We start from the raw sequence: 44,970 nt of genomic DNA on the forward strand, positions 1-44,970 counted from the left end.
AGCTGGGCCGCTCGCCACCACGGCCCCAGTTCAGCGGGGATGCTCCGCCATTTCGCGCCATTCTCATGGCGCCAGAAAATTGCTGCTATCGTACGCTGCAGATCATGGGGCGGCGTCTTGCCCCTTGGGCGAACCGCCTCAATCAGAGGTTCCCAGATCGCCCATGTCTCGTCCGTAAAGGTGCCTGTTCTGTCTCCTTCTTCCATCCCTACAATATGGGAAGAAATTCAAGATCTAACAGGCCCTAGTTTTAGAGTGGCGCCATCACTGAGATTAACAGCACCAAAATTGTTGGTACTACTTGCACCTCCATCGAACGTAACTGTTCCAGAGCCGATAATATTTAGAGTGCCGCTTTGCACCCACCCATTGTTACCGGCCGAAAGAGTAATAACAGGGTTATTATCGGAATTTATTTCAACTGTATCTCCGGAAGAAGGAGGATAAGAAGTTGAGATACCATCTTTCAGCCAGTTTGTACCATCACCCCAATTTGTAGATGTACCGCCCATCCAAGTATAGGACATTATCTTAAATCCTGATTTATGAGAATTTCCGATAATTAACATTCTTAAATGGAGTTTATGTTTTCTATTGATTTAATAATGCTTAACGAGTTAATAATTAATTGGTCTTTAACGATGCGGACGTGCGGAGTCGCGTTCGCATAAATCAGGATTTAAAAAAATAATAATCTCTTTTATGTGACGATATAAGCTCATGAAGGAACGTGATATTCGTAGAAAAATTGGTTACGCACGAGTTAGTACGATTGGACAAACCCTTGATACACAATTAGAAACCTTGAAAAATTATGGATGCGAAAAGATTTTCTGTGAAAAAGTCAGTGGTGCGAATGCGCAACGTGATCAGCTTCGCAAAATGGTCAGAAGTCTCAAAAAAGAGGATACGGTGATAGTTACGAGAATTGACCGACTTGCAAGAAGTACCTTTGACCTTTTCGCAATTGTTCATGAAATTACTAAAAAGGGTTCCCATTTTTATTCTCTGGCAGAGCCGTGGGCCGATACGAATACCAGCACGGGGCGACTTATGCTGGCCGTTTTAGCTGGTCTTGCAGATGTTGAGCGCGACCTGATCCGAACGCGGACGGCGGAAGGTCGGGCCAGAGCCATTGAGCAAGGCAAGCGTATGGGGCGGCCTCCCAAAATAACCACGCAGGAAAAGCAAGACGTGATCAGGCGTCGATTAAGGGGAGAACCTTTGAAATCTGTGGCAAAAGATTTTGGAATTAGTGTAGCTACGGTTTCGCGGCTTACAATCGCAGCCGCCTGTGTGCAGGCAGAAAAAAAGGAAAAGGCACTTTCCAGCTATTGAAAGCGACGTTTCCGCCAGGGGCGATCGGAGCTTTTCGCTGAAAGCATTGACACCTAAAAACTATTTTTATGAAAATATAAAAAAGTACAAAAAATGAAATTTTTCAGACAAAATTTTTAAAAAAATCCATGATCAAAAAAGATTAATTCCAAACTTTTTAAGGATCATCTTATTTATGAGAGGTTTTCTTCAGAAATATCTTTTTTGAAAGATCATTATAGAAACTTTCTAAACGAAACCGGCGCCTTTGCAGATAACTGAAAAAACGCCGGAGCTGTTATTTAGTCGTTTTTACCAAACGCCGGACGGGTGGCTTCAAACAGGAACCACGTGCGGCGTTCCGTCTCATCAATCCAGTTTTCCAGCAGGCTGGCAGTCGCCACATCGTTGGCGTCATCACACACGGCATGCACTTTGCGCATCCGGGTCGTCAGCGCCAGATTGTCGTCGCGCAGTTCGGCCAGCATATCTTCCGGCGTCACATACAGCGCATCGTTGTCCAGCACCTGCGTGCGGCGGGAAATCTCACCAATGGAATGCAGCGTCGTGCCACCAATCTTGCGGGCACGTTCGGCCATCGGGTCTGTCATGGCAAAAATCTGCGCGCTCTGTTCGTCCAGCAGCAGATGGTAGTCGCGGAAGTGGCGACCGCTCATATGCCAGTGGAAATTCTTCGTCTTGACGTACAGCGCAAACACATCGGCCAGCGTATCGGCCAGACCTGCCGCAACTTCCTTCACAGCATCGGCCTTCAGGTCGGTCGGTGTGCCAAGATATTCGCGGATATGAGCTTCTTTCGCAGTCGGAGCTGTTTTCGGCATGAATCTCGTCCTTGTTTGCTCAGGCGCTACAGATGCAGCGTTCTGTTGTTACAAATGACGTGGGAAGGCAAAAGTTCCGTTACAAGCCACATGGAGCCAGCCATGCTCTTTACGCAGACGGCCCTAACATCCTTGCGCCACAGCCCACAGCCCACAGCCCACAGCCTGAGGCCATGCATGTGATTTGGTAGGGAGAAGGGAAGGGGGGCGACGAATGCCCAGCACAACGGAGCGGCCAAAGCACCCGTTCACGCTGTCAGGCAGTTATCAGAGTGTTTTTGAGCGCGGCGATGTCATGCCGCCGCAACGTGCCTGCAAGGCGAAAAGCCAAAGCTGACAGGCACGATAAGCCCGAAGTAATCCGATCAGGCGCTCAGCGCTTCGGACTGGACTGCAACCGGCAGGCAGGCTGCATGGGCAACAGTTTCGGCAGCCTGACGCTGACGCATCCGCACTTCCTTCAACATGCACACCACACCGGGCACGCAGTTCCCGCACTGCGCCTTGCAGCGCTTGGAGGCGTAAATTTCACTGGGGCGGGTAGCGCCATGCGCCACGGCTGATTCGACGTCTTTGTGAGTCAGGCTGTTGCAAGAGCAGATGACCATTCAGAAAGCCCCTATCTCTGATGAGAGATACCCTAAAAAGCACGAATGAGAACCATTCGCAATACCTTTTCGCAAAAACAGTATCCACAAATGTGCAACGCCCAGCTGCGGCCAGCGCGGGAAGCGGACACCAAGAAGAGAACAGCGCAGAAGGGCGCAGGCGACCGCAGTCTCTTCACTACCAGAGCCGGCCCAAAACAGCCTGTCAGATGCACAAAAACCTCATCTTAACTCATTGTTTTAATTGGTAATTTTAAGGAATTGGCGGGACCGAAAGGAATGACATTATTTGCTTTTCCTCAATGGGTTACACTGTCTAGCATTATTGTATTAGATTCCATCAAGTCAGCCTTTTGAGGGAGAGCTGTCTAGCAAATTTCTTGATCTATCTTTTTATTGAGGAGGGAAATATGCGAGCTATGAATATTTTGCATATCTCGCGAAGCTCTAAATATTTTCTATATAAATATCAGTACGTTAGAAGCGATTGACCAACAAGCATTAAAAAATTATCATTCTAAAAATAAACTATATAAAGGCGTTAGCCTGCATGCTAACATTGGAGCAACTTAAGGCTGCAAAGATTCTAAGGGATCTGAAAAGCATGCCATTGTCAGATGAAGAGGGGTGTGTTGCGCAAACCAGCCTTTTGAGGTGTTTCTATTATACTAAGGAATGGGCGGAATGCGTAGAACGCCTCCCTTGGGGACGTCGACGTGGTACCATTGGGCGTAATTTATCAGAGCGCGGTCGGATAATGGGAGCTGTTTATGATTTTGCAGAAGGAGTGCCTCTGAGTCAGTTCCCTCGTGCAGTGGGAACGACAATGGACCCCCCTTTTAAAAGAATGCAGCCTCGTCCCCCATATACAGATGGATTAGAAAATATTGGACGTGTCGCATATTTACGAACAGATAAAACTAGAACCTTTGGTTTTTTTGGAGGGGTTAACGTTTTTGTCGCAGTTTGTATGCGTTCAACTGCCGTTTTGAAAACTACCCCTAGAGAAAAGGGTTTGCAAGAGTATGCAGTCTGCGGGAAGAGGGTAATAGCCCTAATTAGGAGGTTAAAGAGTGACCAAGTTGATGCAGTCTCTGATTTCGACAGACTCGTCTCTGGCTGATGCTCTGAGTTCAAAACCTGAAACAGAGGTATCTGTTGTTGAAGGTGTACCTAACCATGAAACACTGAATGCTGCTCTTTTGGCCTGTATAGCGGAATTTGGATACTCAGATGAAGACATTGAGGTTGATACCGAAGCGTTAGCTATCTCGCGTCTTGCAAACCAATTTCGAGGACAAATACTGGAACTGATAGCTCATCGACAAATCGGTGTCAGAGAATTAGCGCGCAAATTAGACGTCAAACCTCCTACGGTGTCGAAATTTTTGAATTCAAATAAGGATACTAAATTGTCATCTTGGGCTGTTGTAGCTCATGCTCTTAATGCTGAATTTAAAGTATCATTACAGGACCATTTTTCTTGTTCATTTTTTGCATGGCCAGAAATGCAACAATCGTCAGAAACAAAAAATGAGTGTAATGGTATTGCTAATGAAAAAAATGATCCTGTTGTCTGGAGTTCTACGGAGATGATAGATCAAAACCATTATCTGAACGCGAATAAATAACATGCCAAGAATTATATATGCAGAAGCAATTTTTGCTGAGGATGTAAGGCAAGAAGTAGGGAGATATTCCCTCATGGGTATTGTGGAGGGAGGAATTAAGATTGATCCAAACCTCCCTCTATTCTTAGAAAAACTTGTCATTCAAATTGGGTTGTTGGTTTCATTCGATATAGATTCTGGTGAAGATTATTCCCCAATTATAGAGATAATATCATCTAATGGAGCGATAAGCTCTCATCCAATACCATGGCCGCCTCCGGTTAAGGAAAATATTAAAATGAGTCATTATCCCAAGCGTGTTGGATTAAATGTAAGGTTTAAAGATTTTTCAGTTGGAAAATCCGGAACTATTATTGTTAAATTATCCGTTGGTACTGATAGTGTTTGTATAGGATCGTTGGAATGCTGGCCCATTTCAGATAATTCCTGAATAATAAAATTTCCTTTTTCTTCCAGCCTCTTTCCTGCGATGCTGTCTAGCAATCGGCCCACTAAAATTGCAGGCCGATTGCCGCAGGATTAGCCTGCCTGCACCTGGAGGGATCGAAGAACCGTTGGTTGATGCGGCTTTGTCCTGATTTTTGAGTTTTGGTGTGCTGATTGATGGTTGCCATGATGGTTTCTGACCTGCGTTTTGAGCAGATCTGGGAAGATCACCCGCTGGATTGCTATGCTGCTGCGCTGATCCGCTCCAGGAAGAGGAAGCGGCGCATATTATAGACGATATTGGCCAGCCCGATCCTCATTGTGGCCCCGGTGATACCCACTATTCGGATAAACAGCCCGGTCTGTGACTTCTGTTCAGCAAAGACATGCTCGACACGCGATCGGATGACCGATTTTCCAGCATTTGATTTCCGGATATGTCGGGGCATCGGTTTGAGATGCGGCTTTTTCCTGTGGACCTTCGAGACGAACCCCTGCTTGTCCATGAAATCTTCATTGGCCTTTGAGCGATAGGCCGTGTCTGCCCAGACCGTTGAAGCCGTATTGGTTTTATCCAACACGCCTTCGCGCAGCTTGGCACCATCGGTTGTTTTCCATTTGCGGATCAACCGAAACTTCCGGTCGATGGAGACGTGGGATTTGTAGCCAAAGAACGGGATGGCGAGATCCGTTGCGGGGATCGTCCCGTCATCCTGCCGTTTTGCTTTCGTGAATTTCAACGTCCAGCGCGCAAGACGGTCCTTGTGGGATAGTTTGGACGGCTTGTCCTGCCAGTCTTGTGGGAGCCACCACCAGTGTTGCGTCCAGGATCTGGCCTGACATCGGCAGATAGCCTGCGTTGCACAGGGTTGTATCAAAGCGATTGAATAGCCCATCGATCGCACCTGCCTGGGTCAGACGCTCGCGAAATAGCCAGATGGTTTTGGCATCAGGCACGCGGTCCGACAGGTCCAGACCAAGGAAGCGCATGAAGGAGAGACGGTCGTTGATCAGGTATTCTGTCCGCTTATCAGACAAATTGTTCAACGTCTGGATCATGAGGATCTTGAACATTAGCACCGGGTCTAATGGTGGTCGCCCGCCTTTGCTCCCGTCTGAATAGGCCAGTGCCTTGTCCAGTTCCGGGCGGAACACCTCAAACTCTACAGTTCGGGAAAACGCTTCGAGTTGGTCACCCAGACCGCTCAATCGCGCAAGCCGCTCCTCAACATCAAAGAAACACGACTGCTTCATCCCCCCAATCAAGGCGAAAGATATCGAATCACAGAGAGAGGCCCAAAACCAGAGGGTTTTTCGAACCTTCCAACTCTGGCATGGCAAAGGCCAGATGTATCTGAGGCGCACCTGCCGATGCGCTGCTCACCCCACGGCTTGCGCAAAGCGGCCGGACGCCGGCTGGCTGAGGCAGGATGCACACCGCATCAGATTGCTTCCATTCTCGGCCACAAAACCTTGTCGGAAACCATGCGCTACACCCAGTCAGCCAGGCAGAAAACCTTGGCTCAGCAGGCCATCGGAAAATACAACAAATTGTCTAGCAGAAAATGAGAAGTGTCTAGCATCGCCAATTTGCGGCGGAAAACTGCGATTTTCTGGGAGATTGGTGGACCCGAGAGGATTCGAACCTCCGGCCTTCAGATTCGGAATCTGACGATCTATCCAACTGATCTACGGGTCCTTGGGCTCCTCCCTAGCGCAAAGGCAGGGGGGTTGCCAAGCCTGTATTGCGGGGGAGGGGTAAATTCCCTGCCTAACCGCCACAAACAGGCCCGAACGTGCCCTGCAAAGCCTCGGCAGATAACCTCGAATCAGCGAGCTCTTTCGCCCTTCTGCTCTTAGTCCCGGTAAAATAAATCAAACCGGTCCCCTTTGGAGACCAACGCACATCCGTCACACGCCCCCGCGTCTTTATCGCGGATAACCAGCGTATGCGGTTTGCTCTCATCTGGGCCAATATGGATGGCGGTTGGCGGGACAGGCAGGTAGGTGAGCAGCGCAGCATAGTCGTCCTGCTCAATCACGCCCTCCTTTTGCACATTGGTCATCGGCATCCAGGCCGCGGCTTGAAGCTGATAATAGAAAGCCGGAAGTTCAAGAGCCTTCGTCCGCTGCCAGGATGTGGAAAAGGACATCACAAAAAACACCGCCGCCAGGCCACCAGCCACTGTTTTCAACGCAGGCCGCAGTTGCGCAAAGGCGTAGGTCATCAGCACGCAGAGTATCGGGTAAGCTGGAAATGTGTACCAGAACAGGCGCGTCTTTGCGGCGGTAAACATCCCAAAAACAGAGAGTACCGCCACGCCCAGAATCAGCATTTCGGCTTTGAGCGCGCTCGGTATGCCAAAGCGAAACCGGGCCGCTCGCAACTGCGGCCACCAGCAAGCCGCTCCAAAGGCCAGCGTCAGAAATCCAAGCTGCCAGAGCAGATCAGGATAATCGTGCACAAAGCTCGTTATATAAAAAGAAGGAGGGTTATGGTGCCCTTCAATCTGTATGCCTGTTCGTTTGAGCAGGTCGTATGTCACCATACGTTGCGGAAATTTTGGACCATCCTCATAGATCCGCACCCCAACCCACAGCAGGATGGGGGCCAGACCACACAGCATGCCCTTAAATGGCAGGCGAATGGACCGCTCCGTCAGCACACACGTCAGCGCCAGCGGCGGAAGCAGTGTCAGGGCATGCCAGCTTTTGCTCAGAAAACACAAGGCGGCCATTATGCACGCAAGACAGAAGGACAGGCTGGTGCGCTTCAGGCACAGCAGGATGCAGAACAGGTAAAACGTGCAGTAAAGCGCATCCGCATCCACCACACGAAAACTGTGGGCGGTAAGAGCCTGTGACCAGATGGAAAAAAGCGTGATGGCGTAAAGCCCTTCCACGCGTGAGAATTTGCGTGCCGCAAACTGGTAAAGCCCCAGAACAATCGCCACAAATCCCAGCAGGGAGGGGAGGCGTGCCGCCATCAGTCCCTTACCAAATAGCTTGACGGACAGAATAATCGGCAAAAAACTCAAAACCGGCTTCAGGTTCCAGTAATCTTTCTTGCCCTGCCAGTAATTGACCACATAGTCATGCCGGAAAAGCATCTCATAAGCCGAGCCAATATGCCGGGCTTCATCCCACGCTTCTATGCGCTGAGAGCTGATATGGTAAAACTCGGGGATGAGAATCAGGCCAAACAAAACAATGGCGAAGGAACGATACAGAAAAGAGCCAAGACGTCCCCTGTTCTGTGCCAGTAAAGGCGGCTCATAAGACATGGAAAAAGACGACCTGCTCAAAAGAAAAGGGGGTAACCAAAAGAACTGCACCCTGTCTTAAGTCTTTCAAGCCCCTTCAGGCAACAAGCAACACCATCTCAGCCGCCTGGTAATGCACCTCCCCGCAGTCAGCCTCCTGGCATCCCCTCACCCAACGCAGAGCAGCCCGCCCTTGCCGCGTGCTGATGTCTGTCCTTATTCTGTCTCCCTCACTGCCGTTTGGCAGATACCAAGAGGACCAAGCCTATGCTGAAACTTCGCCCTGTCTTTCTGGCCCTGACCGGCTGTCTCGCTCTGTCCGCGGCTCTGCCGCAGGCGCACGCGGCGCAGGCTCCCACGTCCGGCGTGCTGACGGTGCCAGCCGGTCCTGCCCCGATGACAGCAGCCACCGCAGCGCCCGGCGTGCTGGATTATGATGGCATTCCCACGGTGGAACATGCGTCGGCGGAAAACGTTGGCGGTCTGATGTATTATTGTGACGCCCATAAACTGGTGACGGACACCACCGTTCGCACCCTCGGTCGCCAGCTTGCTAGCCGCGAGGGCATTCGCACCAACCCGGCTTACGCATGGGGCGGGCAGGGGCGTCTGATGCTCAGCCCGACCGTGATGTTTGACATCACAACCCTCAACCGGGACCAGCAGGAAGCTGTTTGCAGCCGCTCCGCTCTGCGCGGCCCGGCGCTGCTGGCTCAGTAAGCGCACACCATGAGCGCCCCGGCCCATCGCCTCACCCCGGAAGATCTGCTTTCCGCCGCCACCGGTCTGCTGGCGGCGGAGCAGGACCCTCTGGCCAATATGGCTAATCTGGCCGCCCTTATTTTTGAGGCGCTGCCAGATCTCAACTGGGCCGGGTTCTACCTCTACCGTCCGCACGCAACAGCACAGGCCACGCTGTTCACGCTGGCCTCCGCTGTACCGTCCGGACAGACAGAGGCGTCCGCGTCACCGGGCGAGCTGGTCCTCGGCCCTTTTCAGGGCCGCGTGGCCTGCACGCGCATTGCGATGGGGAAGGGGGTTTGTGGCACCGCCGCCCAGACCCGCACCACCCAGCGCGTGGCGGATGTGCATGCGTTCCCTGGCCATATTGCGTGTGATGCCGCTTCGGCGTCTGAAATCGTCATTCCGCTGGTCGCACAGGGCCACCTGCTCGGCGTGCTGGATCTCGACAGCCCGCGCAAAAATCGGTTTTCTCCCGCAGATCAAACTCTTCTGGAAACGCTGGTCACAACGTTCCTCGCAACACTGCCCGCCGCCTGACGTCGGCTTTCAGGCAAAGCATTGGTCGGTGGTTTCATCCGGGTTTTTCTCGGTTTTGTCAGAGGATGCGCCGTCCGGTTCATGCGTGTCTGTGTGAGCCGTCCCGGCGTTCCCTGAGGCCGTGGTGCCTGACGTCTGTGCAGCAGCCTCAGTCTCCGGGCGCTCAGCCCGTTTGGAGCGGGGGTTCAAAATACCCCGGGAAAAGCGAGACCCATGCAGGAAACCAGAGCCTGCGCGACTGGTGTCAAAGGGGCGTCTCATAACGGCCTCCTTATTTTTTTCATTTTGTTGTCTTTTAAATATGGGGTGCCGCACCGCTGAATAAAAGGGCACCGTCAAAGAAAGACCTGTTCTTCTGCGCAAAGGGGACGCAAGCGGGCGCACATTGTCTCCGCAGCACTCTTTCGATACATTTACAGGGAAATCTGCCTCATTATCTGGCAGAAGAAAGGAAATAGAGATGCGTCGATTGATCACTCTGAGCGTTCTTGCCGCTCTGGCTGGCACAACAGTTACCGCCGCACAGGCGGAACCGGGCGGCTGCCTGAAATACGGGGCTGTGGGCGCTGTGGGCGGCCATGTCGCCAATCATGGCGTTCTGGGTGCCGTGGGTGGCTGCGTCACCGGCATGTATCGCCGCCACGTCTATCGTAAGGAAGCCAAGCAGAAGGCTGCTCTGTATGATCAGGAGCATCCCGGCGCAAAAGGCACCTACGCCCAGAAGGCCACAGCGTATGATGTGGAACATTCTACCCAGCCCGGCAAACTGACGTCCGAAGGCGCCCCGCAGAACGGCGCACAGCCCGGCCAGATGCCGCCGCAGGGGCAAGCTGCTCAGCCCCGGCAGGGCGACACCCACCTCTAAAATCTGCCAGCCCCTCCGTCAGCTTTTCAGCAGGCGGAGGGGTTCTGCACCGGAAAGAATGATGTTTTTCTGGCTCAAGGCCCTTCTCTCCGGGCTGACCATTGCTCTGGTCTCCACGCTCGCCCGCCGCTACCCCGGCCTTGGCGCGCTGGTGGCCTCTCTCCCCCTTATTTCCGTCTTTGGGATGATCTGGCTCTGGCTGGAAACCAAAGACCCCGCCCGCATGGAAGCCCATGTGGGGGCCACGTTCTGGTACGTGCTGCCATCCCTGCCCATGTTCCTGCTCATCCCGTGGATCATGCGGCATGGCGTGCCCTTCTGGCTGGCATTAGGCGCCGGCTGCGGCGTCACCATCCTGCTCTATCTGGGCATGGTCTGGCTCGCCCCCAAAATCGGTATTCAGATGTAGGGGCGTTAGCATGGAGGGTGCCGGCCTCTTTTTTTGATTTTGGTAATATCTGGCTGATAACACCCCTGAGCGCGCGCAATACGAGAGACGGTGCTGTTATCAATTCCAAAGCTTTCAGCAATGGATTGCAGGGACTCCCCTATTTGTCGCCGGTGGATAATGCTTTGCCGCTGATCCTCCGTAATCCGGCGCGGTCGCCCCATCCGCTTCCCTTGCTCTATAGCTCTTGCGCGGCCTTCTGCCGTGCGGGTGCGGATTAAATCCCGTTCTACATCCGCCAATCCCCCCAGAACAGCGAGCATAAGCCGCCCTGTGCTAGTATTGGTATTAGTCCAGGGTTCGCCCAGAGAGTAAAACGTGGCCTTTTGGTCTGTAATCGTCTTCACAATAGAAAAAAGGTCAAAGGTGCTGCGGGCCAGTCTGTCCAGACGTGTGACCACAACCATCTGCCCTTCTTTCAGGTTGTCCAGCAATCTCCTTAACTCTTTTCGCTCCGTATCGGCCCCGCTCGCTTTTTCACAATAAATGCGACGGCATCCGTATTCTTTGAGCTTTTTTATCTGAATATCCAAAGTCTGGTCTACCGTGCTTACACGCGCATAACCGACTTTATAACCTGATTTTTGAGAACTCATCACGCATTAGTCACGCAAAAAAGTGCGGGGATTTTTTGTGAAACTCCTGATTTAAACAAAGGCAAACAGATGGACTTGTTTCAACTGACTGTAGAGCTGATTACTATAACGCTCAAGATATCAGTGCAACAAAAATGTAAAAAATGTACATTTTTAATTCCACGAGCTCCTTTGCTTAAATCAGGAGTTAGGAAATGGCGCATTACAACCAATCAGCGGGTAATGTAAATTACGATATCACCACAAACTACGGATTTTTGGGTTCCCGAGCGGAGGTTACTATAACATACAAAGATCCTAACTCTGACGAGAAGACCACTCTTTTTGACGAAGATATCCCGAATGGAAACGCCATTGTTGAAGATAAAACAGTTTTTTCCATTCTGGGTGGGGGAACTTATGTCACACTTCCGGGAACAACGAGCGAGCTAGATTTTGGTGCAACATTTTTAAGTAAGCTGGCATTTTATATAGGCGGCACTACCGCCATCAACGTGGGTGGCAGTGCGTTTTCAGGCTCAACGCTCAATGTCTTTGGTGGGGATGCGACTTTAACGGGTGGTGCGGTAGGGAGCGGCTTTAGCAGCAACACCGTTAACATCGGCTATGGCGGAAAATTCAATACCGGCAACACGTTTCTGAGCTTCCTGTCAGGAACAACGATCAATTTTACGGATGGTGGCGGCACTCTGGTTGTTAACGGCGGTTCCAGCTTTATCGACCTTAGCGGCAAAACCTCTATCAATAATTATAATCCCGCTGATGATACGATCGAGCTCCAGAACCAGACTGCGATTATAGATCGGTATTCAATTTCTTATAATTCGAATGGTTCAGTGACCGTCAAACTTTATTCAGGCAATGAAGCAGTTGGTTCCTATACGGCCAACTTGGCAGATGGTGTCACTCTTCCAGTCGGTGATTTTTACGTTGACGAAGGTGAAAACCCGCTTAAAATTACCTATGATGGGCAGAATACCTATATTGGCGTCTGCTTTCTGGCAGGCTCAATGATTCGTACTCCAGATGGAGACTGCGCTGTAGAAAATATCCAGATTGGTGACGAGGTTGTCACATTTGACTGGAAAAGCAATACGGATCGCGTCAGTCCCGTCGTCTGGGTAGGGAAGGCGCATGTGTCTGTCCGGCCTGATCTGCCAGACGATGAAGCCGGTTATCCCGTACGCGTTCTTAAAAATGCCGTTGCGGAGGGTGTGCCTTATAAAGATATGCTGATTACAGCAGAGCATTGCCTGTTTTTTGAAAACAGGTTCGTCCCGGTGCGCATGCTGGTAAATGGTGTCTCCATTTTCTATGATAAATCAATCATGTCTTATGACTACTATCATGTGGAAACAGAGCGTCATTCTGTAATTACAGCCGATGGTATGCTGACAGAAAGCTATCTGGATACAGGGAACCGCCGTTCGTTCCGACAGGATGGAAAAGTCGTCGGTCTGCGTGGTGCAATCAGAAATTGGGTAGAGGATGCTGCTGCTCCGTTGGGTGTCGATCGCTCTTTTGCAGAGCCTGTGTTCCGTGCTCTGGATGAGCGGAAACATAAGGTTGAAACCATTCAGAAAGAAACAAAAATCCGGGATATGACCAATGATCCTGACCTGCATCTTATTACAGAAACAGGCGCGATTATTCGCCCTATTCGTCGCATGGGCGGCCAATACAGTTTTATGGTGCCGTCTCATACAAAGTCGGTGCGCATCATGTCTCGTGTTAGCAGACCCTCTGACGTAATCGGTCCCTTTGTGGATGATCGCCGTTATCTGGGCGTTGCCGTGACGGATATCTGTCTGTTGTCTGCCAGAAGCCAGTACGCCCTCATCTCCCATGTGCAGGTAGAAAAGCCAGAAGGCTGGTATTTAACCGACGGGAGTGGGTCTATCTGGACAAATGGGGCTGCATTACTGCCTGTGGGTGATCATCTGGAGTCTGATAAAGTCAGCCTCTTATCCATAACGATTCTTGAAAATAACTCTTATTTTCTGAATGAATCGGAAAAAAAAGAAAACAGGAAAAATTTGGCCTGATGGTGTGAGGCTTTTTGCCTTATGGTGCTTCGGGGAAGAGATAAAAGCATTATGGGGGCGCTTTATGTGCCCCCATTTCTAAAATATTATTTCGAGAAAATTTTTAAAATCTTTTCCGAAATAAAGTCACTTGCATATTGCGCCGCCGGGCTCAGGTGTGTGTCGCGCAGCCAGACCATTCCACTCTCAAGGTGCAATTCAGGTAAAAACCGCAAATGTGTCTCCGGGTCGACAACCTCGCGCCCAAGAGACTTAAGCATACTAAACGGAAGAAGCGTGAAGGCATCTGAAATATCGACAAGTTTTTTGGACCCGAGAGGCGAGTTGATTTCAATACGGCGCGGGGGCAGGCGTAGCCCCCTGGCAGCCAGAATGGAATCAAATCGGTCTCGCATGGCCATACCGGGTACAGGAATAACCCATGTGGCGGATGCAAATTCCTCCCACCGTTCCAGAACATCCGGCACGGAATGGATAGAGGTCATGCTCGCAACAACATAATGCTCACTGGCCAGCTTTTTCGTCGCCAGGCGCGGGTGATCTGTAATATCAGAGAGATTCACGAAGATAAAATCGTACAAATTCTCTTGCAGACCGGCCAGAAGATGGTGGCGTGCTGCATATTCGAGCGTCAAATTCAGATTCGGATGTTCTTTTTTTAATTTTGCAACACTGCGCGCAATGGTTTCCTGTAACATTGGAGTCTGAAAACCGATTTTTACATTATCGTGAAAGCTTTCTTCCAACAGCGTAAAATCCGCCATCAGATTTTTCAGTTCGGCGTCAATCCGCCTGCCTGAAATCATAAAACGCTCGCATAAGGGCGTCGGCAGAAATCCAGCTGCCGTACGCGCAAAAAGCTGAACCCCCAGAATACCTTCCAGTTCGCGGCAGGCTTTTGAAACCGCCGCAGGGGTAATATTCAGGCGTTCTGCCGCCAAACGAATGCTTTTTGTACAAGAAAGTGTTTCAACCAGCCGAAAATAACGCAATTTCATATGCGTACGCAGATCGGGAAACTTCGCCAACTCACATACTCCTCAAGAATCAAGAGTGTCTTCAGGTTGTGAGTGGTTTTCAGAAAAAATCGTCTCCCTCACCTAACCTCTGTTTCGGCTATTTATCTCACAAAACAAAAAACAGAACATTACAGAGAAGGGGTTCCATTATTAAATTTTGATTAGGAAAACTAAACGGTTTAAAGGGGCTAACCTTTTTTTGATTGTGTTTGCTTAAAAAAAACAATACGGTTTGTGGCGTTAAGAAGGAAATTCGGTCGAATCTGCCGGGTAAAAGAACAGATTCCGTGAGTATCGCGAGTCGTTCTCTAAAATGAGAAGGATAGAATAATGACTTCTGTTACCAGCAATATATTGTATCTTGATAATTATGTCACAGGAACAAATAATCTTCCCGGTGGTAGCTATAACGGAAGCTCTTTTTCGGCCGTTGTTATTCAGAGTGGCGGCACTTACGGGGGCACTCACAACGTTCTTTCTGGCGGGGAGATCGACCTTTATAATCACGGCGTCCTGGATGCCGGGACCGTCCTCAATGGCGGCACCATTTCATCCTTTAATAATATCTCCGGTAATTTTCCCTTTACGTGGGGAAGCTCCGGGGGGACGCTGGTTCTGGCAGCGGGTGCAATCGATGCGCAGGAAGCCCCTCTGGCAGGCAGCGCTAACATCATCATTGATTCCGGCGCTACTCTGAGCAAAGCCACACTTCAGTCTGGCAACAGCATTACGGTCAGCGGTGGTGGGTACTTGTCCAACACTACGGTTGTTTCCGGTGCCACAGCCATCTTCTCCGCCGGGGCGAATGAAAGCGGCATCACGCTTAATGGCGGCACCATCAGCGCCTATAATTCCCCGCCGTACTTCACATGGGGGAGCGGCGGCGGCAAGTTGGTTCTCGGCAGCGGCGCCGTGGATACTGGCGAAAAGCCTCTTGCTGGCATTGCCACGATTGTTGTTGAATCAGGGGCCACTCTCTCATCCGCCACGCTTCAGTCTGGCAACAGCATTACGGTCAGCGGTGGTGGCTCCTTGTCCAACACTACGGTTGTTTCTGGTGCCACAGCCATCTTCTCCGCCGGGGCGAATGAACGCGGCATCACGCTTAATGGCGGCACCATCAGCGCCTATAATTCCCCGCCGTACTTCACATGGGGGAGCGGCGGCGGCTGGTTGGTTCTCGGCAGCGGTGCCGTGGATACTGGCGAAAAGCCTCTCGCTGGCAATGCCACGATCGTTGTTGAATCAGGAGCCACACTTTCCACTGTCACGCTTCAGTCCGGCAACAGCCTTGGCATCAGTGCTGGTGGGCAAATTGGTACTGCGGTCGTGTCCAGCGGGGCGGGGCTTGGCGTTGCCGGTTCGCTCAGTTCAGCATCCGTAGTGGGCGGTGGTCGGGTTGATGTCACCTCCGGCGGCAGCCTTGGCGCAACAACGGTCTCCAGCGGCGGCACTGTTGATATCTCTGCGGGTGGCCTCATTTCCGGCACGGTGACCGTGCAAAACGGCGCTTCTGTCGTTATTGGCACCAATGCTGGTGGTGTTGTTGATCTGCAGGGTGATACCAACGGCGGTCTGGTTATTTCCGGCCTGACATCCGGCGGCACAGTGAACACGGTCATCAGCGGGTTCAACGGTACGGCTGCTGGTAATTCCGACAGTATCGAACTGGCTGGTCTGAAATCTGCGGATGTCGCGTCCGTCACCTATCCGTCTTCGGATCAGGTCGCCCTTGCGCTGACCAATGGTGGCACAGTCACGCTGAACATTCCGGGTGTAGAAAGCCAGGGGTTTAGCCTGACAGATGGCGCTGATGGCTGGCTGGATTACGAAGTCTGCTTCCTGTCCGGCAGCATGATCCAGACGCCGAACGGTGAGGTTGCGGTTGAAACCCTGCGTCTGGGTGATGATGTCACAGCCTATGTTGACGGTATGCCGCAGTCCCGCCGCGTCGTCTGGGCTGGCAAATCCCACGCTACCGTACGTCCGCATCTGGAGCTTGCTGAAGCGGGTTACCCGGTTCGTATTCTCAAAGATGCCATCTCTCACGGCGTGCCTTACAAGGATATGCTGATCACGCCAGAACATTGCCTGTTCTTCGATGGTCGTTTCGTTCCGGCCCGCATGCTGGTGAATGGCGCATCCATTTTCTATGATACGTCGATCACGTCCTATGACTACTTCCATGTGGAAACAGAGCAGCATTCTGTTCTGTGTGCCGACGGCATGCTGACGGAAAGCTATCTGGACACGGGCAACCGTCGCACCTTCCGTCAGGATGGTTCTGTGCTGTCTCTGGGCGCAGGGCGTCGGGAGTGGGCGGCAGATGCTGCTGTGCCGCTGTGCGTCGAGCGTGCCTTTGTGGAACCGCTGTTCCACGCTCTGGCCGCACGTGCAGACGAAGTTTCCGACAATCAGGTTTCGGTGAATGCCGTTGCTCTGACAAGGGAACCTGATTTGCATCTGGTTACGCAAACAGGCGCGATTATTCGCCCGGCACACCGTAACGGCGCAGAGTATCGCTTCATGCTGCCGCCGGGTGTCACGTCCGTCCGTATTGTTTCCCGTGCCAGCCGCCCGAGCGATGTCGTCGGTCCGTATGTGGATGATCGCCGGATGCTGGGTGTCGCGATTGCCGATGTTCAGCTGATCACGGCACAGAAAAAGCACAGTGTCAGTACGCATCAGCAGGCGGAAAAGCTGGAAGGCTGGTATGCCGCCGATACGGCGCCCGTCTGGACAAACGGTAATGCACATCTAACGCTTCCTGCTCTGGCGCAGAATGCCATGAGCATGCTGTCTCTGGATGTCTGTGCCGCTGGCCCTTACCCGCTGGCAGACCAGACAGACGCGGAAACAACGGCCTGTTCTGCCTGACCATAGTCAGCAGTTTAAGCGGTAAAGCGAGAAGGGGTGGTTCTGCCAAAAGGCAGAGCGGCCCCTTTTTTATTTTTTAAGCGTACATCATTGTTTTCGCACCCTTAATGGTGGGGCGCGGGAGCAAAATGCGAAAGGTTCTGAAAACCTGTTCCATAGGAAGGCGATTCTGGTGGTTCTGATATGATCTGGCGGCTTTTATCCGGTTTGGTTTGTTTTTTCACGACCCGATCAATGCGTTCTAAAACAGCTTCAAAAATAGGAATACGTGAGTTAAGCGCCATTTATTTTGTCTAATAAGCGAGATCAACCAAACGGTTTACGCATAACAACCATTATTCGATTTTCTTTGTTGGAAAAAAAATACCACTAAGTTCTAGTTTAAGTTTACATTGAGGGAAAATATGACAAAAGTTACAAATGGCACGATTGTGACTATCTCCAATGGTCAAGTGAGTTCCGGTATTACTGTAGATAATTATGGTACGCTTGTCGTTGCAGGCGGTGGCACGGCGAGCTCAACGACTGTTGGGAGCAACGGTGGCGTTGCCCTTTCAGGGTCTGCTATCGGCACAACCGTGAGTGGGGCAGGCGTACTTGAAATCGGCAGTGGCGGTGTCGCAACAAGCACCACAGTTACGAGTGGGAAGGCGTTCGTTGATGCCGGTGGTACGCTGAATTCAACCACGGTAGATAATTACGGCACGCTTGTTGTTGCAGGCGGTGGCACGGCGAGTTCAACGACTGTTGGAAGCAACGGTGGCGTTGCCCTTTCAGGGTCTGCTATCGGCACAACCGTGAGTGGGGCAGGCGTACTTGAAATCGGCAGTGGCGGTGTCGCAACAAGCACCACAGTTACGAGTGGGCAGGTGTTCGTTGATGCCGGTGGTACGCTGAATTCAACTACGGTTTATGGTCCGTCTGTCAACGGGAGTGGCTCATCTGTTCCGAGTGTGGTCGTTTCTGCTGGTGGAAATGCTGTATCAACCGTGCTGTCCAGCGGCGGTAATCTGGATGTTTATGGGACTGTAGTAGACACAACGGTTAACGGTGGTGCGACAGAAACTGTTCTTGCCGGCGGTCTGGCATCTGGAACAATTGCTGACAATGGCGGCGTAATTAATATTCAGTCTGGCGGTCAGACCTATTACACCACAGCCGGCAGCGGCGGTGTGATCAATGTCGCGTCGGGTGGGTCCACATGGTATGCCGTGATTGATGGCGGGACACTCAACCTTTCTGGTGGCGGTAATGGTGAGACCGGTGCTTTCGTCACAAACAGCACAACCTTTACGTCCAACGGCGGCACGGTAAATCTGGACAGCGGATATAGCGAAAACCGCACATGGACCGTTCCCGCAGCTGTCACCATGAACGTGACGAGCGGCGCGACACTGAGCAACGCTGTTGTCTCTTCCGGCGGTGATGTCACTGTCGCCAGTGGCGGCGTGCTTGCCGGCACAGTGACGGTGCAGGATGGCGGTTCTGCTGTTATTGGCCCCAACGCAGGCGGCGTTATTGACCTGCAGGGTGATACCAACGGCGGCCTGGTCATTTCCGGCCTGACATCAGGCGGCACGGTCAGCACGGTTATCAGTGGGTTCAGCGGCACAGCAGCTGGCAATTCTGACAGCATTGAACTGTCTGGCGTGAAGTCTGCGGATGTTTCTTCCGTCACCTATCCGTCTGCGGATCAGGTCGCGCTGACGCTTAAAAACGGCGGTGTCGTCACCCTGAACATTCCGGGGGTTGAGAGCAAGGGCTTCAGCCTGACAGACGGTAAAGATGGCTGGCTGGATTATGAAGTCTGCTTCCTGTCCGGCAGCATGATCCAGACCCCGAACGGTGAGGTTGCTGTTGAAGCCCTCCGTCTGGGTGATGATGTTACGGCCTATGTTAACGGCATGCCGCAGTCCCGCCGCGTTGTCTGGGCTGGTAAGTCCCATGCCACAGTGCGCCCGCACCTGTCTGCCGATGAAGCAGGCTATCCGGTCCGCATTCTCAAAAATGCCATTGCTGAAGGCGTGCCTTACAAAGACATGCTGATCACCCCGGAACATTGCCTGTTCTTCTACGGTCGTTTCGTGCCGGCCCGTATGCTGGTGAATGGGTCTTCCATTTTCTATGATACGTCCATCACGTCCTATGACTACTTCCACGTGGAAACAGAGGAACACTCCGTTCTCCGGGCAGATGGCATGCTGACGGAAAGCTATCTGGACACGGGCAACCGTCGCACCTTCCGTCAGGATGGTTCCGTGCTATCTCTGGGCGCAGGGCGTCAGGACTGGGCGACAGACGCAGCCGTCCCGCTGTGCGTCGAGCGTGCCTTTGTGGAACCGCTGTTTCACACTCTGGCGGCACGTGCAGACGCTCCGGTTAGCTCTGCCGACATCACAACAAACCCGGACCTGCATCTGGTGACCCAGAGCGGCGCTCTTATCCGCCCTGTGTATCACCAGAATGCGCAGTATCGCTTCATGCTGCCGCCGGGTGTGACCTCTGTGCGCATCGTCTCCCGTGCCAGCCGTCCAAGCGATACGGTTGGTCCGTATGTGGATGACCGCCGGATGCTGGGTGTGGCCATTGCGGATATCGACCTGATCACGGTGGAACAGAAGAGCAGCATTACCGCGCATCTGCAGACGGAAAAGCCCTCCGGCTGGTATGATGGGGAAGCTGGCAATGCTGGTCCTGTCTGGACAAATGGTGACGCATACCTGCCGCTGCCAGCTCTGGCACGGAACGCCATGAGCATGCTGTCTCTGGATGTCTGCGCCGCCGGGCCTTATCTGCTGGCAGACCAGACAGAAGCGGAAACAGCGGCCCGTTCTGCCTGACCATTGTCAGCAGTTTAAGCGGTAAAGCGAGAAGAGGTGGTTCTGCCAAAAGGCAGAGCTGCCCCTTTTTTATTTTTTAAGCGTAAATCATTGTTTTCGCAGCCTTGATGGTGGGGCGCGGGAGCAAAATGCGAAAGGTTCTGAAAACCTGTTCCATAAGCAGGCGATTCTGGCGGTTCTGATATGAGCTGGCGGCTTTTATACGGTTTGGTTTGTTTTTCGCGACCCGATCAATGCGTTCTAAAATAGCTTCAAAAATAGAAATACGTGAGTTAAGCGCCATTTATTTTGTCTAATAAATGAGATCAACTAAACGGTTTACGCATAACAACCATTATTTGATTTCCTTTGTTTGAAAAAAAATACCATTACGTCATAGTTTAAGGTTTCATCGAGAGAAAAGAAAATATGACAAAAGTTACAAATGGCACGATTGTGACTATCTCCAATGGTTAAGTGAGTTCCGGTATTACTGTAGATAATTATGGTACGCTTGTTGTTGCAGGCGGTGGCACGGCGAGCTCAACGACTGTTGGGAGCAACGGTGGCGTTGCCCTTTCAGGTTCTGCTATCGGCACAACCGTGAGTGCAGCGGGCGTCCTTGAAATCGGCAGTGGCGGTGTCGCAACAAGCACCACAGTTACGAGTGGGAAGGCGTTCGTTGATGCCGGTGGTACGCTGAATTCAACCACGGTAAATAATTACGGCACGCTTGTTGTTGCAGGCGGTGGCACGGCGAGTTCAACGACTGTTGGAAGCAACGGTGGCGTTGCCCTTTCAGGTTCTGCTATCGGTACAACCGTGAGTGCAGCGGGCGTCCTTGAAATCGGCAGTGGCGGTGTCGCAACAAGCACGACAGTTACGAGTGGGCAGGTGTTCGTTGATGCCGGTGGCACACTGAATTCAGCCACGGTTTATGGTCCGTCTGTCAACGGGAATGGCTCCTCTGTTCCGAGTGTGGTCGTTTCTGCTGGCGGAACAGCCGGTAACGCGTTGATTGGTAAAGGTGGAACCGTTGATGCTCAGAGTGGCTCGACTATTTTGAATGCCTATGCTTTCAGCAGTGGTGTACTGAGCGCAGCCTCTGGTGCTGTCATTAGTGGCGCGACGGTTACCACCGGCGCATCAATTATTGCTGATGCAGCAACTATCCTGACAGGCACAATTATAAACGAAGCCACTATCTCAGGCGGCGTGCTGTCCGGATCTGGTACAGCAGAAATCACGTCTTCTGGCGCAGTTTTTGCCAACCAGACAATCGGCAGTGGTGCATCTGCAACTCTTCTCGCCCATGGGTCAGGAAGTAATTTGGTCATCAGTGGCGGAACGCTGGATTTATATACAAACAATACATCTTATACGACTATTGTTGGCTCTGGTGGTAATTTTATTCTGGAGTCTGGCGTAGTCTTTAATGCCACCAGTGGAAATTACCCAGCCAACGGAAATACGATTACCGTCAACTCGGGTGCTGTTCTCTCTGCCTCGCATATTTCTTCTGGTGGTACGATAAACGTTCAGGGTGGCGTTGTATCCCGCACGGTGGTCGATGGTGGAACGCTCAATATTTACACACCGACCGGCGGAACAAATAATACAACCTTCACGTCAAATGGCGGCGTTGTTAATCTGGAGCCTGGATTTGAAGATACCAGAACTTGGACAGTTTCCAATAATGTTACCTTCAATGTTCTGAGTGGTGTTGCGATCTCTACTCCCACAATTCAGAATGGTGGTACTGTGGATGTTGTTTCCGGCGGTAAGATAGCAGGGCAGGCTGTTGTCTCTTCGGGCGGCACATTGGTTGTAAACGGTACTGTTGGTAGCAATAGCATCCTGCTATCTGGTGACGGTGCACATCTGGTTATCAGCGGTACGACGATGCCGACGAATACCATTTCGGGTTGGTCGCCCTCCGATACGATCGAACTTGCTTCCATTCCCCAGGCAAGTGTTACCAGTGTCAGCACAACTGCCAGCGGCATCACCTTTCACACCACCGGTGGTACATACTCGCTAAACGTGCCAGGCGCGAATAGCTACGGCTATAACTTGTCGTCTGACAGTAATGGCGGACTGATCTATACGACGTGCTTTGCAGAAGGCACCGCGATCACAACCCCTGAGGGTGAGGCCGCTGTCGAAACACTTGTGCCGGGCACGCTGGTCATGACGCCAAAGGGAGCCATGCCCGTCAAATGGCTGGGTCATCGCTCCATTACAGTGTCCAGCCAGCCTGTGCCGGAAGAAAACTGGCTGGTTCGCATTCGCGAGGGTGCCTTGGCCGACGGCATGCCGTCCCGTGATCTTCTGGTGACGCAGGAGCACTGCATGGTCTTCGAGGGCAAGCTGGTTCCTGCCCGTATGCTGGTCAATGGTGCATCGATCCTGATTGATCGCACGATCAACAGCTATACCTACTATCATGTGGAACTGGAGAGCCATGAAGCAGTCTGGGCTGAAAACGCACTGACCGAGAGCTATCTGGACACGGGGAACCGTAGCCAGTTCGACAATCACACCGTAACCGCGATCTTCGGTGGTTCGAAGGCTGGTGGTTCGAAAACGCTGCCGCTTGAGACGTCGCGTGCCTTTGTCGAGCCGATTTATGCACGCATTGCAGAGCGCGCTGGCGGCGTTGCCCACCAGCCTGAACTGAGCACCGATCCGGATATGCATCTGNTTCCTGATTGATCGCACGATCAACAGCTATACCTACTATCATGTAGAGCTGGAGAGCCATGAAGCAGTCTGGGCTGAAAACGCACTGACCGAGAGCTATCTGGACACGGGGAACCGTAGCCAGTTCGACAATCACACCGTAACCGCGATCTTCGGTGGTTCGAAGGCTGGTGGTTCGAAAACGCTGCCGCTTGAGACGTCGCGTGCCTTTGTCGAGCCGATTTATGCACGCATTGCAGAGCGCGCTGGCGGCGTTGCCCACCAGCCTGAACTGAGCACCGATCCGGATATGCATCTGGTTACCAACTTTGGTCAGATCATCCGGCCGCTCCGGCAGGCGAATGACCGTGTCATGTTCATGCTTCCAGCGAATGTCACGACAGTTCGTCTGGTATCGCGGGCCAGCCGCCCGACGGATACGGTCGGCCCGTTTGTGGATGATCGCCGGATGCTGGGTGTCGCCATTGCCTCTGTACAACTCATCACGGCTGACCAGACGCACAGCATCAGCACCCACCTGCAGGCGGACAAACCGGCCGGCTGGTATGCGACGGATACATCTCACGCCTGGACGGACGGCAATGCGTCTCTGCCACTGCCTGCTCTGGCCAAAAAAGCCATGAGCATGCTGTGCTTGGAAGTTTGCGCTGCCGGTCCTTACCGTCTGGCAGATCAGGCTGAAGGGAAAACAGTCGCGCAGTCTGCATGACGCAACAGGGGGCAGTCCTGCACACACGCAGGCTGCCCCCACATTAAGGCCGTGCCATCAAATAGTGCCGCGCTACGGACTATTCACTCTTCCCCAACCACGCCCGCGCCTCACCATTCGGATATTTCTGGGTATGCAGGTTCAGGTAAATACGCCCATCCAGCAAATCCCGCTCCGTCTCCGTGCTCAGCATCACACTGCCACTCAGCGGGCTTTTATACGGGCCGTGCACCGTCACTTCCGGCGGCCCATCCTTGCCGGGCAGGGCAGGGCCGTGCAGATGCGCAATCGTCACCGGGCCACTCAGCCCGTCCCATGTCACGGTATAGCGCAGCACATGCGCCCCGGCGTAATAGAGCGCCACCACATTCCCGTGCACCTGCGCAGGCGCACCATGCTCGGGTGCCAGGGTGCCAGAAAACAGCATGCTACGCTGGGCCTGTGCCGGGGCGATGAACGCTCCTGCCGCCAGCAGGCCAGCAGCCAGCGCCATACTCAAAACCGGTTTGCGGGGCAGGGTCATCACGGCAGGGTCCTCATCACGTCAGAAAGCACGCTGCATCCGGAACGCCGGATGCCATCACCTGCCTGAAACGCTCAGGATAAAAGGCCGTTGCCTCCGCTCACAGAATGTGAACGGTTATTCAAAATCCCGTATCACGCCCTCATGGTCCAGCGGGCGGTCTGGTGTGCGGCTAAAATGCACACGCGGCTGCGTGCCATCCGCCTTTATTTTCTGGCGCAACGTGGCCAGCCAGCGTTCCGTCGCGGCCTCCCGCTGCACAGAGGAAGAGGAAATTTCTGGTCCGGGACGGGAAGACTGAGGCATCATCTTGCTCACAAGCAGAAGGATTTCACGCCTCCTTCCTACACCGGCCAGCCCCTGCCAGCACGTGACGTTTTTTTGAAATCAAGGCACCCATACCCTTGACCCACCCAAAGCCCATCCCCTACCTCTGCGACTGTCGAAGGTCTCGCGCAAGCGAGTGAAAAGGGAACGCTGAAGGATCCGGCTGGGCATACAGGTCCGGGGTTCAGGCAGCGGCTGCCCCCGCAACTGTAAACGGTGCGCTGATGCATCACGCCACTGGCCCCATAACGGCTGGGAAGGCGCGTCAGACAATCCCCGTGAGCCAGGAGACCTGCCTTCGTCGCTCAGTCATGATAGCCGGACGGGGTGAGCCGGATATCGGGGAACAGTTATGGGTCACGTTGTGTCTCCGCGTCCTGTCCGGCGCGGACGCTCTCCGTTTATCGTCGCGCTCCTCTGCGCCTCTGCCTTCACCGCAGCACACGCCGCACCGTCTGCCAAACCCACGCCATCCAAAGATGCAGCCCGCCGGGCCTCCCCGGTCACGCCTCCCATCACGCCGGCAGGGTCCCCCCAAAAACTCCTCGGCCACAAAACAACCGAGGCCCACGGGGAAGAGCATCTTCAGGTCATCGCCTCACATACAGATCCCATGGGCCGCGCGCTCACGGCCAGTCAGGGCAGCATTACCGCCAAGGAACTCCGCCTGCGCCCGGTTTACCGAGTGGGGCAGTTGCTGGAATCTGTCCCCGGTCTGGTCGTCACCGCGCATTCGGGCGAGGGCAAGGCCAACCAGTATCTTCTCCGCGGCTTCAATCTGGACCACGGCACAGACCTTGCCAGTTTTGTGGATGATATCCCGGTTAATGAACCCACCCACGCCCACGGGCAGGGCTATACGGATGTCAATTTCCTCATGCCGGAACTCGCACAGGGCATCGATTACACCAAAGGCCCATTTTACGCGGATGTCGGGGATTTCGGCGTCGTCGGGTCCGACCATATCCGCTTAACGGATGACCTGCGCGGGCAGGCTTCTGGCAGTCTCGGCACACTGGGCGACGAACATGCGTTTATTGGCGATACGGCGCACTTCAAAAATGGCGATAAACTGCTTGGTGCTTTCTCAATAGACCACCTCAATGGCCCGTGGGCGCATCCGGACAACTTCCGGGGCATCAAATCCGCCGCGCGCTACACCCACACCACAGAACACACCAAATTCAACCTGACCGGCCTGTATTACCGAGGCCAATGGAACAACACGACCGACCAGCCTCTGGAGGCCTACCAGAAAGGCCTCATCAGCCGTTACGGCTCTCTGGACCCAAGTGACGGCGGCTATTCCGAACGGTTCAGCGTTTCCGCGCATCATATTCTGCATAACGATAACTGGCAGCTCAAAACATCGCTTTACGTCGTGCATAGCCGCCTGACTCTATGGAACGATTTTAGCCATTATCTGAACGACCCCATCAATGGCGATCAGGAACAGCAGGACGAAACCCGCACCACCTTTGGCGGCACATCGGCATACCAGCGGCATGACACCTTCCTGCACCGCGCTACAGACACCACTTTTGGCGTACAAGGCCGCTGGGACAGCATTTATATCGACCGCCGCCATACCCGCCAGCGCAAAGTCCTGCCCGACTGCCCGGATAGCAGCGTGCCCACCGGCCAGTATGTCTGTAATGGGGATAACGTCTCACAAGGCAATGTCGGTCTGTTCGGCCAGAACATCACCCACTGGCTGCCCTGGCTGCGTACCGTTGTCGGCCTGCGTGGGGATTATTACGGAGGCTCAGATCACAGCCTCGTTTCCGGTTATAGGGGCCGTGTGCATCAGTGGCTTTTTCAGCCCAAAGGCAGCCTGATTTTCGGCCCGTGGTATAAAACGGAATTTTATATCAGCGCAGGGCAGGGCTACCATTCTAACGATATCCGCGCCGTCCTCGGCACCGTGCCGACTGATGGCATTGCCAACGGTGCCATCGCCACCCCGTTCATGACCCGTGCCACCAGTGAGGAACTGGGCGTCCGCACCAACATCATCCCAAAACTGAACCTGCAGGCCGCCTTTTTCCGTATCGATTTCAGTTCAGAACTCACTTACGACGCGGATGAAGGCGTCAACGATGCCGGCGCCCCCAGCCGCCGGCAGGGGTTTGAACTCTCCGGCCAGTATCACCCGCTGCCCTGGCTGGAACTTAACGCAGATATTGCCTCCACCCACGCCCGCTATTTCACGGGTAATCCCGGCCTTTATGGCCTGCCGGGGCTGTATGTGGCCAACGCCCCCAACTTTATCGGCTCCTTCGGCCTGCTGGCCGACCACCCCAGCGGCTTCTTCGGCGGTGTGCAGTTCCGCTGGCTCGGCTCCTACCCGTTAATCGAGGATAACTCCCTGCGCTCCCACGGCTATAAGGAAGTGAACATGGATGTCGGCTACCACATCACAAAATACCTTCAGGTGCAGGCCAGCATTTACAACCTGACCAACACCCACGCCTCCGCCTCCCAATACGCCTACGACTACCGCCTCACCCCCACATCCCCCGTCGAAACCGGCTCCACCTACCACCCCTTGGAACCCCGCTCCGCCCGCTTCTCCGTCACGGCGAATTTCTGAAAATCATGTAACCGATCTAGGGAAAATACGAGGAAAGTCCTATTGGTTGCATTCCAAAAGGGGAGGGCGAATCTCGCTACCAGCGATAAGCCAGCGTCACAAACATGGCGCGTCCCGGAGCCCACGCACAGGCAACATTGCGCGTGCAGATGGCAACATAGCGGCTGTTGGCAATGTTTGTGCCGTTGAGCTGGACTGACGCCCGTTTGTAATCAATATGAGCCACCACATCGCCTACCAGCTGGCTGGGCACAGAAAATGTTTCAGGCAACGCCCCCGCCGTGTTCCCTGTATAGCGCAGGCCCCCTCCCACGCCGGCCACAAGATCACGCCAAATATGAAAATCCTTTTTCAGGAAAACAGACGCCATGTGAGAGGGTACTGCCACCGGACGCTGGCCAATTTGTGCGGTAGTTGTGGATTTTGTGATTTTTGGGTCCTGATAGGTAAAGGACGCAATAAAACTGATGTTCCACGGCAGGCGTCCCATGCCTTCAAACTCAAACCCTCTGGTCCGTTGTTCACCGGCCTGAATATCATAGGTTGAATCAACAGGGTCAGGTGTCAGAATATTGGTCTCAACAAGATCAAAAAAATCCGCTGTCAGCATAAAATGGTCACCCCATGGCATTTTTTGGGATGGCTTATATTTCAGACCCGCTTCAATCTGCCGCCCTTTTGTCGGCAGGAAAGCCGTATTCAGGCGCGTTGTGCCCACCTGCGGCTGGAATGATGTCGCATAGGACACATAGGGCGACAGACCATAAGGTGCGGAATAGAGCAGGCCAGCACGGCCCGTAAACGCGTTGTTGTTTTGCGGTGTGCGCTGAGCCGTCAGGTTATCCACCGTCATGCTTTCGGTAAAATCTCCACGCCCGGACAGGGTTAAATGGAAATTCTTCCAGTCGGCCTGCTCCTGCGCGTAAATACCGGTCTGGCTTTCTGTCTCGTTCGTGTTGGTCGTTGTGCCATAGGTCGGCCAGGTAATGGCGCGGTAAACCGGCGCATAAAGATCGAGTGAGGGCGCTGTGTTCTGGCCGCGACGGTTCGCCAGAAAATCACTGCGGAAATCAACACCAACCAGAAGTTCATGCTTAACAGGCCCGGTTTTCAGCTTGAGGTCAGACCGGGTATCCAGCGTCACATTATTATAATTAGCTGATTGCAGCAGGGCGCGTCGCGTAATGGTTCGCTGATCACTGGAAAGAGCCTGCGTTGTCACAAAGCGATAATCCAGATCCAGATGGGCGTAGCGCATATTCTGGGTCATGGTCCAGTTAGGCAGAATTTTGCGGGAAAAACTGTATCCAACAGCCGCCTGTCGTTTGGAATAAACGTCGTAATCTGCATCGCTTGACAGAAAATCACGGGCAATCCGGCCATAGCGTGTTGCCGTCAGGGTTCCGGCTGCCGGCAGGAACTGCGCCGTGGAACCTGCATCCAGTTGTTCAAAACTGGCGAGAAGAGTCAAATCCGTCTTGTCATCAGGCTCCCACCTTAAGGACGGTGCCACATAAATCTCGTTGTTTTTGATATTTTTGGCATAGGTATCTGATTTTCGGATCAGCCCGTTAAAGCGCCACATCAGTGTTTTGGAGGCATTGAGCGCTCCCCCAATATCGGCAGCGCCCTGCACACGACTATAAGCCCCCGTCTGGAAATTAATCTCATTTTTCTGTCCTGCATTCGGGCGCTTGCTCACGGCATTTATAATACCGCCAAGCTGCCCGGACCCATACAGAGCGGATGTTGCACCGCGCAGAACATCCATTTCCTCCAGCCCCCAGGGTTCAATGCTGAACGACTGTGATGAGGCCGCATCCGGCGTGCGTGTGCCATCCAGATAAATGTCGGGTGAGAAGCCCCGGATCGTTCCAAAATACCCTCTGGGGTCATCCTTGGACCCATAATCGGATACCCCCGCAGAATACCGCACAGCATCCGAAACGCTGCGGGAATTCAGAATAGCCATCCGTTCCTGCGTAATGACCGTAATGTTCTGAGGCGTCTGCTCAAGCGGCGTGTCTGTTTTGGTGGCGGCAAAGCCACTCCGCGCCAGCAAACCATGCCGTGAGGCCGAGACATCAATGGTCTCTTTTGTATCGGCTTTTTTCTCCCGAGAATGCCGCCGTGCGGAAAGGGCTTTCTCATCCTGCTCAGGGCTCTGGACCGAGGGCAAGGCGGGGGCTGGGGCAGCAAAAGCCTGAGCTGCACAAAACAGCAATGCAGGCTGCGTGAAGGCAACAAAACGAGCAAGACGCTGCATGGAAAGGGTCGATCCCCAGTAAAAAGCAAGAGGCTTTCAAAGTGACCTCTAACAGATTGTCTCCTTACTGCACCTGATAATCATTATCAATAAAATCTTTGGTGTGGCTGCTTATCCCTGCCGCAACCACACTTCCGCCGCCCGCTCGGCGGCATCAGGATCAGCCTCCACCACATCCGGCTGAACCGGACCCTCATACCGCTTGCCCGTCCGGTCCAGTTCAAACTCTGCGGCCACTACCAGCCTCCCACCATCAGGCAGGGTGAAGCTCTTGTTCCCACTGGTCTGACCATGCGTGGCGGTCCCAAAAAACCGCGTGTTAGGCCGCCCCTTTAGCGCAATCGCCACCGCTTCCCCCGCGCTGGCGGTTTGCGGGCCAATCAGAACCGCTACAGGCACACGGGACAAATCCGGTCCGCCGTCCTGCGGAGCCACACCCTGCGCCACAGCCCGCCAGGGGGCAGAGCGTTTCCCCGTTCGGTCTTCAAAAAAGCCCAGATCCCCATTGCCGAGCAGCGGCCTCAAAGCTTGCAGCATTGGCCACATATTGCCGCCTCTGTCATGGCGCAGATCCACAATCCACCCGCGCATGTCAGGAGCCTGCGCAAAAATCTGCTGCCCGGTGCGGGAAAAATCTTGCATTCTCTTAGCAGAATGAGACGTCAAAGCAGGGAGAGAAATCTTTCCAACATCAGAGCTGATTTTCGTAAAGACTGGCATCTGCTCAGGTTGTGCGGCCAGCTTGCGCACTGTATCAGGCGGCATCACAAAACTATGCCCATCATGCAGGTCAGCAAGCAGAGTCCGGATCTCGGCATAAAGATCATCAGCCGAGCCCACTCTGGCCAGTTCCAGCAAAGGCGGGGTGCGGCTCTCCCAGTCAATCAAAGATGCATGCAGCGCCTGTGTGCGCATGGCATTGATTGCAAAAGCCATGGTCTGCACAGCAACAGACTGATTAGCATTCTGTTCCCCCGCGGGCACAACCGGCCCAACATGCAGCCCGCAAGCGGTCACTGTCCCCGGTCCACGCAGCATCACACCATAAACAACCCGTGTCGCCTGCGGCGGCACCCACACCACCATCTCCTGCATGCGGGTCACACTTTGCCCACGCACCATGTCCTTTTGCGTATTTCTAACCCCGATCTGCTTTGTGCCGTCATAAAGCATCATCCACAGACCAGCGCCTGCCTGCACATCCTGCACGCTCAGCTGCGCCCGCAGGCGCAACACCTTGTTCTGTAAACCGTCTGTTGAAAGCACCGTTCGCGTCACCGCAAACTGCTTCGGGCTGGCAGTGGCGGAGTGCAGCACCACCGCTTTTTCTCCATCCGGGCAGGGTGCCCCCTCAGACAGCGTAAACTGATGCTGCGGGTCAAACAGGTCCCACTGCACCGGTTCCGCAAACCCCTTTGCAGAAATCATCACGAACACACCTGCACACACCAGAAAAGCCCGCTTCGCCATGTCACCCCCACGTCCGCTCCTGCCGTCAGTAGAGCCAGGAAAGACCGTACCAAAACGCAAGCATCCCCAGCATGACACAATTGATAAGTTTCAGGTTCACCAGACCAATGGCAGCCGTTGCTGCACTCAGCGCAAAGGAGAGGCGGGGGCCGTCTCTGTGCTGCATGAGGGGTCACTCTTTCCCTGCCGCGTGTTGACGCCCGTTCCCCCCACCCGTAAAAAGCCCCCGTTCCAAACACGCGATGCCCTACCCGGCGCAGCCTTATTGAGCGCCGGAGGCGCTGCCTGCTATGTCCCCATCCATCACATTTGCCGATCTCCCCCTGGCGCAGCCCCTGCAGGACGCCCTGGCCGAGACAGGCTACACCACCCCCACGCCCATTCAGGCCCAGTCCATTCCGCTGCTGCTGGAAGGGCGGGATCTGCTCGGCATGGCGCAGACCGGCACTGGTAAAACCGCGTCATTCGTGCTGCCGCTGCTGCACCGCATGGCCCAAAACCCGCGCCCGGCCCCCAAACGTGGCGCGCGCGTGCTGGTTCTGGCCCCCACGCGAGAACTGGTCTCTCAGATTGCCGATGGGTTTGAAAATTTCGGGCGGCATCTGCCGTTCACCGTCACCACCATCTTCGGTGGCGTTAGCCCGATGCATCAGATCAACGCGTTGAAAAACGGCGTGGATGTCATCGTCGCAGCCCCCGGCCGCCTGCTCGATCTCGTCACGCAGGGCGAGTGTGACCTCTCGCAGCTTGAAGCACTGGTGCTGGATGAAGCCGACCAGATGCTCGATATGGGCTTTGCAAAACCCATCGAACGCATTGTCGCCACCCTGCCCAAAGAGCGCCACACCATTCTGCTCTCTGCAACAATGCCGAAATCCATTGCAGCGTTGGCGGAAAGCCTGCTGCAAAATCCGGCCAATGTCGAAATCGCGCCGCCCTCTACCACGGTGGACCGCATTGAGCAGTCCGTCATGTTCATGGACGCAGCCCACAAGAAAGAGGCCCTGCTGGAGCTGCTGCGTACACCCGGCATGGGTCAGGCCGTGGTCTTCACCCTGCAAAAGAATATCGCCAACGAAGTCTGCGCCTTCATCACCGAGGCTGGCATCACAGCAGAAGCCCTGCACGGCAACAAGTCACAGGGTCAGCGGGAACGCGCTCTGGAAGCTTTCCGCGCCGGCACGGCACAGGTTCTGGTCGCAACCGACATCGCGGCCCGCGGCATTGATGTTGATACCGTCACGCATGTTTTCAATCATGACCTGCCCAGCCTGCCGGAAAGCTATGTCCACCGCATTGGCCGCACGGGCCGGGCAGGGCGCAGTGGTTACGCCATTACCCTGTGCGATGCCGAGCAGCGCGCCTGGCTGCATGATGTCGAGCGTGAAATTGGCCGCACCCTGACGGTCCACACAGACCACGCCTGGCATTCGGAAGAGGCTCGCACCTCCACCAAACGCGCCCCCGTCCTCGGTGGCGGCCCGGTCAAACAGATCAAGCCGCAGAAAGTCCGCGAACGCAAAATCTGGACCGAAGAAGAAAAAGCCGCCGCCCGCGCCGCCGCCATGGCGGCCCGCAGCGGGGGCTGATCAGGCACCTGACGGTCCTATACCGCTCTCCCTCATGGCATGGTATGAGGGAGAGGGCCGGGTATTACCCGCCGCTTCAGGAAAGTCCCCATGTCGCAACAGAACAGTATTGTACTAAAATCTATTGATGAAATACTGACAGAATCTTTTTTCATTCCCTTCTACCAGCGTGGATACCGATGGACGAAGCGGCAGGCAGAGGATCTGCTGGATGATATCTACGAATTTCAGAGGCAGAAAAAGGCAGGGTCCGGCACACCCTTTTACTGCCTCCAGCCTGTTGTTGTAAAAAAACGCGATCAGGAGTGGGAACTCATCGACGGGCAACAGCGCCTGACGACAATCCATATCCTTCTGAATTATCTCAAAGACCAGATGACGCCGGGTCAGACCCCTTACACGATTTCCTATGAGACACGTCCGGCTAGTAAGAAATTCCTTGAAAATATGGACGTGGCGATGAGCCATGAAAATATAGATTTCTTCCATATGCACGAGGTCCAAAAAGCTATTGCGGCCTGGTTTGAAGAAAAAGACCAGACCTGCAAATCAGAATTTCTCCACACCCTGCTTGGTCACGACGGAGCCGGCGGGTGCGTTAAAATCATCTGGTATCAGATTAATGAAGAAACCGATGTTACCAAAATTTTTACGCGCTTGAATATGGGAAAAATCCCTTTGAGTAATGCAGAGCTGGTCAAGGCTCTTTTGCTCAAGCGGAGTAATTTTGAAGAGCAAGAACGCTACCTGCGGCAACTTAAAATCGCGCAGGAATGGGATGAGATTGAACGCGTCCTGCAAGCGGATGATTTCTGGTATTTCCTCTGCGGAGAGAAGCAGGAAGCCAATCGGATCGAATTTGTTCTCAATTTGGTCGCCCGTGACCTAAAGGATGATAAGTCGGCTATCCCGGTAGATGATCCCTCTTACATTTTTCTGACTTTCTCCAGTTGGTTTGAAGCAACGCAAGATCCTCAGCCTTTCCAGACCTGTTGGGAAAAGATCAAACGTTGGTTTATGACGCTGCAAGAATGGTATCAGGAACACGATCTTTTCCATATGATTGGATTTCTGATCGCCTCAGGTAAAAAAATATCTGATATTCAAAACGTATTGGAGCAAAGCGCTACAAAATCAGACTTCAAGAAAAACCTCAAGGCGATGATTCGCGCGCAGGTTATCCGTCAAAACAAGAGCATTGAGGTATATATCAAGCAACTCTCTTATGGAGACCGCGTGGAAGTCGTGCGCGTTCTTCTTCTCTTTAACATCACAAGTCTGCTGCTCAGCAGGGCAACAAATGCCCGTTTCCAGTTTGATTATTACAAAAAGCAGAAATGGGATCTGGAGCATATCCACTCACGCACGGATACTCTGCCAAATCAGAAGAAGAAGCAGAGCGCATGGCTCGAAAATACTCTGGATTTCATAAAAGATTCTGTTCTGCTTGATCAGAATGCGGAGCGCGATAGGCAGGCATTGATTCAGGAAGCGGAAACGCTCAAAAATTCGGAAAATTTCAAGACTGAATTTCCTACGCTCGCTGAAAGGATCATAAATCTTTACGGTTGCTCCGTGGATGGGTCAGACTCCCGGTCCGTAGATTGGGGCGATACTATTGGTAATCTCACCCTTCTAGATAGTGCAACAAACAGAAGTTATCAAAACGCTATTTTTCCTATCAAAAGAAAAGACATTATTGCATTGGATAAATCAGCAACATTTATTCCGCTCTGTACAAAAAATGTTTTTCTAAAATATTACAGAAAAAATGTGACCAATATGCAGCGGTGGGACGTAACCGACATGGAGAGTTACCAAAACGCGATCATTAACGCCCTACAGCAATTTTTTGACGAGCAGGAAGCCGCAGCATGAGCACGCACGCTGGAAAAACTCTGACTTTCATAGATCTGTTTAAGCAGGACGGCCTCGTCCAGATTCCCGTTCTGCAACGAGACTACGCGCAGGGCCGGGAGGCTGAAAGCGGAATTCGTCAGCAGTTTCTGGCCTCATTGCGAGAGAGCCTGTGTGCGGAGGACCCTTGGCAGCCGCTTGATCTGGATTTCATTTATGGTAGTATGGAGGCAGGAACCCCTACCGTTTTTTCCGTTCTGGATGGCCAGCAAAGGCTGACAACGCTTTTTCTTCTCCACTGGTATCTCGCGCTCAAGTGTGGAAAGCTAGGGGCTTTCCATGCAACTTTCCTGTGTCATGGTTATAGCCGATTCACCTATAAAACTCGCGCCAGCGCCAGAGAATTTTTTGATGCTCTGGCTCTGGCAAAGGGTATTCAACTTCCGCTCGGTCACGAACGCCTGTCAGACAAGATTAAGGATCAAAAATGGTTCTTTTCCTCATGGTTGCTTGATCCCACCGTTCAGGGCTGTCTCACCATGCTCGATGCCATGCACGAGGTGTTTCATGATAGTACGAGCTCTCTGTATACGCGTCTGATTAACAGCCAGTCTCCGCGTATCATCTTTCAGTTTCTTAATCTGAACGAATTTTCCCTTTCGGATGAACTCTATATCAAGATGAATGGACGCGGAAAAATCCTTTCGGATTTCGAAAATTTCAAGGCATCATTTTCGTTAAATTTTAAGGAATTTTCTTGTGATAATGAATTCGGACGCAAAATAGACGGCGTATGGACGGATCTGTTCTGGTCTCTCAGTAACGATAATACCAAGCCTCTCAGTCACGATAAGACAGAAAAATTCAATAGTTTCTATCTTCGATTTTTTCTTCTTATGGCATTTTACCGTCAGTGTGAACTCACAGAAGGGTCATTTGAAAAACTCCCTGATAAAAATAAATTATTCTTAAAAAACCTGAGAGAGTCTAAAGCATATCGTGCACAGAAAATACCTTTCAGCTTTGACACATACAGTCTGCAACGGATTGAGATTGTTCTTGATTATTGCGTGGCCAATGAGCACGTTCGTCCTCTCCTGCGTGCTGTGCTTGAGCAGAACAATTACCTGACAGAGAGCAGATTTTACGCGCTGGTATGCCTTATCCATCAGTTGAAGACGCCGACCTCAGACCAATTCCTGCGTTGGCAACGCGTGACGGATAACCTGATCCATAACCAGATTATTGACTCGACTGAGGTCTTTCTGCCGCTGGCCAGATCGCTCAGGAGGCTGGCAACGCATGCTGCCGATCTGTACGCGTTTTTGGCCAACACAGATGAGGCGATGCCGGGCTTTACACAGGAGCAATGGCAGGAAGAAAAACTAAAATGCCAGCTGTTGCACAGCCTGAAGTGGCAAGACTTGTTGCAGCATGGAGACTGGCAGGCAGAAGATCCTTCCCCGTGTTACGAAAGCCATCCTTATCTGATGGGTAAGGTCGGGTTTATTCTTAAGATGTCTTGCCCCGAAGGAGAAAAGATCCCCGACCCTGATCTATTCAAGGAAAATGCCGATAAAGTCTGCGCTTTGCTGGATAAAAGCATCCTGAACTCCGATGAGTTCCTATTGCAAAGAGCACTTCTCTCGCTTGCCGATTACACATGGCGTTGTGCAGGCGACAAATATAGTTTCGGAAAACATAATGGCGCGTCTTATCGTGAGCGTGATGAAAACTGGTTCAGAGTCGCCAGAACACCGTTATTTTCTGAGCTTGTAGCTGCTATTGCGGGAGGCTCCCGCCAGTCCCTCCTTGACCTTATCAATTACTCTAACGCATCGGGGTGGCGGCGCTTAATGATCACGTATCCAGAGACATTTCAGTATTGTAGCGAATGCGTTATTGGAAAAGAAAAGGAAGATCATGGGAAGCAAGAAATTTATCTTGTAAAAAGAAAACAGTATAATGGATACAATACGGATTTAAGAACATACGTTGTAAAGATCATTCTGGATGACAAGAAAAAGACAAATATTTTGCCTTCGAGTATCGCGAATTACCGTCATCACGACGTGACCGGGCACAGTCAAAGCTTCATAGACATCACCTTATCGGACTCAAAAAACTATCGAATCACATATGAAGGCTTCCAGTTCGTCTCCCGCCTCAAGTCAGAAAAGCGGGAAGCAGACTGGGAGCGATCCATGCCAGATGCGATCGCTAACTTCCTGAAAGAGTATTTCCCGGAAGAAGATATTGCTGCCTGAAAAGCCTATCAGGCCACAGTCACACGCTGTGGCCTGCCTGCGCCGGACTTAAAAAACCTGCCGCAACCGCACAGTTTTCTTATCACCCGTCTCTAACACCAGCACGTTCCCGTCCGTCCGCCAGTGCGTCACTGCACGGGTCAGGGCGGAGAACTGCCGGGCTATCGTATCCTGTCGGCCGGGGCAGGCCATCATGGTGCTGATGCCACCCTGTGCTGAGGCCTTTACGCGCCCATCCTTGCCAAATTCCAGCCCGCCTACATAGCGGTTACACCCGTCAGAGCCGGAAATCTTGCCGCTGCCATTAATATCCAGCGTCGGGGCCATGTCCGGCGCTCCGGCTTTCAGGCCCGGCTCATCCGTGGTGCGGTCCGTGTCAGACGGCGGCTTGCTGCCATCGGCCAGCCGGTGCCCGTCCAGTGCCGTCACGACCCAGCGCGTGCCGTTCAGGTTGGTCGGGGCCAGCGGCGTACCGCCACAGCCGGTCAGGGTGCGGCCCTGTGTCACAATCCGCACCGTGTCCGCATAACTCTGGCCGCTCATGCTGTCGGAGCAGGCTTTGGCGGTAATCTCCACCTGCATCGCTTTTGCTTCATAAGTGCGGTTCCCGCCTTCCGCATGCGCATGCAAAACCGGGCCGGCCATGCGCGGCCCGTCCGGCGTTTCCAGCGTCAGCATGTTCTGCGCCAGCGTCATGTTCCAGGAGGGCTCATTGCCAGAGGCCTGATAAATCCCGTCCGGCTTGCCAGAGGTCGCTACCGGCTGCGTAGCCGTCTGCCCAGCACAGCCCGCCAGCGCACCAGCCAGCCCAAGTGCCAGCATGCCACCGGTTGCGCCGCGCCGCAGCCCATGCCGCGCTGTCTGTTCAGCGCGCTCAGTTCGCGTCTGTCGTGCTGTGGCCTGTGCGCCTGTTTCCGTGCTGTGCATCTGGTTCCTCATAGTCCTCTGGTCGGCCTGTGCCGTTGCCCCATCCTACTGCCATTTCACACAACAGGGCCAGCCTGCCTCTAACGTCGGTCTGCTCACTCCGTTGCGCTATCGTCACACCATCGTCCGGGCGCATAGCCCCTCAACCGTGACGCCCCCACGCCTGCCGTGATAGGCTGCCCGCATCCGCCCAGCCGGCAAAACCACAGGGGAGGGCTCCATGCCTGAAAACAGCATCGCGCAGAAAATCGCCATTGGTGTGTTCAGCCTGCTGCTGGCTGCGGGCACTCTGGCAGGCGGGATCTATTGTGCCGGGCAGGCCACGGATATCCTGCTGCATAGTTCAAAATGGCCGAACCTGAGCCATTACAGCACCCTGCTGATTGTGCCGCTCGGCCTCGTGCTTTATCTCAGGCATCGCAAGCGCGGCCAGAAAGCAGAGACCGTGCACGATGACCCCTATGGCGGCCTGCGGTAACCGCGGCCACTCCTACCAGACAGACCAGCCAGAAAGACCATCATGATTATTCAGGGCTATAATTTTTTCTGTGATATGCCCGATGACATGCGCTACCTGCGCAACAGCACCCCGGACGAAAGCTTTATTGAAGAGAACATGATCTTCATTCTGCCAGACCGGCTGAAGAAGTTCCGCAAGAACCTCTGGCACGTGCGCCGCAATGCCGGGGCCACGCATATTTATATCCCGCTGTTCCGCGTCAAAACCATTCTGGAGCAGGACCCTATCCCACCGGGGTATGAAGGCCCGTTTGATGTCTTCCCGTTCTACACACACACATCCAAACGCCGCAGCCGCGCACTGGATTATTATCTGCTGTTCGTCTTCCGGCACAAGGAGACCTATGTGCAGTGCAAATCTCTGCTCAACCCGGAAAAAGCCCGTTAAGCTCACATGAAGAAACGCGGGGCACAAAACCCCGCGCCCCGCGAGAGGTCTTGAGCGACGCAAAATAACCTAGCGGGCCTCTTCCCGCGCTCGCTCCGCCACAGTCTGCACATCATCCTGCTCCACTTCCTCCGCCAGAGCCTCCAGCGTGGCGCAGCATTCCAGCACAGCCAGCGGGGCTGCTTTGAAATAGAGCACATTAACCAGAGGCGTAATCTCCCGGACCGTCTGGCGCAGGCAGCCCGCAACCTGCGTCAGCATCGCGCAATCCAGCGCAGCCTGCCGGTGCAAAAAAGCCGAACTCCCCGGCAAGGGCGACCAGCATGGTCCGGTCGGCGTAGAATTTACAGGAGGAGCAACGGGGCAGGATAGCGGCATCAGCAACACTCGCTCATAGCATCAGCAGGAGCTGCCTGTGTAAGCCTGACTACCATTGGGTGCAGTTAAAGAATGCTGTGCATCAGGTATTGAGTGTTTTTTGTAGTTCTAAGAAAAATGTCCGCGCTTCCCGGTAAAGGTAGTCAATCACCATTTTACTTTCCGGGTTATCCCGGGTGTTTTTGTTGTAAAAGATATCAATATAATAAGGTTCTATGGGCTCTTTCACAGGAACCTGCCGAATCTGTTCGGCAAGCTCTGTGCGTTCAAAGCTATACCGACATGTCATAAAGAGGCAGTTATTCTTCACGCCAAATTTTATCGAATCTACAGATTGCCCAACATTGATAAGAATATTCCTGAATTCCGTGTTGTGAGATTTTCCCGACTCATCAAAATACTCAATGGTGCAAGATGAACTGTTGATGATTTTTTTGTCATAGAGTTCTGAAATAGCGTAAACGCGATCTTTCTCTATCTCAGGGTTGGTAATGCTCGAGCCTATGAGCAATTCATCTGAGAAAATGTTCTTGCGAATTGTGTCTTCGGGAATAGTAGCATTTCGTCCATTGCCAATAAAAAGGCAGTTATCTTTTAAATGCTCCTGTGTGAGATGGGATACAATCTCATAATTGAATGATATTTCAGGGAATTTTCTTATACAGTCGTTCAGGACATTTTCCATAAAGAGGCGGCCGGGAATGGTGTGGTAAAAAACTCTTAAATTCTTTTTTAATATCTTATTTCTGAGGATGTATTCGTGCTCAAGAATGTCACGAAATGCGGTAATGATGGAGTCTTTGTAATGCTCTCCTTCTCGGGTCAGGAGGAGTTTTTTGCCGTCCCGTTTCACCAGCTGTGTGTCCAGCTTGTGCTCAAGATGTTTTATAGCACGTGAAATTTTTGAAGGGTGCGTGTCCAGAACGGTCGCCACCCTGGAAAGGGTGCCGCACTGACAGAAAAGTAAGAAAATTTCACGGTCAGTCAGGTCAGAAACGAGGGGCAGCGCGGAGAGCATTGTATAAGGTGTCTCTTTGTATTCGTCTTGGGGGCAACTGTTCCTTCAAAGGCCTGAACAGACAGGTAAATCTGTTCGGTCTCCCGGAAACTGCTCTGAGCTTCAGAGCGTGAGGTATCCTGATTTAGGCAGACATTTCCAGTAACTCTGAGCGGCATAAGCGCACCGTCTTACAGGTTCGATTTTTTTCACAAAATCAATCTCATGTTCGCACTGGTGCAAGATGGTTTCGCATTTAAGCACCTTATTATGGGCAATAAATCAATGGTATTCAAGTGATAGTGTTTCTTATTATCAAACAGGAATTTGCCCAGCGAGGTTCCGCCCATGCCTGCTTCAGCACTTCTTGCCTCCAGTCTTAAATGGAAAGATGTCATCAAAAGGGCGGGAGAGTCTCACTCTCCTGTTATGCTGGATGCTTCCGCTCATGCCCTTACTGTTTCAGGAGTTTTGAAGGGGAAGGGGAGAAGGTCAAATAACGCCATCAGCGGTCTGGCCATAACCGGCCAACATCCCGTCACGCTTGCAGGATCTGGCAGAGTGACGGTGACCGACACTGTCACCGCAGAGAGCGATATAATCATTGATGGCATAACGATTGATGCGCGGTCGATCGTCAGCGGCGGCACGATTATCATTCGGGGTGGTGGCACGTTGGTTGCGCAAAGCGTGGCTGCAAACATCATGTTCGACGCAACACCATCTCCTGCCAACAACACCCTTCAGATTAATTGTAGCAGTGCCCCCCTCAGCAATGTGACCAATCTGGCGCCTGGGGATGTGATAGATTTCCTCGGTAATGTCTGGGATACCAGCGTGAGCTGGATAGAAAACAGCACTGGCACCTATTCCCTCATCGGCAGCACCGGTGACATGCTGATTTCATCAGTCTCGTTTGCCAAAAAAGCAGATGGAACAGCCTATACTCCGGAGGAGTTCAGTTTCATGAGGACTGTCTCATACAAAGGGGGGAAGTCCAGAGCTCTTACGCGCGTCGGTTTCCTTGCTGGCAGTCTGATCGAGACGACAACGGGTGATGTTCCGGTCGAGACCATCAAAGAAGGAGATCAGGTCATTGCTTATGTGGACGGGACGCCCCTCACGCGTCCAGTCGTCTGGCGCGGCCATAAGCATGTAGCCGTTCATGCCGGGCTGCCTGATGATGAAGCAGGGTATCCGGTTCGCATCCTTAAAGACGCTATTGCCGATGGGGTGCCGCATAAGGACATGCTGATTGCGGCTGATCATAGTCTGTTTTTTGATGGGTCGTTCATACCTGTTCGTCTGCTGGTCAATGGCCGGACCATTTTTTTTGACCATACCGTTTCGTCTTATGACGCGTATCATATCGAAACATCTCATCATTCCATCATCCAGGCAGATGGTGTTCTGACGGAAAGTTATCTGAAGACCGGGCATCAGCATGAGAGTCTTAAGAACAAAAAAACGATAACGCCCCCTGCGGCTGCGCCACGGATGGTCGCCCGTACCAGAGTCGAAGCGTTGTTCCTCACGCTTCAGTCCCGCGCTCAGACCTTTGGGGTGCCATCAAAGGTGAGTGATGTCGCTCTGACGCACGACGCTGATCTTCGCCTCGCGATATCAAAAAGGCAGACAATTCGGGCAATGCGTGTTGTGAACGGGAACCATCTGTTCATGATCCCACCGGGCGTAGGGACTGTACGGATCCTTTCCCGCACAACGCGCCCGTGTGATCTTCACGGCCCGTTTGTTGATGATCGCCGCCCTCTTGGGGTGCTGGTTGGAAACATCTCTTTGCGGGGCATGAGGAAAAAGATTGAGATTACCACCCATCTGACGACTGAGGAGGCCGATGGCTGGAGCGTTCCGGAAAATCTCCCCTGCCGCTGGACAATGGGGAATGCCCTTCTGCCACTGGACCTCAGGCATGAATGCCGCGTTCTGTCTCTTCAGGTTCTATCCAGCGGCCCTTACCGCAGCGTCCCAGAGCAGGTGAGTGTTCTTTCCGTCTCTTAGGTGTGAAGACGACATTTTTCAGAAAAAAGAAAGTAAAAAACCGGAAGACGCAATGACGCTCCTTCCGGTTTTTTATACGCCTAGGGTAACGTGCGTCAGTGGTTCACACAGCACCGGCAAAGAGGCGTGTCCTCACGCACATACGGCCCGGCGGACAGAATGGTCACTGTCAGCACCCGCAGCGCATGCGGCAGCGTGGTCGGCACCTCCAGGAGTGCATAACCATCCGTCCAGCGCGCACCATTGGGTTCGGGCGCATGCCAGCCGGGGAGGGCGCTGGTCTGCTTAGGCGGTGAAATGCTGCACGGGGCAAGATTGCCTTCCTGTATCAGAATGTCACCAACCAGAACCCCCAGCATCCGCCGGTCATCCACAAACGGCCCTTCCACGTCACAGGGTCGGCTGGCGCGGGAGACAAGGCGCACCTGCGTGACACCAGCTGGAAGCATGAAGGACGCCATGCCGTCCCGCTCACGGATTTTGCGGATTGTCTTTCCGCACACTGTTTCCAGATGCAGGTCCGCGTCATGCGTCAGCTCCGGGCTGTGCAGCCCGGTCTCATCACACCCTGCGTCAGCCTGTGCAGCCCGCGTTGCCAGCGCACGGAACAGGGGCTCAACCTCTTCACGCGTCACGGCCAGCGGCACGGCAGCATGCTGTGCCCAGTTGCGTGGCCCGGCGCCCAGCGTCGCCACTTTGCCTGCCTGCGTAAAACGGCCCCGGTTGCCGGTATCCAGATAGCTTTCCGTCAGCATCCCGTTGGCCATAATCACGGCATGCTGTGCAGTTTCCACATGGTAATAGGTATACTGCGTCAGGCTGCGATCATAAAAAATGCTGCTGCCATTGACCAACATCCGCACAGGCACAAAGCGACCATTCAGAAAGAGGCAATGCTCCGGCGTAATCAGCAAGTCCTCATACGGCACGCCATCGGCAATGGCCCCGGCCCGGATACGCACAGGATATCCCGCTTCATCATCAGGCAGGTCAGCACGCACCGTCGCAGTCTGATACCCGGCCCAGATAACGAGCTGATACACATCCTGACCCGTCGTTACAGTCAGAACCAGATCACCCACACGCACATCTTCAACAGCCACATCGCCTTTTGCCGTGCGGATCAGAGACCCGGCAAGGAAGCACGTGACCGTGGCCGTTTGGGCGCTGCTGTCATAGGTCAGCCCGGCATCCTGATAGTAGGTGTCGCCTGTGTACTGGGAGTCACCATGGTTGCCGTCGATGGTGCCCGTCGAGGGAGGGGCCGGGGTCAGATCCAGAGGGGAATAGTAAACCGTATTCCCGTTGGCATCTGTGGCGGTCGTGCCATCGGCATTCAGTTTTGGCGCAAAGGACACGCTGCCCAGAATGGCGTTCTGCGTCCAGTTGCCGTCAAATGCCACCAGTCGGTAGGTGTTGCTGCTGCCTTCCTGAATCCACCGGACATGCGGATAACCCGACTTTTCCACCACAATGCTGTCAGCGGGCGTAAAGTTCTGCACGCTGCCTACAGTCAGGGAGGGGTTTTTCAGCACCAGCGTATTGTGGGTGTCGTTCGGTGCCTCACCAAACACCACGGTCCCGGCCACACTGCCATTCAGGCTGACGGTTGCCCCGCCAGTAATCCCCAACGTACCATTGACCGTAGCGGAAGAGGGTGCATTCAGTGTCGTGTTTGTACCGCTGAGTGCCAGCATCCCAGTGTCCGCAATGGTCAGGCCGTTGGCGCTCAGGGTGCCGTTTTCCAGCGTCACCGCAGCGCCGCTGTCTACCGTCATGTTGCTGACACCGGCATAGGTCTGGCCACCCAGATCGACCGTGGCATTGGAAGGGAAAGCTACCGGAGCCCATGTGCTGCTTGTGCCGGGCGGCACAGCAACCTGCTGACCATTAACCCACGTGAGCGGGTAGGTCGTCGGGTTTCCGTTAGAATCATAGTAAGTCCAGTTGTTGGTATCGGCCCAGCTCGTTCCGTCTCCAGCGCCAGTCCAGACATAAGTCGCGGTATAAGAAGTCCCCAATGCGTACGCCTTCCAATTGTTAGGTTTTTCTTAGAATTCATTCTTTCATTATCCATATCAATCGATCTCAGTTATTCAAATTAGGATTTTTTAATGAATTAAAAAGGAACATGCTGTAATGATCTATATTTATAAAAATATAGTCACTGTATAACGGCTATTTCCCAGATATAATTGGAAAAAATTATGTTTTGTTTTGTCTCATAAATTGGATTCGCGCGTTTATAGCGCGCGTGACATAAATTTTTTTCTTTTCGGTAAGGTGTGTGTAGTTGCGTATTTGCACTCATTACAGTGCTGTAAAGTGCAAAGCGCCTATCCTGAGCCTGCCCGTTCACGCAGCTTCAGCGCAAACAGTTACAGCCGCCGCGCAAACCACACCACCCGGCCAATAATCTGCACCAGTTCAGCGGGGACTTCATAAGGGGAAAAACGCGGGTTTTCGGACTTGATGCGCACCATCGGTTCCGAGGCCTCATGCGCCCGCTCGGCCCATTTGCACACCACGCCATCCCCATCAAACAGCACAAAAATGCCCGGTTCGATAATGGATGTCTTGCGCGTATCCACCAGCACCATGTCTCCATTCTGGAGCATCGGCTCCATGGACTGGCCTTCCACCTCAATCACCCGCAGGTCGGAGGGGGAGGCCCGCAGCGCGCCACGCACAAATTCTTCTTCAAAAAACTTGGGGCGTCCCAGCAGCCGGTCTTCCACATAGCCGCAGCCACCCATCCCCGCCCGGAGCGAGATATAGGGCACAGCCACATACCCCGGCGGGTTCCGTTCCACCGTAATTTCCGGCTGGTCCGGGGGCGGAATGTAGGCAGACCGCGCCTCCCGCGCCACGGCCTGTCCGCCAGCGGGGAACAGCAGATCCCGCGCCGTGCAGCCCAGAATGGAGGCAACGCGCTCCAGTTTTTCGCCACCCGGATTGCGCGATTTTCCCTTCAGAATATCGCGCACATAGGTGTCGCCCACCCCTGCGCTGCGGGACAGTGCTTTTTGCGTCAGCCCCAGCAGGGACATCCGGCGTTCCAGTTCTCTGGCAACATGTGAGCGATCCATGGGGGGAACTATCCCACGTCATCCCTTAAAGATCAAATGGGATATATCACCTCAATATCCCCTTGACCCGTTGTGACTAGTCACCCTACCGTCCCCCTTAAGCCTCACCCGGTGTGATGAGGTTTTTTGATCGCCTCCATTCAAAGGAAGAGTGCCTATGTCGGCCTCACAGTCTCCCGCCCACTCCATCTCAGCCCGACTTTCCGGCAGGTTTTCTGCCGCTGCTCTGGTTCGCACCCCCGGCACGTCTCGCGTCAGCCGGCTCAAGCCTGCCCAGAGCATGCCCCGCAAACCTGCTCATGCGGCCCCTTC

39 protein-coding genes, 1 tRNA gene, 1 pseudogene and 1 riboswitch are annotated in these 44,970 nt (G+C 53.4%); of the genes and pseudogenes, 20 read left to right on the forward strand and 21 right to left on the reverse strand.

The features are described 5' to 3' along the window. Together KP703_RS13465 and KP703_RS13470 are read right to left on the reverse strand one after the other, a co-directional pair. On the reverse strand, nt 1–206 hold a 206-nt coding region (locus KP703_RS13465), incomplete at its 3' end, for a transposase (protein WP_215755316.1). Between the two features lie 21 nt (nt 207–227). Next, entirely contained in the window at nt 228–527 is a 300-nt protein-coding gene (locus KP703_RS13470; RefSeq protein ID WP_215755317.1) for a hypothetical protein, read from the reverse strand. Between the two features lie 193 nt (nt 528–720). Here KP703_RS13470 and KP703_RS13475 point away from each other — a divergent pair, with 193 nt between their 5' ends. Continuing rightward, the gene (locus KP703_RS13475; protein ID WP_215755318.1) at nt 721–1,338 is read left to right on the forward strand and encodes a recombinase family protein; all 618 of its coding nucleotides are present in this window, start codon (nt 721–723) and stop codon (nt 1,336–1,338) included. A gap of 281 nt (nt 1,339–1,619) precedes the next feature. On the opposite strand, the gene KP703_RS13480 is transcribed toward KP703_RS13475, so the two are convergent. Together KP703_RS13480 and KP703_RS13485 are read right to left on the reverse strand one after the other, a co-directional pair. Beyond that, nucleotides 1,620–2,159 carry a Dps family protein gene (locus KP703_RS13480; protein ID WP_062142458.1) on the reverse strand — a complete coding sequence of 180 codons (540 nt, stop codon included), beginning with the start codon at nt 2,157–2,159 and terminating at the stop codon, nt 1,620–1,622. A 365-nt stretch (nt 2,160–2,524) separates the two neighbouring features. Then, nucleotides 2,525–2,767 (reverse strand): bacterioferritin-associated ferredoxin, encoded by a 243-nt coding sequence (locus KP703_RS13485; RefSeq protein WP_215755319.1) that lies wholly within the window; start codon nt 2,765–2,767, stop codon nt 2,525–2,527. A gap of 1,082 nt (nt 2,768–3,849) precedes the next feature. On the opposite strand from KP703_RS13485, the gene KP703_RS13490 reads away from it, so the two are divergent. Both KP703_RS13490 and KP703_RS13495 read left to right on the forward strand, forming a co-directional pair. Continuing rightward, entirely contained in the window at nt 3,850–4,398 is a 549-nt protein-coding gene (locus KP703_RS13490) for a winged helix-turn-helix domain-containing protein (RefSeq protein ID WP_215755320.1), read from the forward strand. A 1-nt stretch (nt 4,399) separates the two neighbouring features. Then, nucleotides 4,400–4,828, forward strand: coding sequence for a hypothetical protein (locus tag KP703_RS13495; RefSeq protein ID WP_215755321.1), 429 nt, complete (start codon nt 4,400–4,402; stop codon nt 4,826–4,828). Between the two features lie 238 nt (nt 4,829–5,066). Here the strand turns inward: KP703_RS13495 and KP703_RS13500 are convergent. After that, nucleotides 5,067–6,078 (reverse strand): annotated as a pseudogene (locus KP703_RS13500) (IS5 family transposase). 117 nt (nt 6,079–6,195) lie between these two features. On the opposite strand from KP703_RS13500, the gene KP703_RS15955 reads away from it, so the two are divergent. After that, nucleotides 6,196–6,393 carry a tyrosine-type recombinase/integrase gene (locus tag KP703_RS15955; RefSeq protein ID WP_215755322.1) on the forward strand — a complete coding sequence of 66 codons (198 nt, stop codon included), beginning with the start codon at nt 6,196–6,198 and terminating at the stop codon, nt 6,391–6,393. Nucleotides 6,394–6,446: 53 nt separating this feature from the next. On the opposite strand, the gene KP703_RS13510 is transcribed toward KP703_RS15955, so the two are convergent. Beyond that, nucleotides 6,447–6,523: transfer RNA gene (locus tag KP703_RS13510), tRNA-Arg, on the reverse strand. 157 nt (nt 6,524–6,680) lie between these two features. Next, nucleotides 6,681–8,108 carry a glycosyltransferase family 39 protein gene (locus KP703_RS13515; protein ID WP_215755323.1) on the reverse strand — a complete coding sequence of 476 codons (1,428 nt, stop codon included), beginning with the start codon at nt 8,106–8,108 and terminating at the stop codon, nt 6,681–6,683. Nucleotides 8,109–8,354: 246 nt separating this feature from the next. Between KP703_RS13515 and KP703_RS13520 the strand changes: the two genes are divergently transcribed. Next, nucleotides 8,355–8,807 carry a hypothetical protein gene (locus KP703_RS13520; RefSeq protein ID WP_062144267.1) on the forward strand — a complete coding sequence of 151 codons (453 nt, stop codon included), beginning with the start codon at nt 8,355–8,357 and terminating at the stop codon, nt 8,805–8,807. Between the two features lie 9 nt (nt 8,808–8,816). Further along, nucleotides 8,817–9,368 (forward strand): GAF domain-containing protein, encoded by a 552-nt coding sequence (locus KP703_RS13525; RefSeq protein ID WP_215755324.1) that lies wholly within the window; start codon nt 8,817–8,819, stop codon nt 9,366–9,368. A 9-nt stretch (nt 9,369–9,377) separates the two neighbouring features. On the opposite strand, the gene KP703_RS13530 is transcribed toward KP703_RS13525, so the two are convergent. Further along, nucleotides 9,378–9,629: a hypothetical protein gene (locus KP703_RS13530; RefSeq protein ID WP_062273948.1), complete on the reverse strand. Its 252-nt coding sequence runs from the start codon at nt 9,627–9,629 to the stop codon at nt 9,378–9,380. A gap of 199 nt (nt 9,630–9,828) precedes the next feature. Between KP703_RS13530 and KP703_RS13535 the strand changes: the two genes are divergently transcribed. Continuing rightward, nucleotides 9,829–10,233: a hypothetical protein gene (locus KP703_RS13535; RefSeq protein ID WP_062144258.1), complete on the forward strand. Its 405-nt coding sequence runs from the start codon at nt 9,829–9,831 to the stop codon at nt 10,231–10,233. 61 nt (nt 10,234–10,294) lie between these two features. Next, a complete protein-coding gene (locus KP703_RS13540) occupies nt 10,295–10,642 on the forward strand; it encodes a DUF3147 family protein (RefSeq protein ID WP_063907787.1) in 348 nt (115 codons plus the stop codon). 5 nt (nt 10,643–10,647) lie between these two features. Here the strand turns inward: KP703_RS13540 and KP703_RS13545 are convergent, their stop codons facing one another. Beyond that, nucleotides 10,648–11,277: a recombinase family protein gene (locus tag KP703_RS13545; protein WP_215755325.1), complete on the reverse strand. Its 630-nt coding sequence runs from the start codon at nt 11,275–11,277 to the stop codon at nt 10,648–10,650. Between the two features lie 194 nt (nt 11,278–11,471). Here KP703_RS13545 and KP703_RS13550 point away from each other — a divergent pair, with 194 nt between their 5' ends. Further along, nucleotides 11,472–13,322, forward strand: coding sequence for a Hint domain-containing protein (locus tag KP703_RS13550; RefSeq protein ID WP_215755326.1), 1,851 nt, complete (start codon nt 11,472–11,474; stop codon nt 13,320–13,322). A gap of 86 nt (nt 13,323–13,408) precedes the next feature. On the opposite strand, the gene KP703_RS13555 is transcribed toward KP703_RS13550, so the two are convergent. Next, nucleotides 13,409–14,350: a LysR family transcriptional regulator gene (locus tag KP703_RS13555; RefSeq protein WP_252354090.1), complete on the reverse strand. Its 942-nt coding sequence runs from the start codon at nt 14,348–14,350 to the stop codon at nt 13,409–13,411. Nucleotides 14,351–14,671: 321 nt separating this feature from the next. On the opposite strand from KP703_RS13555, the gene KP703_RS13560 reads away from it, so the two are divergent. Both KP703_RS13560 and KP703_RS13565 read left to right on the forward strand, forming a co-directional pair. Then, the gene (locus tag KP703_RS13560) at nt 14,672–17,218 is read left to right on the forward strand and encodes a Hint domain-containing protein (protein ID WP_215755327.1); all 2,547 of its coding nucleotides are present in this window, start codon (nt 14,672–14,674) and stop codon (nt 17,216–17,218) included. A gap of 404 nt (nt 17,219–17,622) precedes the next feature. Continuing rightward, a complete protein-coding gene (locus KP703_RS13565) occupies nt 17,623–20,058 on the forward strand; it encodes a Hint domain-containing protein (RefSeq protein ID WP_215755328.1) in 2,436 nt (811 codons plus the stop codon). A 76-nt stretch (nt 20,059–20,134) separates the two neighbouring features. Here the strand turns inward: KP703_RS13565 and KP703_RS13570 are convergent, their stop codons facing one another. After that, the gene (locus tag KP703_RS13570) at nt 20,135–20,341 is read right to left on the reverse strand and encodes a hypothetical protein (RefSeq protein WP_215755329.1); all 207 of its coding nucleotides are present in this window, start codon (nt 20,339–20,341) and stop codon (nt 20,135–20,137) included. Between the two features lie 173 nt (nt 20,342–20,514). Between KP703_RS13570 and KP703_RS15960 the strand changes: the two genes are divergently transcribed. Next, complete coding sequence (locus KP703_RS15960; RefSeq protein ID WP_215755330.1) at nt 20,515–22,752, forward strand: Hint domain-containing protein; 2,238 nt, start codon at nt 20,515–20,517, stop codon at nt 22,750–22,752. 277 nt (nt 22,753–23,029) lie between these two features. Beyond that, the gene (locus KP703_RS15730) at nt 23,030–23,449 is read left to right on the forward strand and encodes a hypothetical protein (protein WP_252354091.1); all 420 of its coding nucleotides are present in this window, start codon (nt 23,030–23,032) and stop codon (nt 23,447–23,449) included. Nucleotides 23,450–23,528: 79 nt separating this feature from the next. Here the strand turns inward: KP703_RS15730 and KP703_RS13585 are convergent, their stop codons facing one another. Together KP703_RS13585 and KP703_RS13590 are read right to left on the reverse strand one after the other, a co-directional pair. Beyond that, nucleotides 23,529–23,972 carry a CHRD domain-containing protein gene (locus KP703_RS13585; protein WP_062144252.1) on the reverse strand — a complete coding sequence of 148 codons (444 nt, stop codon included), beginning with the start codon at nt 23,970–23,972 and terminating at the stop codon, nt 23,529–23,531. A 117-nt stretch (nt 23,973–24,089) separates the two neighbouring features. Further along, nucleotides 24,090–24,278 carry a hypothetical protein gene (locus KP703_RS13590; protein ID WP_215755331.1) on the reverse strand — a complete coding sequence of 63 codons (189 nt, stop codon included), beginning with the start codon at nt 24,276–24,278 and terminating at the stop codon, nt 24,090–24,092. 123 nt (nt 24,279–24,401) lie between these two features. Then, a riboswitch (cobalamin riboswitch) is annotated at nt 24,402–24,614 on the forward strand. 49 nt (nt 24,615–24,663) lie between these two features. Between KP703_RS13590 and KP703_RS13595 the strand changes: the two genes are divergently transcribed. Beyond that, nucleotides 24,664–26,892 carry a TonB-dependent receptor gene (locus KP703_RS13595; protein WP_373687501.1) on the forward strand — a complete coding sequence of 743 codons (2,229 nt, stop codon included), beginning with the start codon at nt 24,664–24,666 and terminating at the stop codon, nt 26,890–26,892. Nucleotides 26,893–26,968: 76 nt separating this feature from the next. Here KP703_RS13595 and KP703_RS13600 read toward each other — a convergent pair whose 3' ends face one another. The 3 genes from KP703_RS13600 to KP703_RS13610 all read right to left on the reverse strand — a co-directional run bounded on the left by KP703_RS13600 (nt 26,969) and on the right by KP703_RS13610 (nt 30,794). Next, nucleotides 26,969–29,158, reverse strand: coding sequence for a TonB-dependent siderophore receptor (locus KP703_RS13600; protein WP_215755333.1), 2,190 nt, complete (start codon nt 29,156–29,158; stop codon nt 26,969–26,971). Between the two features lie 111 nt (nt 29,159–29,269). Then, nucleotides 29,270–30,628 carry a S41 family peptidase gene (locus KP703_RS13605; RefSeq protein ID WP_215755334.1) on the reverse strand — a complete coding sequence of 453 codons (1,359 nt, stop codon included), beginning with the start codon at nt 30,626–30,628 and terminating at the stop codon, nt 29,270–29,272. Between the two features lie 25 nt (nt 30,629–30,653). Next, nucleotides 30,654–30,794 carry a hypothetical protein gene (locus KP703_RS13610; protein WP_215755335.1) on the reverse strand — a complete coding sequence of 47 codons (141 nt, stop codon included), beginning with the start codon at nt 30,792–30,794 and terminating at the stop codon, nt 30,654–30,656. 124 nt (nt 30,795–30,918) lie between these two features. Here KP703_RS13610 and KP703_RS13615 point away from each other — a divergent pair, with 124 nt between their 5' ends. The 3 genes from KP703_RS13615 to KP703_RS13625 all read left to right on the forward strand — a co-directional run bounded on the left by KP703_RS13615 (nt 30,919) and on the right by KP703_RS13625 (nt 36,341). Continuing rightward, nucleotides 30,919–32,217, forward strand: a complete 1,299-nt coding sequence (locus tag KP703_RS13615) for a DEAD/DEAH box helicase (RefSeq protein ID WP_215755336.1) — start codon at nt 30,919–30,921, stop codon at nt 32,215–32,217. A 90-nt stretch (nt 32,218–32,307) separates the two neighbouring features. Then, nucleotides 32,308–34,095 (forward strand): DUF262 domain-containing protein, encoded by a 1,788-nt coding sequence (locus KP703_RS13620; RefSeq protein ID WP_215755337.1) that lies wholly within the window; start codon nt 32,308–32,310, stop codon nt 34,093–34,095. Further along, a complete protein-coding gene (locus KP703_RS13625) occupies nt 34,092–36,341 on the forward strand; it encodes a DUF262 domain-containing protein (RefSeq protein ID WP_215755338.1) in 2,250 nt (749 codons plus the stop codon). Before KP703_RS13620 ends, KP703_RS13625 begins: the two co-directional genes overlap by 4 nt. A 48-nt stretch (nt 36,342–36,389) precedes the next feature. Here KP703_RS13625 and KP703_RS13630 read toward each other — a convergent pair whose 3' ends face one another. Continuing rightward, nucleotides 36,390–37,268, reverse strand: a complete 879-nt coding sequence (locus KP703_RS13630; RefSeq protein WP_215755339.1) for an META domain-containing protein — start codon at nt 37,266–37,268, stop codon at nt 36,390–36,392. Nucleotides 37,269–37,488: 220 nt separating this feature from the next. Here KP703_RS13630 and KP703_RS13635 point away from each other — a divergent pair, with 220 nt between their 5' ends. Both KP703_RS13635 and KP703_RS13640 read left to right on the forward strand, forming a co-directional pair. Beyond that, the gene (locus KP703_RS13635) at nt 37,489–37,746 is read left to right on the forward strand and encodes a hypothetical protein (protein ID WP_062249581.1); all 258 of its coding nucleotides are present in this window, start codon (nt 37,489–37,491) and stop codon (nt 37,744–37,746) included. 42 nt (nt 37,747–37,788) lie between these two features. Further along, entirely contained in the window at nt 37,789–38,175 is a 387-nt protein-coding gene (locus KP703_RS13640; RefSeq protein WP_062144304.1) for a hypothetical protein, read from the forward strand. Nucleotides 38,176–38,244: 69 nt separating this feature from the next. On the opposite strand, the gene KP703_RS13645 is transcribed toward KP703_RS13640, so the two are convergent. Together KP703_RS13645 and KP703_RS13650 are read right to left on the reverse strand one after the other, a co-directional pair. After that, a complete protein-coding gene (locus tag KP703_RS13645) occupies nt 38,245–38,436 on the reverse strand; it encodes a hypothetical protein (protein WP_215755340.1) in 192 nt (63 codons plus the stop codon). A 199-nt stretch (nt 38,437–38,635) separates the two neighbouring features. After that, nucleotides 38,636–39,571 carry a LysR family transcriptional regulator gene (locus KP703_RS13650; RefSeq protein ID WP_215755341.1) on the reverse strand — a complete coding sequence of 312 codons (936 nt, stop codon included), beginning with the start codon at nt 39,569–39,571 and terminating at the stop codon, nt 38,636–38,638. A gap of 540 nt (nt 39,572–40,111) precedes the next feature. On the opposite strand from KP703_RS13650, the gene KP703_RS13655 reads away from it, so the two are divergent. After that, a complete protein-coding gene (locus tag KP703_RS13655; RefSeq protein WP_215755342.1) occupies nt 40,112–41,569 on the forward strand; it encodes a Hint domain-containing protein in 1,458 nt (485 codons plus the stop codon). Nucleotides 41,570–41,664: 95 nt separating this feature from the next. Here the strand turns inward: KP703_RS13655 and KP703_RS13660 are convergent, their stop codons facing one another. Further along, nucleotides 41,665–43,590 carry a Hint domain-containing protein gene (locus KP703_RS13660; protein ID WP_215755343.1) on the reverse strand — a complete coding sequence of 642 codons (1,926 nt, stop codon included), beginning with the start codon at nt 43,588–43,590 and terminating at the stop codon, nt 41,665–41,667. Between the two features lie 357 nt (nt 43,591–43,947). Next, the gene (locus KP703_RS13665; protein ID WP_062144697.1) at nt 43,948–44,658 is read right to left on the reverse strand and encodes a S24 family peptidase; all 711 of its coding nucleotides are present in this window, start codon (nt 44,656–44,658) and stop codon (nt 43,948–43,950) included. Nucleotides 44,659–44,970: the final 312 nt, after the last annotated feature.

It is taken from the genome of Acetobacter sp. P5B1 (genome assembly GCF_018811985.1).
Classification (GTDB): domain Bacteria; phylum Pseudomonadota; class Alphaproteobacteria; order Acetobacterales; family Acetobacteraceae; genus Acetobacter; species Acetobacter cerevisiae.

What these genes read in the sequence shown, in the direction of transcription:
- KP703_RS13520 (WP_062144267.1), top strand. Translation starts at nt 8,355, where the DNA reads ATGCTGAAACTTCGCCCTGTCTTTCTGGCCCTGACCGGCTGTCTCGCT.
- KP703_RS13565 (WP_215755328.1), top strand. Translation starts at nt 17,623, where the DNA reads ATGACAAAAGTTACAAATGGCACGATTGTGACTATCTCCAATGGTCAA.
- KP703_RS13585 (WP_062144252.1), bottom strand. Translation starts at nt 23,972, where the DNA reads ATGACCCTGCCCCGCAAACCGGTTTTGAGTATGGCGCTGGCTGCTGGC.
- KP703_RS13620 (WP_215755337.1), top strand. Translation starts at nt 32,308, where the DNA reads ATGTCGCAACAGAACAGTATTGTACTAAAATCTATTGATGAAATACTG.
- KP703_RS13625 (WP_215755338.1), top strand. Translation starts at nt 34,092, where the DNA reads ATGAGCACGCACGCTGGAAAAACTCTGACTTTCATAGATCTGTTTAAG.
- KP703_RS13475 (WP_215755318.1), top strand. Translation starts at nt 721, where the DNA reads ATGAAGGAACGTGATATTCGTAGAAAAATTGGTTACGCACGAGTTAGT.
- KP703_RS13525 (WP_215755324.1), top strand. Translation starts at nt 8,817, where the DNA reads ATGAGCGCCCCGGCCCATCGCCTCACCCCGGAAGATCTGCTTTCCGCC.
- KP703_RS13650 (WP_215755341.1), bottom strand. Translation starts at nt 39,571, where the DNA reads ATGCTCTCCGCGCTGCCCCTCGTTTCTGACCTGACTGACCGTGAAATT.
- KP703_RS13535 (WP_062144258.1), top strand. Translation starts at nt 9,829, where the DNA reads ATGCGTCGATTGATCACTCTGAGCGTTCTTGCCGCTCTGGCTGGCACA.
- KP703_RS13635 (WP_062249581.1), top strand. Translation starts at nt 37,489, where the DNA reads ATGCCTGAAAACAGCATCGCGCAGAAAATCGCCATTGGTGTGTTCAGC.
- KP703_RS13480 (WP_062142458.1), bottom strand. Translation starts at nt 2,159, where the DNA reads ATGCCGAAAACAGCTCCGACTGCGAAAGAAGCTCATATCCGCGAATAT.
- KP703_RS13495 (WP_215755321.1), top strand. Translation starts at nt 4,400, where the DNA reads ATGCCAAGAATTATATATGCAGAAGCAATTTTTGCTGAGGATGTAAGG.
- KP703_RS13640 (WP_062144304.1), top strand. Translation starts at nt 37,789, where the DNA reads ATGATTATTCAGGGCTATAATTTTTTCTGTGATATGCCCGATGACATG.
- KP703_RS13485 (WP_215755319.1), bottom strand. Translation starts at nt 2,767, where the DNA reads ATGGTCATCTGCTCTTGCAACAGCCTGACTCACAAAGACGTCGAATCA.
- KP703_RS15955 (WP_215755322.1), top strand. Translation starts at nt 6,196, where the DNA reads ATGCGCTGCTCACCCCACGGCTTGCGCAAAGCGGCCGGACGCCGGCTG.
- KP703_RS13665 (WP_062144697.1), bottom strand. Translation starts at nt 44,658, where the DNA reads ATGGATCGCTCACATGTTGCCAGAGAACTGGAACGCCGGATGTCCCTG.
- KP703_RS13630 (WP_215755339.1), bottom strand. Translation starts at nt 37,268, where the DNA reads ATGCACAGCACGGAAACAGGCGCACAGGCCACAGCACGACAGACGCGA.
- KP703_RS13590 (WP_215755331.1), bottom strand. Translation starts at nt 24,278, where the DNA reads ATGCCTCAGTCTTCCCGTCCCGGACCAGAAATTTCCTCTTCCTCTGTG.
- KP703_RS13600 (WP_215755333.1), bottom strand. Translation starts at nt 29,158, where the DNA reads ATGCAGCGTCTTGCTCGTTTTGTTGCCTTCACGCAGCCTGCATTGCTG.
- KP703_RS13560 (WP_215755327.1), top strand. Translation starts at nt 14,672, where the DNA reads ATGACTTCTGTTACCAGCAATATATTGTATCTTGATAATTATGTCACA.
- KP703_RS13515 (WP_215755323.1), bottom strand. Translation starts at nt 8,108, where the DNA reads ATGTCTTATGAGCCGCCTTTACTGGCACAGAACAGGGGACGTCTTGGC.
- KP703_RS15730 (WP_252354091.1), top strand. Translation starts at nt 23,030, where the DNA reads ATGCATCTGGTTACCAACTTTGGTCAGATCATCCGGCCGCTCCGGCAG.
- KP703_RS13570 (WP_215755329.1), bottom strand. Translation starts at nt 20,341, where the DNA reads ATGGCGCTTAACTCACGTATTTCTATTTTTGAAGCTATTTTAGAACGC.
- KP703_RS13615 (WP_215755336.1), top strand. Translation starts at nt 30,919, where the DNA reads ATGTCCCCATCCATCACATTTGCCGATCTCCCCCTGGCGCAGCCCCTG.
- KP703_RS13645 (WP_215755340.1), bottom strand. Translation starts at nt 38,436, where the DNA reads ATGCTGACGCAGGTTGCGGGCTGCCTGCGCCAGACGGTCCGGGAGATT.
- KP703_RS13530 (WP_062273948.1), bottom strand. Translation starts at nt 9,629, where the DNA reads ATGAGACGCCCCTTTGACACCAGTCGCGCAGGCTCTGGTTTCCTGCAT.
- KP703_RS13550 (WP_215755326.1), top strand. Translation starts at nt 11,472, where the DNA reads ATGGCGCATTACAACCAATCAGCGGGTAATGTAAATTACGATATCACC.
- KP703_RS13540 (WP_063907787.1), top strand. Translation starts at nt 10,295, where the DNA reads ATGTTTTTCTGGCTCAAGGCCCTTCTCTCCGGGCTGACCATTGCTCTG.
- KP703_RS13610 (WP_215755335.1), bottom strand. Translation starts at nt 30,794, where the DNA reads ATGCAGCACAGAGACGGCCCCCGCCTCTCCTTTGCGCTGAGTGCAGCA.
- KP703_RS13605 (WP_215755334.1), bottom strand. Translation starts at nt 30,628, where the DNA reads ATGGCGAAGCGGGCTTTTCTGGTGTGTGCAGGTGTGTTCGTGATGATT.
- KP703_RS13470 (WP_215755317.1), bottom strand. Translation starts at nt 527, where the DNA reads ATGTCCTATACTTGGATGGGCGGTACATCTACAAATTGGGGTGATGGT.
- KP703_RS13545 (WP_215755325.1), bottom strand. Translation starts at nt 11,277, where the DNA reads ATGAGTTCTCAAAAATCAGGTTATAAAGTCGGTTATGCGCGTGTAAGC.